The 56610-nt window shown below is 70.0% G+C and carries 53 protein-coding genes (2 of these 53 only partly in view); 20 read left to right on the top strand and 33 right to left on the bottom strand.

What is annotated here, in order from left to right:
* From LZ199_RS21050 to LZ199_RS46720, 3 genes are all read left to right on the top strand, one after another.
* Positions 1-1226 carry the 3' portion of a DUF7151 family protein gene (locus tag LZ199_RS21050; protein ID WP_253995518.1) on the top strand. Its footprint begins 676 nt before the window's first position, so only the last 1226 of its 1902 coding nucleotides appear in the window; its start codon lies beyond the left edge, outside the window; it ends in the stop codon at positions 1224-1226.
* Positions 1227-1345: 119 nt separating this feature from the next.
* On the top strand, positions 1346-3007 hold the full coding sequence (locus tag LZ199_RS21045; protein WP_253995517.1) for an FAD-dependent oxidoreductase: 1662 nt from the start codon (positions 1346-1348) through the stop codon (positions 3005-3007).
* 1 nt (position 3008) lies between these two features.
* Entirely contained in the window at positions 3009-4046 is a 1038-nt protein-coding gene (locus LZ199_RS46720; protein ID WP_253995516.1) for an ATP-binding protein, read from the top strand.
* Positions 4047-4049: 3 nt separating this feature from the next.
* On the opposite strand, the gene LZ199_RS21035 is transcribed toward LZ199_RS46720, so the two are convergent.
* Complete coding sequence (locus LZ199_RS21035; protein WP_253995515.1) at positions 4050-5612, bottom strand: sensor histidine kinase; 1563 nt, start codon at positions 5610-5612, stop codon at positions 4050-4052.
* A gap of 283 nt (positions 5613-5895) precedes the next feature.
* Here LZ199_RS21035 and LZ199_RS21030 point away from each other — a divergent pair, with 283 nt between their 5' ends.
* Together LZ199_RS21030 and LZ199_RS21025 are read left to right on the top strand one after the other, a co-directional pair.
* Positions 5896-7284 (top strand): ATP-binding protein, encoded by a 1389-nt coding sequence (locus tag LZ199_RS21030; protein WP_253995514.1) that lies wholly within the window; start codon positions 5896-5898, stop codon positions 7282-7284.
* 168 nt (positions 7285-7452) lie between these two features.
* On the top strand, positions 7453-7950 hold the full coding sequence (locus LZ199_RS21025; RefSeq protein ID WP_253995513.1) for a hypothetical protein: 498 nt from the start codon (positions 7453-7455) through the stop codon (positions 7948-7950).
* Here LZ199_RS21025 and LZ199_RS21020 read toward each other — a convergent pair.
* The gene (locus tag LZ199_RS21020) at positions 7937-8653 is read right to left on the bottom strand and encodes a DUF2238 domain-containing protein (RefSeq protein WP_253995512.1); all 717 of its coding nucleotides are present in this window, start codon (positions 8651-8653) and stop codon (positions 7937-7939) included. The two genes, LZ199_RS21025 and LZ199_RS21020, sit on opposite strands and share 14 nt — an antisense overlap.
* 332 nt (positions 8654-8985) lie before the next feature.
* On the opposite strand from LZ199_RS21020, the gene LZ199_RS21015 reads away from it, so the two are divergent.
* The 4 genes from LZ199_RS21015 (at position 8986) to LZ199_RS21000 (ending at position 13242) form a co-directional block, all read left to right on the top strand.
* Positions 8986-10002 (top strand): Gfo/Idh/MocA family protein, encoded by a 1017-nt coding sequence (locus LZ199_RS21015; RefSeq protein WP_253995511.1) that lies wholly within the window; start codon positions 8986-8988, stop codon positions 10000-10002.
* Positions 10003-10112: 110 nt separating this feature from the next.
* Positions 10113-10889, top strand: a complete 777-nt coding sequence (locus LZ199_RS21010; protein ID WP_253995510.1) for a VOC family protein — start codon at positions 10113-10115, stop codon at positions 10887-10889.
* A 77-nt stretch (positions 10890-10966) separates the two neighbouring features.
* A complete protein-coding gene (locus tag LZ199_RS21005) occupies positions 10967-12535 on the top strand; it encodes an AAA family ATPase (RefSeq protein WP_253995509.1) in 1569 nt (522 codons plus the stop codon).
* Positions 12532-13242 carry a hypothetical protein gene (locus tag LZ199_RS21000; RefSeq protein WP_253995508.1) on the top strand — a complete coding sequence of 237 codons (711 nt, stop codon included), beginning with the start codon at positions 12532-12534 and terminating at the stop codon, positions 13240-13242. Before LZ199_RS21005 ends, LZ199_RS21000 begins: the two co-directional genes overlap by 4 nt.
* A 66-nt stretch (positions 13243-13308) precedes the next feature.
* Here LZ199_RS21000 and LZ199_RS20995 read toward each other — a convergent pair whose 3' ends face one another.
* The 20 genes from LZ199_RS20995 to LZ199_RS20900 form a co-directional block, all read right to left on the bottom strand.
* Positions 13309-14478 carry an SH3 domain-containing protein gene (locus LZ199_RS20995; RefSeq protein WP_253995507.1) on the bottom strand — a complete coding sequence of 390 codons (1170 nt, stop codon included), beginning with the start codon at positions 14476-14478 and terminating at the stop codon, positions 13309-13311.
* Between the two features lie 112 nt (positions 14479-14590).
* The gene (gene larC / locus LZ199_RS20990) at positions 14591-15772 is read right to left on the bottom strand and encodes a nickel pincer cofactor biosynthesis protein LarC (RefSeq protein WP_253995506.1); all 1182 of its coding nucleotides are present in this window, start codon (positions 15770-15772) and stop codon (positions 14591-14593) included.
* Positions 15769-16521, bottom strand: a complete 753-nt coding sequence (gene larB, locus LZ199_RS20985) for a nickel pincer cofactor biosynthesis protein LarB (RefSeq protein WP_141641983.1) — start codon at positions 16519-16521, stop codon at positions 15769-15771. Before larB ends, larC begins: the two co-directional genes overlap by 4 nt.
* Positions 16522-16545: 24 nt before the next feature.
* A complete protein-coding gene (locus LZ199_RS20980) occupies positions 16546-17145 on the bottom strand; it encodes a chemotaxis protein CheC (RefSeq protein ID WP_253995505.1) in 600 nt (199 codons plus the stop codon).
* A complete protein-coding gene (locus LZ199_RS20975) occupies positions 17142-19637 on the bottom strand; it encodes a chemotaxis protein CheA (protein ID WP_253995504.1) in 2496 nt (831 codons plus the stop codon). The genes LZ199_RS20980 and LZ199_RS20975 overlap by 4 nt, the downstream gene beginning before the upstream one ends.
* Before the next feature lie 50 nt (positions 19638-19687).
* Positions 19688-20056, bottom strand: coding sequence for a response regulator (locus tag LZ199_RS20970; protein WP_163864093.1), 369 nt, complete (start codon positions 20054-20056; stop codon positions 19688-19690).
* 75 nt (positions 20057-20131) lie between these two features.
* Positions 20132-20554 (bottom strand): chemotaxis protein CheW, encoded by a 423-nt coding sequence (locus LZ199_RS20965; protein ID WP_163864094.1) that lies wholly within the window; start codon positions 20552-20554, stop codon positions 20132-20134.
* Positions 20555-20569: 15 nt separating this feature from the next.
* Positions 20570-21169 carry an MmcQ/YjbR family DNA-binding protein gene (locus LZ199_RS20960; RefSeq protein ID WP_253995503.1) on the bottom strand — a complete coding sequence of 200 codons (600 nt, stop codon included), beginning with the start codon at positions 21167-21169 and terminating at the stop codon, positions 20570-20572.
* Positions 21166-22494, bottom strand: a complete 1329-nt coding sequence (locus tag LZ199_RS20955; RefSeq protein WP_253995502.1) for a methyl-accepting chemotaxis protein — start codon at positions 22492-22494, stop codon at positions 21166-21168. The genes LZ199_RS20960 and LZ199_RS20955 overlap by 4 nt, the downstream gene beginning before the upstream one ends.
* A 133-nt stretch (positions 22495-22627) precedes the next feature.
* Positions 22628-23560, bottom strand: coding sequence for a thiamine-phosphate kinase (gene thiL / locus LZ199_RS20950; protein ID WP_253995606.1), 933 nt, complete (start codon positions 23558-23560; stop codon positions 22628-22630).
* Positions 23561-23614: 54 nt separating this feature from the next.
* A complete protein-coding gene (locus LZ199_RS20945) occupies positions 23615-25144 on the bottom strand; it encodes a hypothetical protein (RefSeq protein ID WP_253995501.1) in 1530 nt (509 codons plus the stop codon).
* 138 nt (positions 25145-25282) lie between these two features.
* Positions 25283-27181, bottom strand: a complete 1899-nt coding sequence (locus LZ199_RS20940; RefSeq protein WP_253995500.1) for a Hint domain-containing protein — start codon at positions 27179-27181, stop codon at positions 25283-25285.
* Positions 27182-27366: 185 nt separating this feature from the next.
* Positions 27367-28989 (bottom strand): hypothetical protein, encoded by a 1623-nt coding sequence (locus LZ199_RS20935; RefSeq protein ID WP_253995499.1) that lies wholly within the window; start codon positions 28987-28989, stop codon positions 27367-27369.
* A gap of 319 nt (positions 28990-29308) precedes the next feature.
* Positions 29309-30331, bottom strand: coding sequence for a hypothetical protein (locus LZ199_RS20930; RefSeq protein ID WP_253995498.1), 1023 nt, complete (start codon positions 30329-30331; stop codon positions 29309-29311).
* Between the two features lie 80 nt (positions 30332-30411).
* Complete coding sequence (locus tag LZ199_RS20925; RefSeq protein ID WP_253995497.1) at positions 30412-30909, bottom strand: SRPBCC domain-containing protein; 498 nt, start codon at positions 30907-30909, stop codon at positions 30412-30414.
* A 20-nt stretch (positions 30910-30929) separates the two neighbouring features.
* Positions 30930-31277 (bottom strand): ArsR/SmtB family transcription factor, encoded by a 348-nt coding sequence (locus LZ199_RS20920; RefSeq protein WP_253995496.1) that lies wholly within the window; start codon positions 31275-31277, stop codon positions 30930-30932.
* A 20-nt stretch (positions 31278-31297) separates the two neighbouring features.
* Positions 31298-31723: a VOC family protein gene (locus tag LZ199_RS20915; RefSeq protein ID WP_253995495.1), complete on the bottom strand. Its 426-nt coding sequence runs from the start codon at positions 31721-31723 to the stop codon at positions 31298-31300.
* Positions 31724-31887: 164 nt separating this feature from the next.
* On the bottom strand, positions 31888-32475 hold the full coding sequence (locus LZ199_RS20910; protein ID WP_163864105.1) for an NYN domain-containing protein: 588 nt from the start codon (positions 32473-32475) through the stop codon (positions 31888-31890).
* A 108-nt stretch (positions 32476-32583) separates the two neighbouring features.
* Positions 32584-34095 (bottom strand): ATP-binding protein, encoded by a 1512-nt coding sequence (locus LZ199_RS20905; protein WP_253995494.1) that lies wholly within the window; start codon positions 34093-34095, stop codon positions 32584-32586.
* Positions 34092-34811 (bottom strand): GTP-binding protein, encoded by a 720-nt coding sequence (locus tag LZ199_RS20900; protein ID WP_253995493.1) that lies wholly within the window; start codon positions 34809-34811, stop codon positions 34092-34094. The genes LZ199_RS20905 and LZ199_RS20900 overlap by 4 nt, the downstream gene beginning before the upstream one ends.
* A 289-nt stretch (positions 34812-35100) precedes the next feature.
* On the opposite strand from LZ199_RS20900, the gene LZ199_RS20895 reads away from it, so the two are divergent.
* The 5 genes from LZ199_RS20895 to LZ199_RS20875 all read left to right on the top strand — a co-directional run bounded on the left by LZ199_RS20895 (position 35101) and on the right by LZ199_RS20875 (position 40283).
* Positions 35101-35640, top strand: coding sequence for a GNAT family N-acetyltransferase (locus LZ199_RS20895; RefSeq protein WP_253995492.1), 540 nt, complete (start codon positions 35101-35103; stop codon positions 35638-35640).
* A gap of 263 nt (positions 35641-35903) precedes the next feature.
* Complete coding sequence (locus tag LZ199_RS20890; protein WP_253995491.1) at positions 35904-37682, top strand: type IV pilus twitching motility protein PilT; 1779 nt, start codon at positions 35904-35906, stop codon at positions 37680-37682.
* Between the two features lies 1 nt (position 37683).
* Positions 37684-38790 (top strand): type IV pilus twitching motility protein PilT, encoded by a 1107-nt coding sequence (locus LZ199_RS20885; protein ID WP_253995490.1) that lies wholly within the window; start codon positions 37684-37686, stop codon positions 38788-38790.
* Positions 38791-38857: 67 nt separating this feature from the next.
* Positions 38858-39700, top strand: coding sequence for a hypothetical protein (locus tag LZ199_RS20880; protein WP_253995489.1), 843 nt, complete (start codon positions 38858-38860; stop codon positions 39698-39700).
* 52 nt (positions 39701-39752) lie between these two features.
* Complete coding sequence (locus LZ199_RS20875) at positions 39753-40283, top strand: GNAT family N-acetyltransferase (RefSeq protein ID WP_253995488.1); 531 nt, start codon at positions 39753-39755, stop codon at positions 40281-40283.
* A gap of 19 nt (positions 40284-40302) precedes the next feature.
* Here LZ199_RS20875 and LZ199_RS20870 read toward each other — a convergent pair whose 3' ends face one another.
* From LZ199_RS20870 to map, 4 genes are all read right to left on the bottom strand, one after another.
* Entirely contained in the window at positions 40303-41007 is a 705-nt protein-coding gene (locus LZ199_RS20870; protein ID WP_253995487.1) for a hypothetical protein, read from the bottom strand.
* A 296-nt stretch (positions 41008-41303) separates the two neighbouring features.
* A complete protein-coding gene (locus tag LZ199_RS20865) occupies positions 41304-43067 on the bottom strand; it encodes a zinc metalloprotease (protein WP_253995486.1) in 1764 nt (587 codons plus the stop codon).
* Complete coding sequence (locus LZ199_RS20860; RefSeq protein ID WP_253995485.1) at positions 43064-43690, bottom strand: hypothetical protein; 627 nt, start codon at positions 43688-43690, stop codon at positions 43064-43066. The genes LZ199_RS20865 and LZ199_RS20860 overlap by 4 nt, the downstream gene beginning before the upstream one ends.
* Positions 43691-43830: 140 nt before the next feature.
* Entirely contained in the window at positions 43831-44640 is an 810-nt protein-coding gene (gene map, locus LZ199_RS20855) for a type I methionyl aminopeptidase (RefSeq protein WP_253995484.1), read from the bottom strand.
* Between the two features lie 104 nt (positions 44641-44744).
* Between map and LZ199_RS20850 the strand changes: the two genes are divergently transcribed.
* Positions 44745-45023, top strand: a complete 279-nt coding sequence (locus LZ199_RS20850; RefSeq protein ID WP_253995483.1) for a LysR family transcriptional regulator — start codon at positions 44745-44747, stop codon at positions 45021-45023.
* Between the two features lie 15 nt (positions 45024-45038).
* On the opposite strand, the gene LZ199_RS20845 is transcribed toward LZ199_RS20850, so the two are convergent.
* Together LZ199_RS20845 and LZ199_RS46715 are read right to left on the bottom strand one after the other, a co-directional pair.
* Complete coding sequence (locus tag LZ199_RS20845) at positions 45039-45302, bottom strand: hypothetical protein (RefSeq protein WP_253995482.1); 264 nt, start codon at positions 45300-45302, stop codon at positions 45039-45041.
* Positions 45303-45527: 225 nt separating this feature from the next.
* Positions 45528-45728 carry a hypothetical protein gene (locus tag LZ199_RS46715; RefSeq protein ID WP_253995481.1) on the bottom strand — a complete coding sequence of 67 codons (201 nt, stop codon included), beginning with the start codon at positions 45726-45728 and terminating at the stop codon, positions 45528-45530.
* 34 nt (positions 45729-45762) lie between these two features.
* Between LZ199_RS46715 and LZ199_RS20835 the strand changes: the two genes are divergently transcribed.
* Positions 45763-47871: a TonB-dependent receptor gene (locus tag LZ199_RS20835; protein WP_407667221.1), complete on the top strand. Its 2109-nt coding sequence runs from the start codon at positions 45763-45765 to the stop codon at positions 47869-47871.
* A 3-nt stretch (positions 47872-47874) separates the two neighbouring features.
* Here LZ199_RS20835 and LZ199_RS20830 read toward each other — a convergent pair whose 3' ends face one another.
* From LZ199_RS20830 to LZ199_RS20815, 4 genes are all read right to left on the bottom strand, one after another.
* Positions 47875-49209, bottom strand: a complete 1335-nt coding sequence (locus tag LZ199_RS20830) for a hypothetical protein (protein ID WP_253995479.1) — start codon at positions 49207-49209, stop codon at positions 47875-47877.
* Positions 49210-49311: 102 nt separating this feature from the next.
* Positions 49312-51309: an ATP-dependent DNA helicase gene (locus LZ199_RS20825; RefSeq protein ID WP_253995478.1), complete on the bottom strand. Its 1998-nt coding sequence runs from the start codon at positions 51307-51309 to the stop codon at positions 49312-49314.
* Positions 51310-51435: 126 nt separating this feature from the next.
* Positions 51436-52203 (bottom strand): hypothetical protein, encoded by a 768-nt coding sequence (locus tag LZ199_RS20820; RefSeq protein ID WP_253995477.1) that lies wholly within the window; start codon positions 52201-52203, stop codon positions 51436-51438.
* Positions 52200-53195, bottom strand: a complete 996-nt coding sequence (locus LZ199_RS20815; RefSeq protein WP_253995476.1) for a site-2 protease family protein — start codon at positions 53193-53195, stop codon at positions 52200-52202. The genes LZ199_RS20820 and LZ199_RS20815 overlap by 4 nt, the downstream gene beginning before the upstream one ends.
* A gap of 213 nt (positions 53196-53408) precedes the next feature.
* Between LZ199_RS20815 and LZ199_RS20810 the strand changes: the two genes are divergently transcribed.
* The 3 genes from LZ199_RS20810 to LZ199_RS20800 all read left to right on the top strand — a co-directional run bounded on the left by LZ199_RS20810 (position 53409) and on the right by LZ199_RS20800 (position 55420).
* Positions 53409-53756: a hypothetical protein gene (locus LZ199_RS20810; RefSeq protein WP_253995475.1), complete on the top strand. Its 348-nt coding sequence runs from the start codon at positions 53409-53411 to the stop codon at positions 53754-53756.
* 101 nt (positions 53757-53857) lie between these two features.
* Positions 53858-54658 carry a hypothetical protein gene (locus tag LZ199_RS20805; RefSeq protein ID WP_253995474.1) on the top strand — a complete coding sequence of 267 codons (801 nt, stop codon included), beginning with the start codon at positions 53858-53860 and terminating at the stop codon, positions 54656-54658.
* A gap of 42 nt (positions 54659-54700) precedes the next feature.
* Positions 54701-55420, top strand: a complete 720-nt coding sequence (locus LZ199_RS20800; protein ID WP_253995473.1) for an HAD family hydrolase — start codon at positions 54701-54703, stop codon at positions 55418-55420.
* A 62-nt stretch (positions 55421-55482) separates the two neighbouring features.
* On the opposite strand, the gene LZ199_RS20795 is transcribed toward LZ199_RS20800, so the two are convergent.
* Positions 55483-55959, bottom strand: coding sequence for a transcriptional regulator (locus tag LZ199_RS20795; RefSeq protein WP_253995472.1), 477 nt, complete (start codon positions 55957-55959; stop codon positions 55483-55485).
* A 188-nt stretch (positions 55960-56147) separates the two neighbouring features.
* Here LZ199_RS20795 and LZ199_RS20790 point away from each other — a divergent pair, with 188 nt between their 5' ends.
* Positions 56148-56610: the 5' portion of an EF-hand domain-containing protein gene (locus tag LZ199_RS20790; RefSeq protein ID WP_253995471.1), read on the top strand. 407 nt of this gene lie beyond the right edge of the window; only the first 463 of its 870 coding nucleotides appear in the window; it begins with the start codon at positions 56148-56150; its stop codon lies off the right edge, out of view.

The raw sequence follows: 56610 nt of genomic DNA, 5'->3' as shown, positions 1-56610 counted from the left end.
TCTGTCAGCCCGCCGCCACCTACGACGGCACCTACGAGCTGAGGACCGAGTCGGACCTCGCGGCGCTCCAGAATATCTCCCGCATCCGAGGCGGGCTGGTCATCGCCTCTCCCGGCATCCCGGAGGTCGTCCTTCCCGGGCTGGAGTCCGTGGAAGGTCCCCTGCTCATCGCGGGAAACCCGATGATGCTCTTCGTGTCGCTGCCGGCCCTCCGCTACGTCCGGGACGACGTGACGGTCTCCGACAACGCACGGTTGACCGACGTGGTCCTCGGCCCTCTCGCCTCGCCTCCACGCCAGCCCCTGCTCGTGGGCGGGTCCCTGAAAATCGAGCGGAACGCGTCGTTGACCCACTTGAATCGCATGAGCTCCGTCATGCCACGCGCGAGCCTCACGTTGATTCAGAACCGCTTCCTGCAGGAGGTGAGCGACTTCCCGTTCGTGGACAGCCTCTCGGGTGACGTGCGCATCGAGAACAACTCGCAGCTGTCCCGGCTGCCCCTCTCCCAGCTCACCCATGTCGGTGGCTCTCTCGAAGTCCTCGACAACAGAGCCCTCGAATCGCTCACCGGGTTGCAGAAGCTCAAGACCGTCGGGCACACGCTCCTCATCACCGGGAACACCGTCTTGTCGACGATGCTGGGGCTGGAGCAGCTCGTCTCCGTCGGGACGCAATTCGAGGTCAGCGACAACCCGGCGCTGCACACCTTCGCCCTGCCTCGCCTGGAGTCCACGGGGGAGCTCGTCGTCGAAGGCAACCTGGGGCTGAAGACCGTGGGCCCCCTGCCCCTGTTGAAAGACACCGGCTTCATGTTCGCCCTCTCCTCCAACCCGGAGCTGGAGTCGCTCACGGGGCTGGGGCGATTGCGGAGCTTGCAAGGCGGCCTGCACATTCGCAGCAATGCGAAGCTCAAGGACTTGTCCGCCTTCGCGGCGCTGGAGTCCGTGGACCATCTGAACGTGGAAGAGAACCGCGTGCTGGCCAGCCTGAACGGGTTGCACCACGTCCGTGCGATGGACGCGCTGACCCTGCGGGACAATCCGCTCCTCGTCGAGCTCAAGCTCGACTCGCTGGAGGTGGTCCGGGGAAGCTTCTCGGTCCACAGCAACCCGAAGCTGCCCAACTGTCACGCCGTCGCGCTGGCGGAGGCCGTCCACACCGGCCCGCTGGACGAGCGCTTCGTGGGCTCCAACGACGACACCTCCCCTCTCTGCCCCCCGCCGTAGGCCCGCCTCGCGAGCGCTCGCTGAGGCCCGGGCTCCAAGCAGTCCACACAGGGCCCGTCCCCTCGCCTGGAGCACCCGACCGTGACGATGCGTTCTCTCCCAGAGGGGGAGCGAACCGCATGGCCAAGCCCGTCATCCTCGCGGTGGACGACGACACGGAAGTGCTGCGCGCGGTGGAGCGCGACTTGCGGCGACAGTACGGCCGCGAGTACCGCGTGCTGAGCGCGGACCGGGGTGAGTCCGCGCTGGAGACGGTGCGGCAGCTGCGGCTGCGCGGAGACCCCATCGCGCTCTTCCTGGTGGACCAGCGCATGCCGGGCATGTCAGGCGTGGAGTTCCTGGAGCAGGCCAAGACGCTCTACGACGAGGCCCGGCGCGTGCTGCTCACCGCCTACGCCGACACGCAGGCCGCCATCCACGCCATCAACGAGGTGCGGCTGGACCACTACCTGCTCAAGCCGTGGGAGCCTCCCGAGGAGCGCCTCTACCCGGTGCTGACGGACCTGCTGGAGGAGTGGTGGGCCCACCACCCGCCGACCTTCGAGGGCATCCGCGTGCTGGGCAACCGCTGGGCACCCCGCTCCCACGCGCTGCGAGACTTCCTGGGCAGCAACCAGGTGCCCTACCAGTGGCTCGACGTGGAGGTCAGCGACGAGGGCCGACTGCTGCTCGCCCAGGCCGGCGGCGCGGCCGTGGAGAAGCTGCCCCTGGTCCTCTTCCCGGATGGCACGCGGCTGATGGGCCCCTCCACGCTGGAGGTGGCCGAGCGAATCGGCCTGAAGGTCCGCGCCACCAAGCCCTTCTACGATTTGGTCATCATCGGCGGAGGTCCCGCGGGGCTCGCCGCCGCCGTGTACGGCGCGTCCGAGGGCCTGAGCACCGTCATGGTGGAGCGCAGCGCGCCGGGAGGGCAGGCGGGCACCAGCTCGCGCATTGAAAACTACCTGGGCTTCCCCGCGGGCCTGAGCGGCGCGGACCTGGCGCGGCGCGCGGTGGCGCAGGCGGCGCGCTTCGGCGTTGAAATCCTCACACCCCAGGAGGTGAGCGGCCTGCGCGTGGAGGACCCGTACCGCATCGTCACCCTGGCGGACGGGACGGAGCTGAGCTGTCACGCGCTGCTGCTCGCCATGGGCGTGCAGTGGAAGAAGCTGGAGACGCCCGGCATGGAGGCGCTCACCGGCGCGGGCGTCTACTACGGCTCGTCGCGCACGGAGGCCGTGTCCTGCAAGCAGGAGGACGTCTACATCATCGGCGGCGCCAACTCGGCAGGACAGGCCGCGCTCTACTTCGCGCAGTTCGCGCGTCAGGTGACGCTGGTGGTGCGCGGCGACTCGCTGGAGCGAGGCATGTCCCACTACCTCGTCGAGCAGGTGCGCTCCCTGCCCAACGTCACCGTGCTGCTCGACACGGAAGTCACGCGCGTGGAGGGAGGCGCGCATCTAGAGAACGTCACCCTGGCCACGCGGGGACAGCCCGAGCGCACCGTGCCCGCCAGCACGCTGTTCGTCATGATTGGCGCCGTGCCCCGGACGGAGTGGCTGGACGGCCTGGTGGCCCGGGACGCGCGCGGCTACGTCCTCACGGGCCCCGACCTGATGCCGGGAGGCCAGCGCCCCAAGGGCTGGAAGCCGGACCGTCCCCCGTTCCTTCTGGAGACGAGCGTGCCGGGCATCTTCGCCGCGGGTGACGTGCGCCATGCCTCCATCAAGCGCGTGGCGTCCGGCGTGGGCGAGGGCTCCATCGCCATCTCCTTCATCCACCAATACCTGAGTGAGGTGTGACGTGTCGGCGGACGTGAAGGAGCCGCAGGAGCGGCTGCGATGTCTGGAAGGCACGCTGCTGCGCCAGGAGAAGCTGGCCGCGCTCGGGCGTCATGCGGCGGGGCTCGCACACGAGATGAACAACCCCGCCTCCGCGGGCCGCCGCGCCACCGAGCAGCTCACCCTCGCCATGGACGCGCAGGAGGACCTGTCGCTGGCGCTGGAGCGCTGGAAGCTGACGGAGGCCCAGCGCCTGCTGCTCCTGCGCACCTGCCGACAGAGCCAGGGCCGGGGCGCCACCCGGGACATGGACCCGCTGACGCGCGGTGACGCGGAGGACGCGCTCGCGACGTGGATGGATGCGCGCGGCGTGGTGAACGCGTGGGATTTGGCCCCCACGCTGCTGGACGCGGCCATCGGCCAGGAGAAGCTGGAGGCGCTTGCCCAGGCGCTCCCCGCGGACGCGCTGCCGGACTCGCTCGCGTGGCTGGAGGCGCTGGTGCGCACGCGCGCGCTGCTCGCGGAGGTGAAGCAGAGCACCACACGCCTGTCGGAGCTGGCCGGCGCGGTGAAGTCCTACACCCACGCGGGCAAGGAGCAGCCCGAGCCCGTGGACGTGCACGAGGGCCTGGAGAACACGCTGCTGCTGCTCAACTACAAGCTGAAGCACGGCGTCGAGGTGAAGCGCGAGTACGACCGCGAGCTGCCGCGCGTCCAGGCCCTGCCCGGCATGCTGAACCACGTGTGGACCAACCTCGTCGACAACGCCATCGACGCCATGGGCGGCAAGGGCCACCTCACCGTGCGCACCGCGAAGGACGGCGGCTTCCTGCTCGTGGAGGTGGTGGACGACGGGCCTGGCGTCCCGCCCGATTTGCTGCCGCGCATCTGGGAGCCCTTCTTCACCACCAAGCCCATGGGGCATGGCACCGGACTCGGCCTGGACATCACCCGCCGCGTCGTCGTGGACCGGCATCACGGCGACGTGCGCGTGGAGTCGAAGCCCGGGCGCACGGCCTTCCAGGTGAGGCTGCCGCTGGACGCGCCCCCGTCGGCGTAGGAGCTACGCGCCGCGCAGCGCCTCCACCTCCGGGGGCTGTCGTGGCGTGGACTCGGACATACGCGGTCGCGCGGGCTCGGGGATGAAGGCCCCGTCGAGTTCCAGGGGCAGTCGGACGCGAAAGCGCGTCTCGCCGGGCCGCGAGGTGACGACCACTTCTCCCCGGTGCAGGAGGGACACGACGCGGTGGGTGATGCTCAGCCCCAAACCCGTGCCCTCACCCACGCCCTTGGTGGTGAAGAACGGGTCGAAGACGCGGGGCAGGATTTCCTCGGGGATGCCGGGCCCGTCGTCCACCACCTCCACCACCACGTGGTCCCCGTCGCCGCGCGTGCGCAGCGTCAGCGTTCCCCCGCCGTTCTGTTTGATGGCGTCGGCCGCGTTCTCGATGAGGCTGGTCCACACCTGGTTCAGCTCGGTGCCATAGGCGGTGATGGGCGGCAGGCTCCTGTCGTAGTCCCGCTCCACCTGCACCCCGCGCAGCCGATGCGCCAGCACGGCCAGGGTGCTCTCCAGGCCGTCATGTACGTCCACGCGCTGCAGCGGCGCTTCATCCAGGTACGTGTACGCCCGGGCCGCGTTCACCAGCGCGGCGATGCGTCCCCCTGCCTGCCCCACCTCGTCGAGCAACACCGAGATTCCACGCGTCGCGGCCACCCAGCGCAGCGTGCCCCTCAGCACCTCGCCCTCCAGCGGCTCCAGCTCCCGCTCCAGTCGCTCGAGCGACAGGCCCGCCTCCACCAGCTCCGGCGCCAGCACCCACGCGTCCTCCACGCCACGCGCGCCCAGCCACCGGGCCAGCGCGTCCTCCGCGTCGCCGCGGTCCAGGGGACTGCGGCTGACGGGCTCCAGCGTGGCGCGAGACTCCAACGCCCGCACCTGGGGCTCGGACAGCGTGCGGCAGTCCAGGGACAGCGCCAGCGAGGGCAGCTCACCCAGCCGCTCTCCCAATTCGCGCACGCCGCGCATCACCGCCGAAGCGGGGTTGTTCAGCTCATGGGCCAGCCCCGCCGCCAGCGTTCCGAGCGACGCCAGCTTCTCCTGCTGGAGCGAGATGGACTGGAGCGTCTTCATGCGCTCGGCCATCGTCCGGAGAATCTCCCGGTTCGCGGTGGGACACTCCGCGAGCATCCGCCAGAAGGCCTGGTGGCTGAGCCGCACCAGGCGGCAGCGCGACATGGCGCGGCTGCTGGCGAGGAAGCGCTGGCCGAGCAGCAGCGGCACCTCTCCGAAGAACTCGCCGCCGCGGAACACGGAGACCAGCATCTCCACGCCGCCAATCGTCCGGGTGATGCGCAGCTCTCCCTCCAGGATGAGGAAGAAGGCGGCGGGCTCTCCCTCGCGGCCCAGCCACTCCTGGGGCTGGAGTTCCAGGTACGAGGATTCGCCGCGCAGCCGCTCTGCCTCCTCGGCGTCCACGTCGGTGAAGAGGGAGACGGTGCGCAGGTCCGCCAGGAAGACAGCCGCCGGGTCCTCCTCTCCCGCTCGCGCCGATGCGGGCGGAGGGCCGATGGGCGACAGGTCCTGGGCCTCCGTGCGTGGAGGGGGAGCGGCATGCGGCTCCATGCGGAGTTCCTTCCAGCAAGGGTTCCCCCAACATTGCGTCCCACGGGCGACTCCCGCTTGCGCGCGCGCTCCGTCGTCCGCCACCCTGCCGGACATGCGGCGACCGGGAGCCGGGCGGACAGGCGCAGGCTGCCTGCTCCCTGTCGCGAAAAAGCCACCCCACGGGTCCGAAGGCGCCGGGCGCCTACAGTCCTTGCATCCCAGAGTCCATGTCGATTCCGGGTCCATGGGGTCAACCTGAGATGGACACCCTTCCTCGGACCCAGGCAGCATCCGAAGGGACATGGGAAGCGAGGACATCGTCACAGCGCTGCGCCGGGTACCGTTGTTTTCCCGGCTGGGCGACGAGCAGCTCCACTGGGTGGCCAGTCACGGGCGCCAGCTTCACTTCGCCGCCGGGACCCGGGTCGCCGCGCAGGGAGACCCCGCCGACGGCCTGTCCGTCATCCTCGAAGGGCGCACGGTGTGGTCCCGCCGCGTGGGAGACCAGGATGCGCCCACGGGCGCGCTGGAGGCGGGCGACATCTTCGGCGAGCTGATCCTCTTCCTGAACTCCCCCTACCCCACCACCGGCCACGCGCAGACGGAGGTGCGCCTGCTGCGGCTGGAGCCCGCCGCCTTCTGGGAGCTGCTGCGACTGGCTCCCTCGTTGGGACGGGGGCTGATGGAGGTCGCCGCCCAGCGCACCCAGCCGCAGGAGGTGGTGTCCACGCAGCAGCCCGGGCCGGCGACGCCGGGGCAGATGGTGGCGGGGCTGGCGCCGGAGCTGGGCAACCCGGCGACGGCGGCGAACCGGAGCGCGATGCGGCTGCGCGACACGCTGCGGCTGGTGTCCGCGCGGGCCATGGCGCTGGGACAGCACGGCCTGTCCTCGGCGCAGCGTGGCGCGTTGCTCGCGCTGCCTCGGGAGGCCGCCGACCGGGGCCGGGCCACTCCCGCGCTGGAGCCGCTCGCGCGGACGCGGCGCGAGGAGGAGGTGGGCACGTGGCTGGAGCTTCGCGGCATGTCGGACGCGTGGGACGTCGCGCCCGCGCTGGTGGCCTCCGGGCTGGACGTGGACTGGCTGGACTCGGTGGCGCGCCGGGTGGGCGAGGCGCTGCTGCGGGACACGCTCTCCTGGCTGGTGGCCGCGGTGAGCGGCGACGTGCTGCTGGCGGAGGTCGAGCGCGGCAGCGCCCGCGTCTCCTCGCTCGTCGAGGGAGTGAAGGCGTACAGCTTCATCGACCGGAGGCCCGCCACGGAGGTCGACGTGCACGACGGCCTGGAGAACGCGCTGGTCGCGCTGCGCCACCGCCTGGAGGGCGGCCACGTCACCGTGGAGCGGCAGTTCGAGCGGGAGGCACCGAAGCTGCGCGCGGAGGGTGCCGCGCTGGACGAGGTCTGGACGCAGCTGGTGCTGAACGCGCTGGAGGCGCTGGGTGAGCGCGGCGGGACGCTGAAGCTGCGCACCTGGACGGAGGCCGGGCAGGTGGTGGCGGAGGTCGCGGACGACGGGCCTGGGATTCCCAGGGACTTGATGCCGCGCATCTTCGAGCCCTTCTTCAGCACGAAGCCGAACGCGGCGGGGCTGGGGTTGGACATCAGCCGGCGCATCGTCGAGCGGCACGGCGGCGACGTGCGCGTGCTCTCCGAGCCGGGGCACACGCGGGTGCAGGTGCGGCTGCCCGCGTAGCGCTGCTCCAGGTGGGTGTCCTGCGCAATACGCGCGGAGCATCCACCGGGAGACGGAAGCCCTGTCCTCGACGCTCGCGAGCGTCGTGCCGTGCACGCCCGTGGGGACTCCCCCCTGGTTCGCGGAGGGCCACGCGGGTGGAGTGCTCTCCAGTCAGGGGGGCACCTCATGTCCGGCGAAATCCAGGGCGCCTGGTTCAAGGCCATTCTCGGCGCGATGACGGCGGCGTCTTCGCGCTTTCCGGCGCACCAGCGCACCATCAACAGCATGCGTGAAGACACGTGGTACGCGTGGGAGGACTACGTGCGCATGACGGCGGAGCTGCACGTGGCGCTGGGAGACCGGGCAGTGGAGGCCATCGCCCAGCGCTCGGCGATGCGCACGCTGCCGCTGGCGCGGGCGCGGGGGTTCGACTCGGTGGAGAAGGTGTTCGGCGACTTCGACGCGGTGCTGCGCGCGCTGGTGAAGGACCTGCCCGCGACGGACACCACGCGCACCGTGGCCTTCATGCCGCTGGCGGCGGAGCTGGAGAGCGGCTCGCGCCTGCCGGCCCCGCTGCTGTTGGGCACCTTCCGGGGCTTCCTGATGGGCTTCGGGAAGATTGTGACGGAGGCGAAGATGACGCCCAAGCACACGGTCCGGCGCTACTCGCTCAAGTGGATGTGAGCTTCGCGCGTGTCACCAGTCGCTCCACGCTCCGCAGGTGGGCGCGGCCGAAGACGGCCATGGCGATGATGGCGCCGCAGAGGGCGAGGAACATGTCCCACTGGGCGTCCCAGATGTCGCCCTGGGTGCCGAGGAACGCGTCACCGCCCGCGGGGTCCAGCGCGAGCGCGGCCCACCACTCCAGCAGCTCGTAGAAGGCGCTGATGGCCAGCGCCACGGAGCCGGTGAGGAAGTTCAGCCAGCCGCCGCGCCGCAGGGGCGTGGAGCGCAGGAGCACCTCGCGGATGATGAACGCGGGGAAGAAGCCCTGCACGAAGTGGCCGAGCCTGTCGTAGGGGTTGCGCGACAGGTGGAAGGTGTCCCGTGCCCAGTCGCCCAGGGGCGTGAGCGCATAGGTGTAGTAGCCGCCGTACGTCAGCACGAGCACGTGCAGGAAGACGCAGACGTAGACCCAGCGCGACATGGGGAAGCGACGGAAGGTGGCGGCCAGCACGGCCATGCCGACGAGCCCGGGCCCCACTTCCAAGAGCCAGTTGAGCTTACCCGCGGGGCTGAGGAACAGCGTGGCGACGAGGATGGGCGCCAGCACCGCCGCGAGAATCAACGGCAGCCGAGCCTCCTCGCGCGTGCCGCGCACGGGGGCGAAGTACGGAGCGACAAGGTCGGTGGAGGGCGTCGAGGACAGTGGAACCGCGGGCTGCATCAAGGGGCCTCGTCTCGGGCACGTCCGGACGTGAGGGCCGGGTGGCGCGCACAGCATCGCATGTCCCGGGCGAAGGCGGATGCACGCCGCGCACGCCATCTCCTCGAAAGCTCCACTGCGCGGACGCCCCTCATGAGAGCCCGGCCCGATGGGGTCGGAGTGACCTTCGGCGTGCTCACCACGTACGTGCCCGCACGCCATGACCGTCGTCACATCCCGGGCTTCACGTCGAGGCGGGATGAAGCCCGTGAGGGTTGTGCCCGAAGCGATTGAATGTCCCATATGGACGCGGATGCACGCCGGGCCCGCCGTCTCTGGCAGGCTGTGCCGCCATGACGCGCATCGGAATCATCGGGACGAAGTGGGGGCGCATGCACGTGGGAGCCTTCCGCGCGGCGGGCGCGGACATCGCGGCCCTGTGCGGACGCGACCTCGTGGCCACCCGCGCCGTCGCCGAGCACGAGCACATTCCCCTGGCCACCACGGACGTGAGCCACCTGTGCGCCGCCGTGGACGCGGTGGTCGTCGCCAGCCCGGACGCGGTGCACACCAAGCACGTGCTCGCCGCCTTGGACGCCCATCGCCCGGTGCTGTGCGAGAAGCCCCTGGCTCGCACCGTCGAGGACGCGCGCCTGCTGGCCCGCCGCGCCCGCGAGGCCTCGACGCCCAGCGCCGTCAACTTCCCCTATCGCATGCTGCCGCCCCTGCGCGCCCTGAAGCACTGGCTCGAAGGTCGCGCCGTGCGCCACCTGGTCCTCACGCTCCGCAACGGCTTCATGCCCGTCGGCGACGAGCTCCCAGGCGCGCCTCGCACGGGCGAGTCCGGCGACTGGGGCGGCCTCTCCCACGTCATCGACGCCGCCCTGTGGCTGACGGGACAGTCCCCGGTCTGGGTGCAGGCCACGCTCTCCGGCCGCCCCGTGCACACCGCCGCGCTGCACGTGGGGCTCTCCTCCGGCGCAGTGCTGGTGCTCACGCACGTCGCCTGTCCGGAGCCGGGCATTCATGGCGGCTGGACGCTCCTCGGCAGCGACTGGGAAGCGGGCTTCTCCGGTGGCTACGTACCCTCGCGCGAAGGCTGGTGCATCTCTCCCGTGCGCGCCTTCGAGCACGGCGCCTGGAAGGACGTGGCCCCCGGCGTCGAGCCCCGCCCCGGTGAGCCCGAGCCCTGGGCCCGAGCGCACGAGGAAGGCGCGCGCCGGTTCCTCGGCCTGCTGCGCGGTGCGCCCCGCGACGGACTCGCCACCGTGGACGACGGCGCCACGGTGCAGGAGGTCATCGCGGCGGCGCTCCGCTCCGACACGGAGGGGCAGCGGGTCCCCGTGGCGAACGACTCCGAGCCCGCGTGACACACCGCGTCCGTGGCGAAGAAGCTCCTTCCCCGAACGCGATGAATGGCTAGCCTCGGGAGCCCCGGCGACCTGGTGCCGGGGCACACCCCAACAGAGAGGATGACACGATGCCTTCGGTCGACAGCCATGCGGCGGGAACTCCGGCCTGGGTAGACCTGAGCACGCCCGACCTGGAAGGCGCGCGGCGCTTCTACGGCGCGCTCTTCGGCTGGGAGTTCCTCGTCGGCCCGGAGGAAGCCCGCTACTACACGATGTGCCAGCTCGGCGGCCGCAAGGTCGCGGGCATGAGCTTGAAAGACCCCGCCATTCCCGGCCGTGCCTACTGGGAGCTGGCCTTCGAGGCCGCCGACACCCAGTCCCTGGCGGCCCGCGCGGTGGAGCTGGGGGGCAAGCTGGTGGTGCCGCCCACGAGCGCCTCGGGCCAGGGGACGTTCGCGTCCATCGTGGACCCCACCGGCGCGCGCTTCAACCTCTGGCAATCCGGCGAACACCAGGGCGCCCAGGTGGTTCGTGAGCCCGGCTCCATGGCCTGGCACGAGGTGAACACCCGCGACGGTGTCCGCGCGAAGGACTTCTATGCCGCCCTCTTCGGGCTCGAGGCCCGGAAGCTGGAGACGGCCATGGACTACTGGACGCTGCACCAGGGCGGTGAGCCCGTGGCCGGAGTGCTCCAGATGAACGAGCACTGGCCCAAGGACCTCCCGCCCCACTGGATGAACTACTTCGTCGTCACGAACACGGACGCCTCGGCGGAGCAAGTCAGGAAGCTGGGCGGCCATGTGCACGTGGGGCCCATGGACTCACCCTATGGCCGCTTCTGCGTGGTGACGGACCCCGCCGGGGCGGGCTTCACCCTCACCCAGCCCGTCTCGCCCACCCCATAGCGCCCTGTCGGTCGCACGCCAGTCCGGGGGCACCCGCGTTTTCGCTTCCGCGCGGTGCCCACTAAAGTACCGGACGAATGTCGTCCTTCTCCCCCGGCAGCGCCCGCGTCCCCCGTCCCGCCGAGCCGTGGCTCGAGGAGCTCGACATCTTCGTGCGGGCTCGCTACCCGCTGCTCTACCTGGTGTCGTGGGAGGAGCACCGCGTGGACGCCATCCTCGCGGAGCTGGCGCGCGCGCACGGCAAGGCCCTCTTCACCTGGTCCATCACCCGGGGCCTGCGCAGCATGGGCACCTCGCGCACCGCGCCCCTGCCCGAGGACACGCGCAGCCCCATCGACGCGATGGCCGCCATCGAAAAGCTGGGCGAGCCCGCGCTGGTGGTGCTCAAGGACTTCCACCCCTACCTCGAGGACCGGGGCGTGGTGCGCGCCCTGCGCGAGCTGGCGCACTTCCTCAAGAGCACCTTCACCACCGTCATCCTCCTGTCGCCCACCCTGCTCATCCCCGTGGAGCTGGAGAAGGAAATCTCCGTCATCGACGTGCCCATGCCCGGGTACAACGATTTGCTCCAGCTCTTGAGAGAGATTGTCGCGGTGGTGCGGCGGACGAACAAAGCCACCATCGACCTGTCGAGGGACCACGCCGACCAGCTCATCAAGGCGGCGCTGGGGTTGACCATGGCGGAGGCGGAGAACGCCTTCGCCAAGGCCATTGCCCATGACGGCAAGCTGGGCCCCGAGGACATCAAGCGCATCCAGGACGAGAAGCGGCAGGTGATTCGCAAGAGCGGGTTGCTCGAGTACTACCCGCCCGAGGAGACGCTGGGGAACGTGGGCGGGCTGGAGAACCTCAAGGGGTGGCTGAGTCAGCGCACCGCGGCCTTCGGAGAGCGGGCCCGCCAGTTCGGCCTGCCCGAGCCCCGGGGCCTGCTGCTCCTGGGCGTGCAGGGCTGTGGCAAGAGCCTCACCGCGAAGGCCGTGTCCGCGCACTGGAACCTGCCGCTGCTGCGGCTGGACATGGGCCGCATCTTCAGCGGGCTGATTGGCTCCTCCGAGGAGAACCTGCGCAAGGCCATCCGCGTGGCGGAGAGCGTGGCGCCGGTGGTGCTGTGGGTGGACGAAATCGAGAAGGGGCTGTCCGGCGTGGCCTCCTCCGGCGCGGGGGACACCGGCGTGTCGGCGCGCGTCTTCGGCACGCTGTTGACGTGGCTCCAGGAGAAGACGGCGCCGGTGTTCGTGGTGGCCACGGCCAACCGCATCGACGGCCTTCCGCCCGAAGTCCTGCGCAAGGGACGCTTCGACGAAATCTTCTTCATCGACCTGCCCGAGCAGGCCGAGCGCGAGGACATCTTCCGCATCCACCTGCGACGCCGGAAGCGGGCGCCGGAGGGCTTCTCGACGGAGGAGCTGGCCACGCTCACCGAGGGCTTCAGCGGCGCCGAAATCGAGCAGGTGGTGGTGGCCGGGCTCTATGAGGCCTTCGCGGAGAACACCGAGCTGGCCCAGCAGCACCTGGTGCGCACCATCGGGGACACCTTCCCCCTGTCGGTGACGATGCACGACGAGATTCGCCGGCTGCGCGACTGGGCCAAGGGCCGCACGCGTCCGGCCTCGTCCGGGAGAACGCTGCCCCAGAGGGCGACATGAGTTCCAAGCTGTCGCGCTTCCTCCACCTGGAGAAGGACCGGGGCGCGCGAGGGAAGCAGGAGCTGCCACCCCAGCTCCAAGACGGAGGGCGCCGCTTCGAGGACATCGCCGAGCGCGGCGAGCTGCCCCAGGGTGAGGTCCCGGAGGCGCACCTGGAGCGCTTCAAGGCCCAGCCTCCCGTAGCGCTGGAGCACCGGCCGGAGACGTCGGAGGACGCCGGGCCGGACTTTCCCCGCTGCGTCGTCTGCGCGTCGGACAACGGCCGCTTCGCGAAGTACTGCCAGCAGTGCGGTGCCGACCTGGGGACGCCCGAGCAGCTCGCCTACAGGGAGCAGCTCGCGAGCGAGCATCGGGAGCAGCGCGCGAAGCAGCGCGGCCTCGAACGGGCGGACGGGCTCCAGCGGCTGGAGCAGGAGCGCCGCGAGGATGCGGAGCGCTACGCGTTCCTCCTGAAGAAGCTGCGCGAGGAGGAGCAGCAGCACGGCGCGTGGCGCATCTTCGCCCGTCACTCCACGGTAGGCACGGGGCTGCTGGCGTTGCTGCCTTCGACGCTCGCGCGGTGCCTCGCCATAGTGGGCTATGTCGGCGTGTCGCTCGGGCTGATGCGCTTTGGCCGGGGTGACGTGCGCTGGGTAGGCATCGGGATGATGTTCTTCGGGGTCCTGCTGTTCACCCCGTGGCGGACGCGGCTCGGGCGCTGGAGATAGCAGGCCGGGGTGCCCGCGCCGCTCGTGCTGGCGAAGGGCGGCACCCCGGACCTGGACTCCTCGCGACTACGCCGTCCCCGGACCGTCGATGGCGATGGCACCGGCGTTTTCGCCGCGCAGGAAGGCGGCGAGCATCGCGGGCGTCACCTCGATGGGCGCACTGTCGGGGTGCGCGGGGTCACACACGATGAAGTTGCCCTCCTCCGTCACACCCACCACGGCGACGAAGTGCTCGTTGGTACTGTCACGTCGTCTCCATGTGTCCGTCTTGGGCGTGGTGTCCGTCCCCGTCCCTGGCTCAAGGAACGTTCCGGAGATGACCACCGTGCTGCCATCGCGAAGGGCCTGCGCGATGTCCTCCGGAGTCGGGTCGATTCGGACAGTGGTGCCGCCCGCTTTCGCCACCGCGTTCTCGATGTCCTCGAACCCCGTGTACGTCGAGTTCTCTCCCTCCGCGAGGGCCACATCGCCATTCGCGTTCGTACCGACACCGTCATCGTCGGAATCACTCTTGTGGTTGCCCCAGTAGCGCACCCGCTGCACGTCCGCGCCGGTGGTGTCCTGGTCCAGCGGGCCCCCCTTCTCGACGCCAGGAATGCCTGGAATCTCGAGGCCCTCGTTGCGCAGCGCGATGACCACCGCCGAGGGTCCGCAGTTCGCGTTGGTCCCATCGCCGCCCACTTCCGCCTCCGCGGCGAACTGGTCGACGTAGATGTCGTCGTACTCCGCCGCGGCCTCCGTGTGGCCGATGCTGCTGGCGTTCCCCGCCGCGGGCGCCTGCGCCGCCTCGGCCTCCGTCAGCTCACGAACGAGGGACCTGCTCACCCAGCCCGTCTCGCCATTGGGGCCTCGCACGTAGACGAACCCGGTCTGCTCCGGGGAGCCCTCCGGCGGCGCGATGACCTCCAGCCGGGCACCGTCGTTCAAGCCGCCGACGACCGCCTGGTCCGTGCCCGGGCCCGCGCGCAGATTCGCGCGAGGGTCCGCGTTCAATTGGAGCTGGTCCCCCACCTCCAGCGTGTTGTTGCCCTGCGTCCCAGCGTCCGTCACGGGAGGCGTCGGTACCTGCAGCGCCACCCGAGCGCGGGTGCGGTTCGCCTGCTCGAACGACGACACCCCGAAGTCCATCAGCGCCCTGGCCACGGGCTGCAACGGCGGCGGCACGGTCTTCTCGATGGCGACGTTTCCAACAGTCCGGACGACCGGCCCCAGGCCTCTACGGATTGCATCAGTCATGGAATCTCCCCCTCTGCGAGAAACAAACTACGCGAAATGTTTTCGCGTGGGAAGCCCCGGGGGTTCATCCGTCAAGTGGACGCGAGGGGTGCGGGGGGCGCTGGGGCCTGGCTCAGCTCGGGACGCCGAGCGCCACCAGGGCGGCGGCCACCACCTGCTTGAGCGGGACGCCGGCGGCCTCGGCGACGCGGCGGCAGTCCTCGAACTCGGGGTGGGCATTGAGCACGGCGCCGTCGCGCAGGCCGCGCTTCACGCGCACCCGGCCCCACGGCGTCTCCACCTCCACCCAGTCGCGCTCCAGCGCCTGTCGCTCCACGCGGTGGTAGCGCACGCCCAGCGTGGTGGACTCGCGCAGCAGCGTGTCCACCACCGTGTCGCGCAGGCCGCCCTCCACCAGCGCGCTCAAGAGGTGCCCGGGGCGGCTCTTCTTCATCACCACGGGCGTCACCCACGCATCCAGCGCTTCGACGGCGAGCAGCCGCTCCACCAGGTGCCCCAGCAACTGCGGCGTGGCGTCGTCCAGGTTGGCCTCCACCACCCACAGCCCTTCCGAGCGCGCAGCCTCCATGCGGCCCAGGGACGCCCGCAGCACGTTGGGCCGGTCCTTGAAGTCCTTGGTGCCCACGCCGTAGCCCACCTTCTCCACGATGAAGTCGGGCGGGTGGCCAATGTGCGCCAGGACCTTGAGCAACGCGGCGCCGGTGGGCGTCGTCAGTTCGCCCACGCCCTCGAAGCGCACGGGCACGTCGCGCAGGAGCTCCAGCGTGGCCGGCACCGGAATGGGCATGGTGCCGTGCGCCACGCGGATGGAGCCGCTGCCCAGCGGGGGTGGCGCCGCGTGGACCTCCGGGTCGCCCAACAACTCCAGCACCACCGCCGCGCCACAGATGTCGACGATGGAGTCCACCGCGCCCACCTCGTGGAAGTGGATGTCGTCGATGGAGACGCCGTGGACTTTCGCCTCGGCCTCGCCGATGGCGCGGAACACCGCGAGCGCGCGCTCCTTCACGCGAGGCGACAGCGTGGACGCGGACTCGATGAGGCGGCGGATGTCCGCGTAGGCGCGGTGCGGGTGCGCCTCGCGCGTGTCCAGCACCACGTCCAGGTGGGTGCCGCTGATGGCGTGGCGCACGGCGCGACTCACCGCCAGCTTCCACCCCGGGACGCTCAGGCCGCGCAGCGCGGCTTCAATCGCCTCCGGCTTGAGGCCCAAATCAATGCCCGCCGCCAGGAACATGTCCCCGGCGATGCCGCCCACCGGCTCCAGGTAGAGGATGCGCCGCGAGGTGCTCACCGGCGCCCCTTGGTGCGGGAGACGAGCGCCGCGTAGAAGCCCCCGCCGAAGCCGTTGTCGATGTTCATCGTCGCCACGTTGGAGGCGCACGAGTTCACCATCGCCAACAGCGCGGACAGGCCCTTGAAGTTGGCGCCGTAGCCCACGGACGTGGGCACCGCGACGACGGGGATGCCGACCAGGCCGCCCAGCGCGCTCGCCAGCGCCCCCTCCATGCCCGCCACCACCACCGCGACGTGGCACTCCTGGATTTCCTCCCGGCGCCGCAACAGCCGGTGGATGCCCGCCACGCCCACGTCATAGACGCGCCGCACCTCCGCGCCCATGGCCTCGGCCGTCACCGCGGCCTCCTCCGCCACGGGGATGTCGCTGGTGCCCGCGGTGACGATGGCCACCTTGCCCGAGCGCACCTTGCCCTGCTTGAGATGGAAGATGCGCGCCACCGGGTGGTACAGCCCCTTGGGGAAGCGCGACACCAGGACTTCGGCCTTGTCCGGCTGCAGCCGCGTCACCAGCACCGTCTGCTTGCGCTCCACCAGCGCGCCGACGATGCCCAGGAGCTGCTCCACCGTCTTCGGCTCGCCCAGCACGACTTCGGGGAAGCCGAAGCGGAGGTTTCGGTGGGTGTCGAGCGTCGCGTAGCCCAGCTCCGCGAAGGGCAAATCCTTGAGCTTGCCCACGGCCGCGTCCACCGAGACGCGGCCCGACTTCACGCTCCCCAGGAGCTGCTTCAGCGCCTTCTCATCCATGGGGCCCGTCTACCCTGAAACGGGCTACACGCCCAGCCGCGCCAGCAGCGCCCGGGAGCTCTCCCGCTCCAGCACCAGGAGCAGCTGCCCGCTCACCGGAGGAGTCGCCGACGCCATGAAGCGCGCCTCCAGCACCACCACGCGGCTGGCGTCGCCCTCCACCTGGGCTACCGCCGCGTCCACCAGCGCCCGCGCCGAGTCCCGACGCAGGGTGGGCACCGACGGCATCAGCCGCCACGACGTCAGCTTGCCGATGGCGGACAGGCAGGCGCTCGCGACGATGTTGGCGGCCTCCGACACCGCGCTGTCGCGCTCGGCCTGCCCGGTCTCCTGCCCGCCCAACAGCAGCGTCTCCAGCGCCGTCCCGTCCGCGAGCGGCATCGCCAGCATCAACACGCCCCGCAGCCCGCCGGTGATGGCCAGCCAGGCCGCCACCGCGGGCGAGTCGCCGCCCAGCAGCCCCGCCGCGTCCGACGGGCCGGTGAGCACCACGCGGGGGACGGACAGGTCCACCTGGCGCCCGCCCATCAGCCGGGAGAGGGCGTTGGCGGCGTGGCCGCAGCCGATGTTGGCCACCTCGCGCAGGGCATCGAGCTGCGCGTCGCTGGGAACAGGGAGGCTCACGCGGAGAGTAACCTCGGCACATCCAGGATGAAGACCGGCCGGCCGCTTCCGAGGATGGTCACACCTGAGAGACCCGGCAACAAATCCAACGGCCGGGACAGGGGCTTGAGCACCACTTCCTCCTGCCCCAGGAGCCTGTCCACGCCCAGCGCCACCCGGCCGGAGTCACCCTCCATCACCACGAAGGGCCTCACCCCCCGCATGCCCGGCGTCGGCACCCCGACGAGCGTGTCCAGCGCGTGCACGGGCAACAGCGAGTTGCCATGCGGCAGGAGCGCCGTCTCCCGGCTGCGGCTGAGCGCGTCGCCGTCCGCTTCCGTGGCGCCCACCACCTTGGCGATGGGCAGACCGAACACCTCGTCCCCCACCTCCACCAGCAGCAGGTGCACCACCGCCACCGTCAGCGGCAGCCGCAGCGTGAAGCGCGTGCCCCGGCCCGGCTCGCTGTCGATTTCGAGCGTGCCGCCCACGCTCTCCACCACGCGCTTGACGGCGTCCATGCCCACGCCCCGGCCGGAGATGTCCGTGATGTCCTTCGCCGTGGACACGCCGGGCAGGCACGACAGCATGAACGCCTCCCGGTCCGTCAGCCGCGTGGCGACCTCGGGAGGAAGCAGTCCGCGCGCCACCGCCGCGGCCTTCAGCTTCGCGGGGTTCATCCCCCGGCCGTCGTCCTCCAGCTCGATGATGACGCGGTCCCTGGCGCGCTTGACGGCCACGAGCACGCGCCCGCGCGGGCCCTTCTTCGCGGTGATGCGCTCCTCGGGGGACTCCAGGCCGTGGTCGATGCAGTTGCGCAACAGGTGCAGCAGCGGGTCCGACAGCTCGTCGAGGATGGCGCGGTCCAGCTCGATTTCGGCGCCGGTGATGACCAGGTCGACCTCGCGCTCCTTGCGTCGGGCGATGTCGCGCGCCGCGCGGGGCAGCCGGTCGGTGATGAGCGACAGCGGCGTCATGCGCGCCGACATCACCTTGTCGTGCAGGTCCTTCACCAGCGTGTGCAGCCGGTAGACGCCCTCGTCCAGCACGGGCCGCACCGTCTCCGGCAGCACCTTGCCCACCTCGCGCAGGCGCGCCGTGGCGAGCATCAGCTCGCCCACCGTGTCGAGGAAGTAGTCGAGCAGCTCCGTGCGCACGCGCACCGTGCGCGACGAGGAGTCACCCGCGGCACGGCCTCCCTCGGCCGCCGTCGTGGGGACGACCACCGGCAGCACGACGGCCACCGCCGGCTTCACCGAGACGACATCCACCTCCGCCACGTTCTTGAGCGAGGCCTGGATGCCCGCCTCGCCCACGGACGTCTCAATCTCCAGCTGGATGTAGCCGTCCGGAATGCGTCCGGCCTTCAGCTCCTCCAGCGCGGGCCGCAGGTCCACCAGCGTGCCCAGGTTGGTGAGCCGCTTGTGCACCAGGAAGGCGCGCACGCCCGGCACCTGGCACGTGGGAGAGATGCGCAGCCGCACCGCCCAGCGCTGGGTGGCCCGGCCCTCGACGGCGGGCTCCCCGGGCAGCACGCCCCCGGAGGCCGCCTTGAGCGCCAGCCCCAGGTCGGCCACCTGCGCCTCGGTGAGCACCGGCGGCGTCACCGGAGAGACGTGGCCGCTGCCAGAGGACGGAGGCGCGCCGATGCCCAGCACCTCGCGCACGCCTCCGGCGCCGTTCTCCGTCACCGTCGGCCGGGGGGGCGCATCCAACAGCCCCGCTGCTTGCGAGCCATGACCCGAAGGCGCATCGCCCTCCCGCGCTCCACCCGGGGTGCTGTCCGTCACGGGGGCCGAGGGCGCAGCCGTACCCGACGGCGTGCCTCCACCGGAGCCCGCGCCGCCATCGCCAGACGCGTCCGTGCCAGCACCCGACGCGGGAGCCGCGCCCCCACTGCCCGACGAGCCGGACGCGGGAGCCGCTCCCCCATTGCCCGACGAGCCGGACGCTGAGGCCGCGCCCCCACTGCCTGAAGAACCGGACGCGGGAGCCGCGCCCCCACTGCCCGACGCGGGTGCCGCGCCGCCGCTGCCCGACGGGCCCGAGCCGGAGTCCCCTCCACCGTCGGGGTCCTCGGGCTTGTTCACGGTGACCTTGGCGACGCGGGTGGCGGTGGGCGCATGGCCCGTCATCGCCGTGACGCGGACGCCCAGCTGCGCGAGCAGCGCCGCCGCGTCATCCGGGGGGCGTCCCTCGGCCACCGCGCGCACCTGCGCCAGCAGCGTGTCCGAGGCGCTCAGCAGCAGGTCCACCAGGTCCCGGTCCAGCCGGCCACGGTCCTGCCGCACGGCGTCCACCAGGTCTTCCACCCGGTGCGCGACGATGGCGATGGGCTCGAAGCCCATCGACGACGCCATGCCCTTCACCGAGTGGGCGTGGCGGAACATCGAGTCCACTGAGCTCGAGGAGCCCTCGCGCTCCAGCTGAACCAGGTCCCTTCCGAGCGCCTCGAGGTGCTCGGTGGCCTCCGAGATGAAGAGGCCCAGGTAACGGGACATGTCCATCGTCATGGCCCGACCTCGTCAGGAAGCGAAGCGAGACCGCCCGGAGGCGATGCCGCTCACGCCTCTCCCAGGACCTTCTTCACCACGGCCAGCACGTCCTCGGCCCGGAACGGCTTGACGATGAAGTCCGAGGCACCCGCCTCGATGGCCTCCATCACCAGGCTCTCCTGCCCGAGCGCGGAGCACATGATGACCACCGCGCTGCTGTCGTGCTTGATGATCTCCCGCGTGGCCTCGATGCCGCTCTTGAAGGGCATCACGATGTCCATCGTCGTGAGGTCGGGCTTCAAATCCTTGTACTTCTCCACGGCCTCCAGACCGTTGGCCGCTTCGCCGACGACCTCGAACCCTCCAGACGCGAAGATGTCCTTGATCATGTTGCGCATGAAGATGGCATCGTCGACGACCAGGACCTTCTTAGCCATGTGAAGAACTCCGCCTCCGAATCGCCTAGCCTAGAGGAGCGCGGACACTATCACCCGCGCTTTCCAGGGGGCTACTCACTTGGAATGGGTGAACAAGGCAACCACCGCGGCGTCCAGTCCTTCGGGATCCAACACGGTCACTCCCAGGCCGCCCAACCGAGCAACGCCACGGATGGCCGGCGTCAACTTGCCCGGCGCCGCGCTCACCCGCTCCACCGCTTCGATTCCATCCACATCCGTCACCAACAGTCCCAGATCCCTCCGGCCCCGGTCCAGCAGAACCACGCGGGAGGGGGGTGTGGCACCGTCCGGCAACCCCAGGAGCTGACGCAGCTCCACCACCGTCACCACCCTGCCCCTCAGGTTCATCACCCCCGTTATCGCCGGGGGCGCGCGGGGCACTCGGGTGAAGCGCTCCGGGGGAACGACGACCTCCCGCACCGCCGACAGTGGCAGCCCGTAGCGCTCCTTCTCCACCCGGAAGATGACGTGCCGCACAGAGGTCGTGTTGTATCAGCTTTGCATTGAGCGCGACGCGGTGCCGCGACGCGCCGTGCGGGGCTTCTTCCCCCGGGGCGCGGCCTGCTTCGCCACGGTTTTCTTCGACCCGGGCGCGACTTTCTTCGCCGCCGACGTGGGCTTCTTCCCGACCGCCACGGCCTTCTTCCTGGCCGGGGTGGACTTCTTCACCTGGGACGAACGCGCCGCTCCGGCGCCCTGGCTGCCCGTGCTTCCTTTGCGTCCATCGGTCAGCGCCTTGGGCGCCACGGCGTTGAAGCTCTCCCGAATCCACAGCGACAAGAGCTCCACCGGGGCCACCTCGCCGGGGGCGAAGCGCGCCGTCACCCAGCCGCTCTTGCCCAGGCCGTAGCCGGTGGGCTCGGCGAAGGGGAGCATCAGCGCCGCCTCGTTGGACTGGGGCAGCTTGGTGGTGACGTGCAGCCCCCGCTCGTCCAGGACGAGGATGGCGAACATCTTCCCCTTCACCTTGGCGGTGCGGTGGCCCCAGGGAAACTCCTCCGTGACTTGGGGGAGCGCCAGCATGACGTCGCGCAGGCGGACCTCCGCCACCCGCAGCGCGGCATCAGACGATGAAGCGGAGGACTTGCTCATGGCCCCAGACGGAAGCTGCGCACCACGCTCTGCAGCTCGACGGACAGGTTGGTCAGCTCGCTGGCCAGGGACGTCATCCGCGACACGGCGGCCGTCTGCTCCTGGATGACGGACTGGATGGCCTCCGTGGAGGCGGCGTTGTTGCGCGCCACCAGCTTGATCTCCTCGATGGCCTTCACCATCTCCTCGCTGCCCTTGTGCTGCTCGCGGGTGCTCTCGGAGATGAGGTGCACCTTCTCCGAACCCTTGCGGATGGTGTCGGTGATGGCGCCCATGCTGCGCACGATGTTGGTGAGGTCCTCGCGGCCCTCGGCCAGCTCCGCGATGCCTTCCTTCATGGCGCTCACCACGGAGGTGGACTGGCCGGAGATGTCCCGCGCCAGCTTCGAAATCTGCTCCGCGGACCGGCCCGCGCTCTCCGCCAGCTTGCGCACCTCGTCGGCCACCACCGCGAAGCCGCGGCCGTACTCACCCGCGCGCGCCGCTTCAATCGTCGCGTTGAGCGCGAGCAGGTTCGTCTGCTGCGCCACCTGGGTAATCGCGTCGACGATTTTGGAGATCTCCTGCGTCTTCTCGCCGAAGGCGAACACCTGCTGGCTGGCGGACTCGATTCGGTTGAAGACCTTCTTCACCTTGTCGCCGGCCAGCCGCGCCGCCTTGGAGCCGTCCTCCGCCGCGCTGCTCGTCTCCGCCGTCGTCCGCGCCGCGTCCTCGGCGCTGCCCGTCGCGCGCTGGATGCTGCTGGCCATCTCCGTGATGACCTTGGAGGCCTTGGACACCAGCTGCGACTGCGACTCCGCGCCCCCGGCGATGATGTTCATCGACGAGCCCACTTCCTCCGTGGAGCCGTTGACGTTCTCCGCCGAGCGCTGCAGGTCGATGGCGGTGTCCGCCACGCTCTTGGCCGTCTCCTGAATCTTGCCCACCAGTTCCCGCAGGTTCTCCTGCATGCGGATGATGGCGCCCGTCAGCTCGTCGATTTCGTCGCGCGTGCGGCCACCCTCGGCGGCCACCGGCTTGGACAAATCTCCCTGCGAAATCTCGTACGCGGAGCGGCTGAGCACCTTCACGCGGGTGATGCGCACCAACCAGGACGGCAGCAGCAGCGCCGCGGTGACGGTGAGGAAGACGCCAATGCCTCCCCGCCCCAGGTAGTTCCACCCCAACGCGAGGTCCGGCCACAGCGTGCTCCAGGCGATGTCGGACAGGAGCATCCAGCCGACGAGCAGCAGCCCCAGCATCACGTAGCCGTTGAAGATGCTCTGGCGGAGGGAGACCTCTTTGGTCGCACGAGGCCCGTCCACGGCGCGCAGCAGCCGCTGCATGGGCTCGCGACGCGGGGTCAGTCCTGGGGCAGTGTCGTCACGTAGGGGACGGCGCACGGGATGCTTTCGGGGGAGGTACGGAAGCGACCTGGGTTTAGCCTTGCCAGGGGGCAGGGTCAATCCACCCGGGATGCTACCGGAAGTGGTCGAACCCGCCCGGCCGGCGCACCACGCGCCCCGCTTCATCGTGGATCACCCACCCCGCGCCCTCTGACAGCACGCCCACCCGCGTCACGGCGTGCCCGCCCCGAGCACACGCCCGCTCGAATGCCCGGCGGCGTCCCGGAGCCACCGCCAGCAGCAGCTCGTAGTCCTCGCCTCCCGCCAGCGCCCCCACCGCGCCCAGCTCCCGCTTCACCGCCGCCGACATGGGCAGCCGCGCCAGCTCCACCGTCGCGCGAACCCCGGACGCGGTGCACAGGTGACCCAGGTCTTGTGCAAGTCCATCGGAAACATCCAGCGCAGCGGACGCGAAGCGCGACGCGAGAATGCCCAGGGCCACGCGGGGAACGGGGCGGCGCTGGCGGCGCACGGGTCCGCCGCGCCTCAGTCCGGCCTTCAAGTGGGCCAGGCCCAGCCTCGCGTCGCCCAGGGTTCCGGACACATAGAGCTGGTCCCCCGGCCTGGCGCCCGAGCGGGTGAGCGGAGGACGGGACAGCTCTCCGGTGGCCGTGATTGTGACGGACAGCTCGCGCGCGGAGGTGAAGTTGCCGCCCACCAGGTCCACGCGGTGCTCGCGCGCCAGCGCGGCCATGCCCCGGGCGATTCCAGAGAGGTGGGCGGGAGGGAAGTCGCGAGGCAGCGCGAGCGCGCAGACGAACCAGCGCGGCGTGGCGCCCATGGAGGCCACGTCGGACAGGTTCACGGCCAGGGCCTTGTGGCCGATGTCCGCCGGGGAGAACGCGGCGCGGGTGAAGTGCACGTCCTCCACCACCGCGTCGGTGGTGACACACAGCGCGCCGCGCGAGGGCGCGAGCACCGCGCAGTCGTCACCCGGCCCCACCGGCACGCGGGCCTGGGGGAAGTGGCGGAGGAAGCGGCGGATGAAGTCGAACTCACCGGGCATCACCCGGCAGGAAAGACCAGCCGCCGCTCCGAGGCAACGCGCGCGTGCGCCCGGCTACTGGAACACGCTGACGCCCAGGCCCGGCACCGCGCCCCGGTGCAGCCACGTGGCCACGCCCACGCCCGTGGGGCCCACGGACAGCCGAGGAAGGCCGCTCTGCGCGACGCCCTCTGAGTCGAGCAACAGCGCCCTGCCCCACCCCCGGCCAGCGCTGTAGCGACTGGTGGCGATGCGGTGGCCGCTGCCCTCCCGCTCATGGGACCACACGACGAGCGCCTGGGTGCGGCTCAGGGACACCACCTGCGGGTCCTGGGCGTGGCCCAGGGTGAGGGGCGGCGCGTCCACGTCCTGGCGCTCGCTGAAGCCGTGCGCGAAGTCATAGGGCCGGGCGGACAGCCGGGTGAAGCCGGCCCGGAAGCGGGGCCAGACCACCATGGCCCGCCCGCCCTGCTCCAGGCTGGCCTGGGCCATGCCGGAGGTGCCCAGCGCGTCCTCCAAGCGCAAGGCCTCGCCCCAGCCGGTGCCGGGCACGAAGGGCCGCGCCCACAGCTCCACGTTCACCGCGCCCAGCTCGCTCCACAGCGCCAGCACCGCGCCACCGGGGCCCGCGAGCGGCTCCGCGAAGAAGCTGTCCACGCCCTCCGCGCTGACCTTCTCCGCGGCGCTCCACCCCGCGCCGGGCGTCCACCGGCTGAACCAGGCCTCGCCAATGCCTTCCATCTCGTCGAACCGGTACCAGCCCACCACCGCGTGGCCATCACCGCTGACGGACACCTGCGGCTCCACGGAGAAGCCCGGCACGGGCGTGTCGATGCGGCGCGCGTCCTCGAAGCCCGCCTCCGGCGAGCCCCGCGTCACCCAGACGTTCTCGCTGAGCGTGTCCCCGTCGAACTGCGTCCACGACAGCGTGGCGGTGCCGGCCGCGTCGCGCGCGGCCTCCAGGAACGTCGCGTCCCCCAGCGAGCGCGCCAGCACCCGGTCCGGCTTGCTCCAGCCCGCGCCCGGGGAGTGACGGGAGAACCACAGCTGCGCCGCCGCGGAGCCCTCGCTCTGCAGCCAGACGGCGAGCGCGCGCCCCTGCGAGTCGGCGACCACCTGCGGCTGGCGCACCCGAAGCACATCCTCCGGGGCCTCGCGCGACAGGCCCATGACCTCCGCGGACGTCCAGCCCGTCTCCGGAATGTACTCGCTGAACCAGAGCTGCTCGTGCAGGCCATCCCGCTCCGTCCACACCGCCACCGCGCGGCCCCCGCCCACCACCGCCACCCGGGGCGTCGCCGTCTCCAGGCCCGGCGTGCCCATCAAGCACGGCGAGGCCCACCACGCCCGGTTCTCCACGCCGACCTCGCCCGCGTCCTGGGGCCGCGCAAGCGACGTCATCATCGCGAGCTCGCGACGCGCCAGCAGCGTCTGGGGCAGCGGGCGCGCGCGCACCAGCAGCGGCGCCTGGCCGGGCTTGGGGGTCTGGGCAGCGGGGCGCTGCGGACAGAAGTTCGGAGGCGGCGGCTGGGGCGGGTCCTCCCCACAGGCCGACAATCCCAGACCCATCACCACCAGCACGCTCATGACGACCGTGTTTCGCATCCGCGCTCCTGCCACTGCCGGGTTGACTGTTGTCTCGATAGACGGACGCCCCACCGCCGGACGAGCCGTCGGTGGGGCGCCGGGTCCGGGCCTCTTCCGTGGAAGAAGCCCGGAAGCTCTTTCACCGCGATGCGCCGACTAGCGCTGGCCGGCCACGAACGACGCGGAGCGCGCGTAGTCCTGGTGCCACGAGGCCGGCAGACGCTCCAGCACCTCGCGCGAGTCCGCCACGGGCGCCGTCAGCTCGCCCTGCATCGCGTTGTCGCCCACGCGGAAGCCGTTGGCGAACAGCGTGTTGGCGCCCTTGCCCGCGCGCGCCAGCTCTTCCTGGGTGCCCAGGCTGAAGTTGTAGACCTTGCCCGCGTACTTCTCGCGGGTGACGGACGTCAGCGTGGAGACGCCGTCACGGGTGCTGACGCGGTCGGAGACCTTCAGCTTGCCGGCGACCACGGCCTTGCCGTCCGCCATGATGACCGGGTGCTTCTCGGTGAGGCTCACCGCGTGGCCCTTGTCGTCACGCAGGTTGACCATCGGCGACAGCTCGCCGCCCACCTGGATGTCGCGCACCGTCAGCGTCTCGCCCTTGTCGTTCGTCACCATGCGGTCGCCGCGCTTCACGTCCTCCACGTTGACGACGCTGCCGTCGGCGAGCACCACCTTCGTGCCCTCGGCCATGCAGCTGTTCCACACCATGACGCCGTAGCGATAGCGCTCGTCGCTCATCATGCGCACCGTCACCGTGGCCGCCGTGTTCGCCGGCGTGCCGCAGTTCACCATGGTGCTCACGCTGATGACGTACTCCACCGCCTGGTTGATGACCGTCTGGGTCCGGCAGTCCTCGGTGCCCGTGCCGGCGATGGACGTCTCGCGCGACAGGTCCGTCAGCAGCTTGACGGTGGCCGTCTGGCTGTTGATGGAGCTGGTGAGCGAGGGGACCAGGTCCGCCTGGCTCATGCAGGTGCCACCCGTGACGGGCTTCACCAGACGCACCTTGGAGCCCGGCTTGATTTCCTTGATGAGGCAGGCGACGCCGTTCTTGCTGCCCGCGTTGAAGACGAACTTGGTGGGCACGTACACGTGCGTGAAGTCCCACGGCGCCGTCACCGGGAAGTTGTTGGTCGCATCCCCCACCCAGCTGGTGGTGATGGCCGTGTTGCGCAGCGCGATGCTCACCGGCGTGCTGCCGCCAGAGGGCGCCAGGCTCGCGCCCACCGCGGCGTAGTCACAGTCGATGCCGCCGCGCATCTGACACAGCTCCGTGTTGAGCTTCATGCTCCCGGGAACCGACAGCCGCGGGTGCTCCAGCGACAGGTCCGCGCCGCCCGTCGTCGTGCTGGACTTGCCGCGCGCGAAGGTGACGACCTCCTCGCCCGTGTTCTCGTTCATGGCAATCATCATCGAATCGAGGATGACCTGCCGGTCCTGGTTCACCGGGATGGCGGGGCGGACGATGACGTCGTCGAAGCTCTGGCCGGCCGCGTACTCCTCGCCGGACGCCGAGTCGACCACCGTCGTCTGCGTCTCCGCGTTGTTCGCGTTGAAGGCGACGATGTCCGTGTACACGTAGCTGGCGCCGTTGAGGCACGCGGCCCAGGGGTTGCTCTCGTAGGTGCGCACCATGCCGGCGGTGACGCCGCGGGTCAGGTTGAGGAAGTGGTCACAGCCCCAGTTGTTCACCAGGGACGCGCCCTCGGCCTCCCGGCCACCGGACTTGCGCGCCAGGGCCTTCTCGCGCGCCAGGCCCAGCCGCTCGAACAGCTTGGGGGAGTTGGTGGCCGTCTTGCCGGAGCCACGCAGGCGGTTCATCACGAAGCGGTACTGGGCCGGGTCGGCCAGGTCGATGGCGACGGCCTCACTCGTCGCGTCCTTGGACTTCTCCTCGAAGACACGACGCATGTACTGCGAGTCCTCCACCAGGGTCGCGCGGTCCAACCCCCGGTCCGGGGAGCGCAACGGCCCGGCCCACGCGGACGTCGCGAGCACGACGAGCGGCAGGGCCGCGGAAACAGGCACCGAGAAACGCGAGTACGGCTTCATTTGTAACCCCCTCTGCTGCAGTGGACTGCCTTTGCCAACGACAACCACAACGCGCACGACGACTTCTCTTGAGACTCGAGGCCCCCTCCTCGCCGACGAGAAGGGAGCCCTTGAAGACGCGGGCCAGGAACACCTGTCCTGGCCCGCTGCTCACCACATGGACCGCGCGGGACGTCCGGCGGCTGCTAGTTGCAGGTCACGTTGCAGACGTCCTGGGCCTGGTCCACGCAGATGACGTCCCAGCTGCCGAGGCAGCAGAACGGGTCGCCCTCGCACACGGCCGCCGCGCACGGCGAGCAGTGGGCCTCGATGGGATTGCCCGGGTTGCACACGTGGTGGCACGGGCGCGGACGGCTGAGGTACGCCTCGAAGACGGCCTTGCGGTGGGGCAGGAAGACGTTCTCCAGCGCCGGGGAGATGCGGAAGCGCGTGCCCTCGGGCCCCGCCTCCGTCAGCTCGCTGACGTGGGTGAAGCCCAGCGAGTTGGGCCAGGTCAGGCCGCCGCCCAGCGGGTTGCTGTTGCTCAGGTCATGGCAGCCGGCGCAGGACAGCGCCTTGGCGCGAGCGACGATGTTGACGGGCGTCAGCGGGCTGCCGATGCGGTCCAGCTCGTTCTGGATGAGCGTGCGCAGCGCGGACGCGCCGGAGCCGAACTGGCCGGTGTAGTTGTTCTCCCCGCCCTGGGCATCGCTCTGGCCGCCGTTGAACTGGTCCTGCACGTCCATGTTGAACAGGTTGATGTCGTTGCGCGCCAGCGCCTCCACCTGGGTGGCGAAGAAGAAGCGGAAGTCAGACGCGCGCGCGTGGGTGGAGGTCGGGTTGAACAGCCCACCGAACGGGTTCACCTTGTCCGTGGAGATGATGGCCTTGAGCGAGGTGCAGGTGCCCGCGTTGCAGGTCTTCTGCAGCTTGAACTCGCGCAAGAGCCAGTTGCTCTGCAGGAACTGGTTGGTGCGAATCTGGCCCGCGACGGTGGCCGGGTCCGCGCCGTAGTTGTCGATGTGCACGACGGGGCGGAAGCCGCCCGGCAGACCCTGGAAGTAGAAGGTGCGCAGCTTCTGGGCGCGCGACACCGGGTCCGGGTTGGCCGTCAGCCCCTGCCAGAACTCCGCCACCGGGAGGCAGCCGTCCAGCCCCTCTTCCGGGTGGGGATTGTTCAGCACGGCCTCGAAGATGATGAAGTTGCGCGTCAGGGCGTTCGTCTCGCCCGACTTGCGCGCGAAGACGATGCGGTACTCGCCGCAGTTGGAACCGTCCGCCGGGGCCAGGTCGAAGCGGTTGAACAGGCCCACCGCCTTGTAGCCGGTGGAGGCGTTGGGGTTGGTGAACGGGTCCTGGCTGGCCTGCGCGCCTTCCTGGGCCCGGCACAGGTACGGGAAGCTGTTGAAGATGGGCGAGCCGGTGGGCTGCCCGTTGGACGTCAGGTCATTGCAGTGCTGGCCCTGGTTGAGGCCCGGGCGCTGGTTCTGCGTGTCCCAGAGCTGGCGGAAGATGGCCAGGCCCGTCAGGCCCGCGACGCCACTCTGCGTGGCGAGTTGGTCGAACACCTCTCGCATGGTGAAATTGCCGAGGATGGCCGTCTCCGTCACGATGAGGGAACGGAACGTGTTCACCGTCACCGCGGCCATCTGCGACTTGTCGCCGGACTCATGCAGCAGACCGATACCGCCGCGCTCTGAGTGGAGTGGAGTGGTCCGCGCGGGCTGGGGCGTCTGTGACGCCTCCGGCAAGTCTTCCTGGGTGCTACAGCCCGCAAGAGCCAGCATCGATGCAAAAGCAAGACATGAGCGCCGCACGCGCTTGTCCATGGACTCCCCCTCTTCGAATTGACACAACTGGTTTCACCACTTCTGTGCAGCGCGCGCCCTTATGAAGGATTCAACAAACAATTACAAGACACAATCGGAATAACCACAATACCCACATAAGCCAGTTCACGCGTACACAGAGACGTAGTACCCGCGACACACCTGCATTTACCCTGGGTGCGTCAAGACTGCACTCTCCTCTGGCGTTCCAGGCGTACGCGGGGTGCGTCCCAGCGGTACGCGGCCAGGACGCGAGACAAAACAATGCAGTGCGTTCAATCCGTACGCACCGATGCGTTACACCGGCACGCGAGGATTGTCAGAACACGTCCCGGGTACAGGCGGGAATCATCTGATTCTCCGGGGTGCGCATGACGTCCTGCGACAGGCACCCTGGCCGGCAGATTCCCCCCATGCAGTAGTCCCCCTGGGAGCAGCACATCCCGTTGCAGAGCATGCCTCCTCCGGGGCAGCACACCTGGGGGCCGCCGTAGCAGTACCCGTCGTGGCAGGTGTCCCCGCTCGTGCACGAGTCGCCGTCACTGCACGACGTGCCCGCGGGCCGCGCCGCGTAGGAGCACGCGCCCGTGGAGGTGTTGCAGGTGCCGGGGCTTGCGAAACAGGCGCCGGGCGGGCTGTTGCAGCCCACCGTCGTCCCGGTACAGGCGCCGGTCGCCCCACACTTGTCGTTGAGGGTGCAAGCATTCCCGTCATTGCAGGCGGCACCGGCGACCAGGGGCGCGTAGACACACGTCGCCCCCGAACAGACGCCGTAGGGCGAGTGGCAGGGCCCGGGCGGGGTGTTGCAGGGGCCGCAGGAGGACTCCACGACGAGGATGTTGAGCATGAAGCGGCCGCATGAGCCGTTCTTGCCGTCCACGGTGATGCGCACCTCCTGGTTGCGCGCCAGGTTGAGGACGGCGGAGGACGTGAGCGTGGAGGACGAGGCGTTGTCGTTGCAGCCCAGCGAGGCGCTGCTGTTCCAGTCCGTCACCTGCACCACCGTGTCGTAGTCCGTGGTGTCGCTGGGGTCCGTGACGAAGGTGTAGGCGCCGTCATACGGGGCGATGAAGTGGAAGCTCATGTCCGGGCCGCTGCCGCCGCCGCACGCGGGCGTCACCTCGTTGGCCGCGCCACAGGTGCGGCCCACCGCCACGCCTCGCCCCACGCGCAGCCGCAGGTCCACGTAGGAGGACGTCACCGCGCGGGCCTCCTGGGTGCCCAGGCTCTCCGCCGGAAGCGCCTCGACGCCGCCTCCCGAGGGTGCCTGGGTACAGGCCACTGCCAGGAGCAGCGGCCAAAGAAAGACACGATTCCAGTGCCAGTACGGATTCTCCGTCATGACTGTCCCCCCTGCGTTGGAAGCCCAACAGCATACGCACTCGCAGTGGGTATTGCTAAAAAATGATGGCCTGACGGTTTTCAGTCCTGCCGCGCGGGGAGCGTGGCTTTCGCGGCCTGGGAGCGCAGCGCGGTGGCGAGGCCCGCCCACCACATGCCCATGCTCGCGAGGAAGGCGGAGACGTCCTGACCATGGCGCACGGGGTGGTCCGGGCGGAGGGCCTCCCAGCCCCGATGCTCCAGGGTGACGCGGGTGCCGCCCTGGGCGGGCTCGAAGCGCACGTCCACCTGGGTGAGCTCGCCGGGGGCGAAGTTCCTGCCGCGCCACTCGAAGCGCAGCCGCGCGCCGGGCTCCCACGCCAGCACGCGGCCAATCTCGAACACGCCGGCGCCGTCCTCTTCCACCAGGCGGCCTCCGGCGCCGCCTTCGAAGCGCACCACGCTGTCGGCCGCGTGGGAGCCCCGGAAGCGCGGCCCCCGGCGCCACCAGAGGTCGGTCTCCTCGGTGAAGACGGTGAAGGCGACGTCTGGCTCCACCTCCAGGAACGTCGTCACGCGGGCGGTCTGCTCCATCGTCATGTCGGGCCTCGCAGGGCGGCTCAGGGCCGCTTCTTGCCGCGCGTGCGCTCGGCGTGTTCCTTGAACGACTGGAGCTGCCCGCCCCAGAAGGCCTCCACCTCGTCGAGCCACGCGCGCAGCTCCGAGAAGCGCTCCGGCCGCAGCCGGTACAGCTTGACGCGGGCATCGTCCTCCACGGCGTCCTCCTCGACGAGGCCTGTCTTGCGCAGGACTCGCAGGTGCCGGCTCATGGCCGGGGGAGACATGTCGAAGGCGGCGGCCAGCTCACCGGCGCGCCGGGGCTGCTCCCGCAACAGGTCGATGACGCCCCGGCGGGTGGGGTCGGCCAGGGCGGCGAAGGTGTCGTCGAGACGTCGGGCGGCTCCCATGGGCTTGAAGGCTCCGGGCTTCAGCCCTTCACGCGCTGGGAGAACCACCACGCGTGGCCTTCCAGGTCCTCCACGCCGTAGCCCCGGTCCGTCCAGTAGTCCTCGCCGTAGTTCGTCGTCTCCGGCTCCCGGGTGATTTTCGCGCCCGCGGCCCTCGCCCGCGCGCAGTGCGCGTCCACGTCATCCACGTAGAGCATGAGGTACGCGGCGCTGGTGCCTCCCGCCGCCGTGGGCGTGCGCGCCGGGTACTTCGAGCTGAGCGAGTTCACCATGATGACGCCCTCGCCGAAGACGAGCTCCGAGTGGACGATGACGCCCGGCCCGCCCTCCACCTTCAGCCGCGTCTGGAAGCCGAAGGCCTTCTCCAGCCAGTCGATGGCGGCCGGCGCATCCACATAGAACAGCCCGGGGGTGATGCGCGCACAGCCCTCTGGAACCTTCTTCATGACCCGTCTCCCGTGGGAACGAACTTCGTTGCCTTCACGGGCAATATTTAACGCTGTCGTTAACCATCTGCAAGCCAGGAGTGGACGGACCACGACAGGGGCGGGGACGCGCGGGCACCTGTTCGTGCCCGCGCGCTTGGAGCCTTTCGGCTGGAGGCGGGCCGCTACACGAACATCAGCGGGTCGAACTCATCCACGTTGACAGGCAGCAGGCGGGGCAGCGGGCGCTGGAACACCTTCGCGTTGAGCTCCAGGTCGACAATCTTGAGGCCGGAGGGCACCAAATCGCGGAAGCGCTGGCTGACGTACTCGCGCAGGCCGAGCACGGCCACCTGCCGCTTCTCCTCCAGCATGGGCTTGAGCGCCTCGGCGAAGTCTCCGCCGTCGTGGCTGGCCAGGCCCACCGCCGCCTTGGGCCGCTGGACGCGGATGGACTCCAGGAGCTTGAGGATGCCCAGGTCCACCACCTTCTGGTCCTGCCGTCCGTACAGGAGCGCCACCTCGCAGCCCGCGGACTTCAGGGCGCGGATGAAGCCAATCATCATGTCGGGAAGCTGCTCGCCCCTGGCGTTGAGCACGACGATGCAGCGCACGGGCGCGGGGAAGTAGCTCTCGCAGAACGCCACCAGCCGGTCGAACTGGACGCGGTCCTGGGACTCGGGTTTGCGGCCGACAACGTTGGACACGGCCCAGTCGATGTTCTCCGCATCGATGAGCACATAGGAGGCGGCGGGGGGACGTCCGGTGAGCATGGGCGCGGACAATACGCTCGCGCGCCGCTTCCTGGGGGGATTGCGTGCGCGGTGCGCGCGCTCCCGGACAAGTCCAGGAAGCGTGACGCCCGGAAGCGACCTGACGCGTCAGAAGCGGTCGGGCCCCGGCGGCATCTCCGGCAGCGGCGCCGACGCGGCCAGCAGGCCGTGCTCCGGGATGGGGGGCTGCATGGGCAGCACCACCGTGAAGCGCGAGCCCCGTCCGAACTCGCTCTCCACGAAGACCTTGCCGCCGTGGCCTTCCACCAGGCTCTTGACGATGGCCAGGCCCAGGCCCGCGCCGCCGTGCTCGCGCGTGGAGCTGCCGTCCACCTGGTAGAAGCTCTGGAAGATGCGCTCGAACTGGTCCTCGCGGATGCCCACGCCGGTGTCTTCCACGCTGATGCGATAGCCGGAGAGGCCCAGCGGCTCCTGCGGGCCCGGCTCCGACATCACCACGGACACGCGGCCTCCGGAGGCGGTGAACTTCAGCGCGTTGACCAGGAGGTTGATGAGCACCTGCCGCAGCTTCTCCGCGTCCCCCGCCAGCCGGGGCCTGGGCAGGGGTGGCAGCCGCACCTCCAGCTCCACGCCCTTGCGCTGCGCCTGGGGCATCACCGTGGACACCGCCGCCTGGATGACGCCCGCCAGGTCCACCGGGCCCATGGACAGCCGCAGCTTGCCGGCCTCAATCTGGCTCAGGTCCAGGATGGAGGAGATGAGGTTGAGCAGCGACTCGCCCTTCTCGACGATGGTGCGCACGTAGAGCAGCTGCTCGGGGTTGAGCATGCCGGCCAGCCCCTCGGCCAGCATCTCCGAGTAGCCGATGATGGAGGCCAGGGGCGTGCGCAGCTCGTGGCTCACCGTGCCCAGGAAGGTGGACTTGAGCCGGTCCAGCTCCTTGAGGCGGGTGTTCACCTGCGCCAGCCGCGAGTTCTGCGCCTCCAGCTCCCGGTGCGTCTCCAACATCGCCTCGATGTGGAGCTGGGTCGTCAGGTACGTGCGGTGGCCGCTGGCCACCAGCGCGGCGAGCACCTGGCCAAAGTGGGTGAGCACCTGCGCGGCGGTGCGCTCGGGCGCGCGGCGCACCTTGGCCACCAGCTCCTGGGCGCGGGTGAGCTCCAGGCCACCGATGTCCGTGAGCGTGTCGGGGAAGTCCCCCAGCTCCTCGGGCGTGAAGGGCCCCAGGATGACGCGGCCCAGGAAGTCGCCCTCCCAGCGCACCGGCATCACCAGGTAGCGCAGGCCGGTGAAGCACGGCAGGGCGATGAGGCCCGCCTCCTCCGCGCCGTCGCCCTGGGCCACGCGCGCGCCCTGCATCGGGAGCACCGGGCCGTCCTTCACCCGCGCCACCGTCGCCGTGCAGCGCGAGCGGCCGTCCGGGAAGGAGAAGACGTAGGCGCAGAAGTCGCCGTGGCCCACCTTCACGTCGGCCAGCTTGGTGCCGCGCGCGTCCAGCACCTTGATGCCCACGCGGTACAGCTCGCTGAAGCTGCGCACCACCTCGGAGAAGGAGGGCAGGTCCAGCATCTCGCCGAGCGACAGGCGGCGCTGGAGCACCGACTCGCGGCGCGAGCCACTCGAGCCCTCCGGTGGCACGTTGCCCTGGTAGCCGCTCATCGGCCACCTCCCCACTGCTCGTCGCGCCCCACCGCCGTGTAGCGGCCGGCCAGCGTGGTGCCCGACAGGTCCATCCGCCCGAAGACCTGGGAGAGGAACTCCGCCTCGGTCAGCCCCACGTTGCGCGCCAGGTGCGCCCGGGCGTCCAGCCGCCGGTAGGCCGCCTGCGCCACGGCGTGGAAGGTCTCCACCACGCCCTCGCCCTTGAGCGCCACCGCGCCGACGACGGCCTCGCCGCCGCGCTTGCGCGCCTCCTCCAGCTCCACGTCCGTGCGCGCGTCGGGCAGGTCCCGCTTGTTGAACTGGATGACGACGGGCACCTGGTCCACGTCCAGCCCGTTCTCCTTCATGTTGTCCTGCAGGTTGCGCCAGTAGGCGTTGTTCTCCGCCGTCGCGCTGTGCCGGCTGTCCGCGATGAACACCACCGCGTCCGCGCCCTGGAGGACGATGCGGCGGGTGGCGTTGTGGATGACCTGGCCGGGCACGGTGAAGAGCTTCACCTTCACCTTGAAGCCGGACGAGGTGGAGAAGAAGACGGGCAGCAGATCGAAGAACAGCGTCCGGTCGTCGTGGGTGTCCACCGTCAGCAACCGACCCCTCACCTCCGGGGACGCCCGGGCATGGAGCTGGCGCAGATTCGTCGTCTTCCCGCTGAGTCCGGGCCCGTAGTAGACGATCTTGAGCGTCAGCTCTCGCTGGGCGTGGTTGAGTTGCAAGGCGTGACTCGGGCGGGCGGGGTCGGGATGAGGAGGCCAGCCCTCCGTGAACGACGACCAGGGTTTTATAGTGGGAAGGCGCCCGGCGCGGAAGGCCGGCTGGATGCCAGCCGTGGAAGCGATGCCCATTCTTGGAATGGGACGGGCCATGCTCGGGTTGACCGGAATCCGGCCCTCACATCCGCGGGGGAGGCAATCTCCTCACTTGGGAAGACAATGTGCGCGGAATCACCGCGTGCACCGGTGGCGGGGGTGCGGTTAGGATCGCAGCGCGACGGAGGAGATGGCGATGACGATGAAGCAGGTGGACCCGGGCGTGGAGATGGCCCCAGCCCCGGTGCTGGAAGCGGCGGTGGGCCTCCCCAATGACCTGATGGCGGCGGTGAAGTTCACCCTGCCCACCGACGAAGACATGACGGCGGTGGCGGCCCTGCGCGCCAGCTCCGAGCCCTGGAAGAGCCGGGGTGAGACGCAGGAGGACAGCCTCAAGGCCCTGGCCCAGCTCAAGCCCTACATCCACGTGGCGAAGCTGCAGACGCAGATCGTCGGCTACGTCACGGTGGAGCGCGACGGCCCGGTGCCCGGCGCCGCGTACCTGCGCAACATCGTGGTGAAGCAGGACCTGCGCAAGAAGGGCCTGGGCGCCGTGGTCCTGGAGCAGGCGCTCCGAGCCGCACGCGACATGTACCGCAAGACGATTGCGCTGCGAGTGGACCCGTCCAACGCCCCCGCGGTGAGCTTCTACCGCAAGGCGGGCTTCACCACCGTGGCCACGGTGGTGTCCAAGAAGTCCGGCAAGCTCCGGCTTCTGATGTCCCGCGAGCTGTAGTTCGCGTGACCTGGCTGGCGGGAGGTTTTCGCCTCCCGCCGCCACCGCTCCGAGCGGGCCCCAGGCCCCGGAGCCCCCCTCTCTCACCCAGGCAGGCGTCGGCGCTCCCCTTTGGCGCTCCATTGATGGGGTGGGTGTGGAGCCCACTGCGCGAGGCGAGGCGTGGGACGTGCGTCCAAGGGGGTGGGCGCTTTTGCGTCAATGTCGACTATCCTGCGGTCCCCCGCGCTCCGCGCTCCGTCACGGCTCGAGTTCGAATCCGCATGAGACCCCTTGCTGAGCTGTTGCGCCATCTGTCGCGGCCTGGAGTGACGGAGCTGACCCTGGCCACAGGGCGTCCTCCCATGATTCGCGGCAGCAACGGCTACGAGCCGGTGGACCCCGCCGCGGTGACGACGGACGACGTCGTCCGAGCCCTCCAGGCCATGGTGGGAGTGGCGCGAGCGTCCAGCGTCTCCGACTCGCCCTCCAACTGGTCCGTCAACGCCAATGGCCTGGGCGCGCTGTCCATTGCCGCCATGCGTCGAGGGGACTTGATGCACCTGCGCCTGTCGCGCGCGGCGGAGGCCTCCACTGGGGCGGCCCAGCCCGCGGCCGCTCCGGCGCCAGCGGCACGAGCGGCCCCCGCAGCCCAGCCCGCTCCCGTCGCCCAGGGGTATGCCGCGCCGGTCGCCGCGCCTGCGGCCGGGTATGCGCCCGCCACCGCCCCTGCTCCCTCGGCGGGGTATGCGCCCGCGCCCACCGCCGCGCCCCAGAGCGCCGGGTATGCGCCCGCGTCCGCGCCCGCCGCGCATGTGCCCACCGCCGCGCCGCAGGGCGCCGGGTACGCGCCCACGGGTGCGCAGGAGGCCGCGCGCTCGCTGGCGACGTCGCGCATGTCGGGCGGAGCCAGGGACCTGGCCATCGTCCTGGAGCAGGGGCGCAGCAGCCGCGCCAGCGACGTGCACGTCGTGGCCGAGCGCCCCGTGCTCTTCCGCCTCGCCGGAGAGCTGGTGCCCCAGGGTGGGGCGCTGGACGCGGCGCGGGTGGAGGGCATGTTGATGCCGGTGGTGCCGGAGCGCCTGCGCCCGGTGCTGGAGCGCGACGGAAGCTGTGACTTCTCGCTCGACTCGCCGGAAATGGGGCGCTTTCGCGTCAACGTCTCGCGTCACCGCACGGGCCTCAAGGGCACCTTCCGGGTGATTGCGCGCGACATCCCCACGCTGGAGTCGCTGGGGCTGCCCGTCGAAATCGCCAAGGCGACGCACCACCACCAGGGCCTCATCGTCGTCACGGGCCCGTCCGGCCACGGCAAGACGAGCACCCTGGCGGCGCTGGTGGACCTCATCAACCGCGAGACGTCCCACCACGTGCTCACGGTGGAGGACCCGGTGGAGTTCGTCCACCCGCGCAAGAAGGCGCTCATCAGCCAGCGCGAAGTCGGAGCGCACACGAGGACGTTCGCCAGCGCGCTCAAGGGCAGCTTGCGCGAGGACCCGGACGTCATCGTGGTGGGCGAGCTGCGCGACACGGAGACAGTGCGCATGGCGCTGGCCGCCGCGGAGACGGGCCACCTGCTCATCAGCACCATGAACACGCCGAGCGCGGCGAAGACGATTGACCGGCTCATCGACCTCTTCCCTCCGGCGGACCAGCAGCAGGTGCGCCTGTCGCTGTCGAGCGGCCTGCGCCTCATCGTCAGCCAGCGGCTGATGGCGAGCGCGGACGGCAAGAGCATGGTGGCCGCGGCGGAGGTGCTGCCGGGCTCGGTGGCGCTGGGCAACCTCATCCGCGACAACAAGACGTACCAGATTCCCTCGCTCCAGCAGCGCGGCAAGAGCCTGGGCATCATCCGCTTCGAGGACTCGATGGCGGACCTGGTGCGCGCGCAGAAGGTGAAGCTGGAGGTGGCCAAGGGCTTCGTGGACAACCCGGACGAGCTGGAGGCGGTGGTGACGGGGAAGCGGCCGGGCACGACGGCGGTGAACGCGCCGGAGACGCAGCAGGACAGCGCCCGGCTGCTCAGCAAGATGGGCTCGTTGATGGGAAGGAAGGGGGGCTGAGATGAGCACCACGCCGCGCATCGCCGCGCTCTTCGACATGCTGCTGGAGCAGAAGGGCAGCGACCTGCACCTGGGCACGGGCTATCCCCCCATGGGCCGCATCCGGGGCGAGCTGACGCCGCTGCGCGAGGCGCCCCTCACGCCGCAGGAAATCGAGGGGCTCCTGTTCGAGCTCATCAACCCGACGCAGAAGAAGCAGATTGTCGAGGAGCTGGACCTCGACTTCGCCTACGGCTACGGGACGAAGGCCCGCTTCCGCGCGAACTACTTCTACAAGCAGACGGGCCTGGGGGCGGTGTTCCGCACCATCCCCAGCAAGGTCCTCACGCTGGATGACCTGAAGACGCCCGACATCGTCCGCAAGCTGGCCGACCGCCGCAGCGGGCTGGTGCTGGTGACGGGCCCCACGGGCAGCGGCAAGTCCACGACGCTCGCGGGCATGGTGAACCACATCAACCAGACGCGCCCCGCGCACATCCTCACCATTGAAGACCCGGTGGAGTTCGTGCACGAGTCCGCGCGGGCGCAGGTGACGCACCGGGAGGTGGGGCCTCACGCGTCCAGCTTCGCCACAGCCATCCGCTCGGCGGGCCGCGAGGACCCGAACGTCATCCTCATCGGCGAGCTTCGCACCAACGAGACGATGAAGCTGGCGCTCCAGCTGGCGAGCTTCGGCGTGTTGGTGTTCGCCACGGTGCACACGAATAGCGCGCCGGCGACCATCGACCGCATCATCAACTCGTTCCCCGCGGACGAGCAGCAGCAGGTGCGCGGCATGCTGGCGGAGAGCCTGGCGGGCATCGTCGCGCAGCAGCTCATCAAGACGGCGGACGGCAAGGGCCGCGTGGCGGCGCTGGAAATCCTCGTGGGCGGCGCGGCCATCGCCGCGATGATTCGCGAGGGCAAGGTCTTCCAGATTGCGTCCAAGATGCAGGCGGGCCAGGGCCAGGGCATGCAGACGCTCGACATGCACCTGGAGCGGCTGGTGCGCGACAACATCATCACCCCCGACGCCGCGCTGGAGAAGGCCCAGGACAAGGAGAACCTGGCCAAGGTCATCCAGCGCCTCAAGCCGGACTGGGTGCTGCCGGAGTCCATGAAGGCGTAGTCGCCGGTTCCTGCTTTCGTCAGGGATGCGAAGCCGTGGCGTCGCTGGGGCTCCAGGGAGCCCCAGAATGCGCCATGACAAGGACAAGGCCTTCGAGATGGCACGCAGTCTGTTGCCATCCACGAAGCGCCAGCAGGCGCGCGAGAACCGCGCGAACGTGACACGGAGCGCCCGCCGCACCGCGAAGACCCGGGTCGCCCAGCTCATCAGAGACCCCGAGTTCGCCGAGGACTGCGCGGAGCTGGATGAAGACGCCTCCTTGGAGCTGGGGTGGGTGGTGGCGCGGCGGCGCGACGGGGACAAGGTCAATTCCTTCATCCGATGGGCGAAGCGACGGACGTTGGACGAGCCCCGCGACCTGCGCGTGGAGCTGATACGCAAGACACTTCCCGAGGGCCTCATCGGACGTCACGCGCTCTCCCACTTGACGCGGGAAGAGCACTTCCTGAGCACCATCGACCTCCCGCGAGGCTGGGGCGTCAACAGGACCCCCTGGAGGAGAAAGCCCCTCTCGGAACGCGGGGTGATGGCGCAAATCCTCCGCGGACTGCTGGGAGTCCCCGGCGGACAAAAAGCCTTCAACGGCTACCTCAAGCGAGCCAGTGCCAGCAGTTGGAGCTGGAAGCAGGGACGCGACGGCCGAAGCCACGTGGTGCTCCACGGACACACCGCACCTCGCCTGCTGATGGGGGTGCATGACGTGCTCACCTTCCTGGATGACGTGGGCGTTCATCCCTGGCCTCCTCACTCGCCGCGGCCCAAGGGCGACCCCGCATCGACGCGCGAGCCAGCCCTCACCTTCCTGCGGGCCTTCCATCGTCTGGGCGGTGACCTCACCGCCACCCTCGCGGCCCTCCCTCCGGTCCCCCGACTGAGCACACTGCCGCCCAGCGGCGCGCACGGTCCGTGAATGGGTTCTGGAACCTCGATGAACCCACGTGCGCGGACGGGCGGCGCGGAACATGATGCCGACCATGCTTCAGGGCTTCGAGAGCGTGACGACGGAGCGGCTGCTGCTTCGCCCCTTCCGCGACAGTGATGCGGCGGCGGTGTTCGCGCTCCATGGAAATCCGGAGACGGCTCGCTTCAATCCTTCCGGCCCCTTGCGCACGTTGGACGCGGCGAAGGAGCTGCTGGCGGTGTGGCTGAGCGACTGGGCGAAACACGGCGTGGGGTACTGGGCCGTGGAGCGGCGCGAGGCCCCGGGCGTCGTCGTGGGCCTCTGCGGTGTGCGCCACAAGCTGTTCGAAGGTCGGACGGTGCTGAACCTCGCCTATCGGCTCGCGCCCGAGACGCAGGGCTCGGGCTATGCGACGGAGGTCGCCCGCGTCGCCGTGGAGAAGGCCCGGCGACACCTCCCGGACGTCCCCCTGGTCGCCATCATCCATCCCGAGAACACGGCCTCCCTCCGCGTCGCGGAGCGGCTCGGGCTGAAATTCGAGCGCATCACCGACTACGAGGGCACCCCGAGCCGACTCTACGTCGCCGAGTGAGCTTCACCCGGTGACGGACTCACCGTTGCTGTTCGCGGAGTCCCTCCCGAAACACGGTGAACACCGCCTGTCCGCAGCGGTCCTCGGTGTCCGCCTGCGCTCTCACCACGCGGACCTCGTAGCGGGTCCCGCCGAGCACGAGGCGCTTCGTCTCTCCCACGGAGACGGTGACGGGTGAGGCACCGCGCTTCCGGGCGTCCTCGAACCGAAGCCGCGCGCCTTGGGTGCGGGCGCCCTTTCGCCGCTCGCAGCCCGCGAGCTCCCAGCGGACGTGCAGCTCCGGCACGAGGCCCGAGGGAAGCAACACGTCGCCCTCCGGCGTGGTGGGCGCGCTCGGCACCGTGAGCAGCAGCAACTGTCCCTCCGCGTCGCGGAGCGTGTCGCCCGAGAGGAGCTCGGGATGGTCTCCCTCGCTGGAGGCACAGTTCGCGGGCTCGCGGTGACTGGTCCAACTCACGGTCCGCCCCGTCAGGTCCGCGAGGACGTCTGGCACCGTGAGCCCGTAGCTCACGCCGCCGCGCGTCTTCCCGACTTCGTACTCCAGCACCGAGGCCCACTGGTCTTCGTGTCGGTACGCCCCTCGGAGCTGTCGAGCCACCGTGAACCGTCGCTCCAGACGTGGGCCCGTTCGCTCGATGGAGCGAGTCTCTGGTGTCTCCTTGAAGGCCACGTCCACCCGCGCCGCGCGCCACACGTCCGAGCACGCGTCAGGTGCCTCTGACACGCGGCTGGAGGCACCTCCGTCCGGCGCGGACTCCGATGGGCGAGGTGAATCGCTCGACGCTGGAAGTCCACGACGGACGTCCGGTGAAGCCACACCCGACGTGGCAAGCCCGCCGTCGGTTGGCACACGGTCCGTGCCCGACAAGGAACTCGGTGTGGCTTCGGACCGCTCGGCGACACCAGGGCCCCCATCCGTCGATGGGGGCTCGGGCCGCAACCAACACGCTCCCTGCATCAGCAGGAGCCCCAGCACCCAGGGCCGAGCGCGTCGCAACGGGCGTGCTCCCTCGAACTTGCTCAGAGGCACTCCGCGTACAGCAGGGTTCCATCCGCCGACACGTGGAAGTCGCGTCCCTCCACGCGTCCTCGTGACAGGAGCCGCTCCCGCTTGCGTCGGACATCGTCACGCCGTCGCACCAGTGGGGACTCCTCGTGCGGAACCCTCGGCTGGAAGCGAGCGGGGCCACCCTTGTCGTCCGGCAGATAGCGGGTCAGCGCCGAGCGCTTCGAGACACGCCCCGCGCCATCGTTCGCGTCTCCGTCGTCGGAGAAGTCGAGCTCCAACGAGCCCCACTCCCCCACGTCACAGTCGCAGGAGCCGCAGCCCGGGAAGCTGCAACCCAGGAAGCCATCGCGACATTCAACACACTCCGCCTTCGGTGACGAACCGCACGCCGCGCACCCGTTGTCGCCAAACGAGTACGAGTGCCACCCCGAGTTGCTTACGCCCGCGAACTGGTAGCGGTAGTTCATCACGCTGTCGTGCACCACGCTGTACTGCCCCGCCACGTCATTGCCGTTGTGGTCCAGGTTCAGGTTGTGACCCAGCTCATGGATGAAGGTACCGCGCTGCTCCTGGATGCTCGGACTGCTGAAGCAGCCCATGCTGATGATGAGGTCGTTGCCCAGCAGCTCGGCCTTGCCGGAGGAGCAGCTCGTGAGGCTCGTGTGCCGGTTGGCCCACATCGCGTAGTGGAAGTACGGCCGGCGCTCGGGATTCGCTGCTGAGAATGCGCTCTGCTTCAGCGCGTAGAAGTCCACGCCGCCAGGGCAGCTTCCGTAGCAGACCACCTCGTACCAGGGCAGCACGCTGTCGATGAAGGCATGCAGCCGCACGCTCCCGCCCGTCTCCTGGGCGAACACCGCCGCCGCGTCCGCCACCAACCCCGCGTACGGCTGCCGCGTGAGGTATGGGTTCGTCGGGTGCTGCATCCAGTCGATCTCTACATAGAGGTCTCTCGCCGTGGGGCTGCTCCACTCGGAGAAGGAGAAGCCGTCGTTGCCAAACACCTCCAGCGTGTCCGCAATCGAATCCCCATCCGAGTCCTCATTATTCGGACTCAGGCCGATGAGCGGCTCCAGCGAGTCCGAGAGCCCATCCTCGTCTCCGTCGTTGTCGTCGAAGATGGTGGACCAGAGCTCTTCGTCGTGGACGAAGCTGGCCGTGCCCGCGCTGCCCGGGTAGCGCCCCACCACCACGCGCTGCGTGCCGACGTTCTGCGTGCTCGTCGCGGTGACGAGCGGGTAGTACTTCGGCCCGCTGTCGTCATCGTGCTGGAGGTACTCGGTATTGGAGCGCAGCAGGAAGAGCAGATGGTCTCCTCCGCCGGGGGTGGTGGCCGAGGCCCTGAAGGTGTCCTTGGCATTCCACGCGAAGAGGAGCGGCACGCCACCGAAGGGCTGCTGAGACAGGAGCAGCGTCCCGTTGCGGTACAGGCTCGCCGTGCCACCACGCCCATCCGCGTACGCACGCACCCAGACGCGGTAGTAGCCGGAGTCCGGTGCGACGAACGTCACACACGAGCGCGTGTTCCCCTGGCAGTCGTCACTCACGGCCACCTGACTCCAGCCGCTCCTGTCGCGCAGCACGTGCAGCACGGTGTCCGGCGCGGAGCCCGCCAGGTCTCGCGTCTCGAAAGTGTACGTCTGTCCCGCGTCGAGCCAGGTGCTCAGCCAGATGAAGCTGCCCCAGTCCCGTGATGCCACGTAGTGCGGCCCCGCCCACGCCATCATCGGCGCCAGCAGCAACACCGCGCGAAGCGCCCCCATGAACGACTTCATCGCTTCTGCTCCCCCTGAAAGAACCACTCCTTGAAGGTCTCTTGCGCGCGCGCTTGCTCCTCGGGCGCAAGGTCTCTCCACTTCGCCTTTTCCCTCGCGAGCGCTTGCTGGTAGCGCGCGTCCTGGTCCCTCGCGTGCGTGTCTTCCGTCGGCGGGGCGGAGAGCTTGGCGACGAGGTTGAGCGCGGCGAGGTAGCGCCGCTCCTGGCGCGCCCGCGTCTCGGGGCTCGCGTCCTGGAAGGCCCGCTCTGTTCGCGTCACGAGCGTGGCCAGGTCGTCGACGTGCTCCTCGCGCAGCAAGGCCTCCTCGTCCGGTGTCAGTGGCACCAATGCGTCCTTCGCGAATCGCGTCAGCGGAGACGTCACGGGGGCGGGAGTCGCCACCTCCACTGTGAGGCCCTTGGGCCCCTGGACCTGTTCGACGTGAAGAACAGGCTCCGGTGAATCCTTGCGCGGGACAGGAGATGTTTCGAGCGGAGCCACCGGGTTCGGCTCCCGCTGGCTCACGGCGGCGGAGTCCTCACGCAACAGGTGCCGAGGCACCAGCAGGGGGATTCCCGCCGCGACCAGTACGACGCCCAACACCACACTTCCGATTCCGACCTGGTCGCCTCGTGCGCGCATGCGGTCCCCACTCGCAGGCTCCACGTCTAGCCTCAATTCCCGTCGGCATCAAACGGCAGGAGGCTTGGGGGATTCAGCGCGAGTGACGGCGACAGCACGTCCAGGGTGTTTCACTGAACAGGCCAGCGAGCCGGCTCGAATCAGCGGGCCTCGGGTTGTGACGGAGGGGCGGCGGATGGAATCAGGGGGTATCCACCCGGGTACGGGGTGAGCACCTCGCAGCCCTCGCGTGTCACCAGGATGGTGTGCTCGAACTGCGCGGAGAGGCTTCCGTCTTCGGTCACCACCGTCCAACCGTCGGAGAGCATTCGAATCTCGGGGCGACCCAGGTTCACCATCGGTTCGATGGTGAGCACCATGCCGGAGCGCAGGGTGATGCCCGTGCCCTTCGTGCCGAAGTGGGGCACATGGGGCGGCGCGTGCATGGAGCGTCCGATGCCGTGCCCGCCGAACTCCCGAACGATGCTGCACCCTTCCCGCTCCGCCAGTTCCTGGATGGCCGCGCCGATGTCGCCCATCCGAGCACCGTGACGCACGACGGAGACGCCCACATCACGACACCGACGCGCCACGTCCACCACGTGCCGGGCATCATCGGACACCTCACCGATGCAGAACGTGGCCGACGTGTCTCCGTGGTAGCCGTCCAGGCACGTGGTGACGTCCACGTTGATGATGTCCCCGAGCGCCAGTTTCTCGTGCGGATTCGGGACGCCATGACAGACGACGTGGTTGCGGCTGGTGCACACCGTCGCGGGGAAGCCGTGGTAGCCGAGCTGGCTGGGTGTGCCGCCTCGACGAGCCGTGTCCTCGCGCACCCATTCGTTGATGTCTCCCGTGGAGATGCCCGGCGTCAGCTTCCCCGCGACCCAGGCGAGCGTGCCCGCCGCCGCCGCGCCCGCGAGACGCAGACGCTCCACCTCGGTGCCCTTGAACAATGGAGTTCCCATGGGGAGGCAAGGTGTCTCCGGGGGCCTTCAGCGTCCAATGCTGTTTCGGTATCGCGCTCGGGGACGGGGGTGCACGAAAGTGGCGCTCGCGCTAACCTGGGGCCGTGAGCATCACCCACCTCCAGTCCTTCGTAGCGGTGGCCGAGGAACGGCACGTGGGCCGCGCCGCACGCCGGCTCCACCTTACCCAGCCGCCTCTGAGCCGCCACATCCTCGCGCTCGAGGATGAACTGGGCACACGGCTCTTCGAGCGCACGCGGCAGGGAATGAGCCTGCTGCCTGCCGGAGAGGTGTTCCTGCTCCACGCGCGCCGCATCCTCGCGGAGGTGGACACCGCGGTGCACACCGTGCGCGGCCTCGCCCCGCGCGACACGGGCGGCTGAGGGCTCGCCAGCTCGCTACTCGGGAACCTCCAGCGGGAACGTCAGGCGTTCTCCCCGGTGAGTGAGGACCGCCGCGCGAACCAGCTCACGTACCTGGCGCGCGCTGAGCGGCAGGTCGGCGAAGACACGCGAGGGCGAGAAATCGCCCAACGCCAGTCCCATCCCCTCCTCCGGTTCCCAGATGCGCTCAGCCACGAGTTCGTAACGTGACCCGGCCACCTCGATGGAGACCGCGCAGTCCTTGTCATTGAGCCTCCGCGCGCCGAGCACCCGCATCATTCCGCCTTGCGGGTGTGAAGTCCGCCCCAGCACGTCCTGACTGCACATCTGAACCGCCCCCTCGCTCGTTGCGAACTGGACGATACCACTCGGCCTCGATTCGCCCCATGACGCTCAGTGGTCGCCCGTGTACGAGGTGGGGACATACTGCCGCGCCAAGAGCGCCAGGACCGAAAGGGGACCGCCAGACATGCCGCGCAGGTCGTCACGCATCCCGTCATCGCCTCATCGGCTCGTGGTCCCCTGGGTTCTGCTCTCTTCACTGGCCTGGGCCCAGACACCGGGAACCGGAACGACGACGACGGAGCCCGGCGCGCGGAACACCGTCATCGGCACGCCCTCGTCGTCTGAGTCGAGCACTCGCACCGCCGGCTTCGACGACTCCTCCGCACCTGTTCCGGAGCAGCCCACCGCTACTGTACCCACGGCGCCTGAGACGTCCCCTCGTGTCGCTGTGCCCATGGAGCATGCGACGGGCTCTCGCGCCATCGAGGAGGCACCCGCACAGCACGAGGCGCCTTCCCGTCCCGACGCCGATGCGCCCACCGCGCCTGAGGCTCCATCAAGTACAGCGCCGGCCACCGAGACAGCAGAGCCCAACGCATCCTCTCGTACCGTCGTCACGGGAACGCGCCTTCCGCGTCCCGTGCGGGATGTGCCCGCCACCACCGTCGTGCTGCCTCGTGAAGAAATCGACCGCAGTCCCACGCTGACACAGGACACCCTCGTCCGGTCCCTGCCCTCGGTCGCCACCTTCCGCCGCACGCCGAGCCTCGTCTCCGACCCGACCGCGCAGGGCCTCAACCTGCGGGGCCTTGCTCCTTCTGGCGTCGCTCGCACGCTCGTCCTGTTGGACGGCGTTCCCGTCAACGACCCGCTCGGTGGATGGGTCTTCTGGCGCTCGCTCCCTCGACTCGGACTGGAGCGCATCGAGGTCGTCCCCGGTGGCGGCTCCGCTCTCTATGGCAGCTCCGCGCTCGGCGGCGTCGTGCAGCTCATCTCGCGTCCCATCACCGGCCCGGCGGTCGACGCGGACCTCTCCTACGGCAACCGCGACACTGGACTCCTCGCCGCGCGCGGAGCCCAACGCTGGGGCCCCATCGCCGCCGCCGTTGAGACCGAGCTGCTTACGAGCAATGGCTACCGCATCGTCACCCCAGGCCAACGCGGGGCCATCGACAGCGACACGCCCAGCAATCACGTCGTCCTCAATGGCCGGGTGGAAGCCCAGGCCTCCGACGCACTGACGCTGTCCGCTCGCGCCAACCTCTTCCGTGAGAACCAGAACGGAGGCACCCGCTTCACCACCGCCCGCGTGGAGCTGGCGCAGTTCGGCGCGGGTGCACGACTTCAGACCGACACGCTGGGCACCTTCTCCCTGGACCTCTTCGGCCGCACCCTGCGCTTCGAACAGAACCGCGCTCGTGTCGCCCAGGACCGCGCCGCCGAGTCCCTCGCCGCGTCCCAGGACGTCCCCGCCGATGACCAGGGGGCCTCGCTCGTGTGGACGGCTCCGAGCTGGAATGCGGGAGGCACCCATCAGCTCTCCGCCGGTCTCGATGCCCGACGCATGGCGGGCACTTCCCGCGAGCAGCTCTTCCCACCCACGCGGACTCCAGACACCGTCCTCGCCCGCGATGCCGGCGGCACGCAGTGGGCCGGTGGCGTGTTCCTCCAGGACCTCTACGCCATCACCCCCGCCCTGGAGTTGTCCGCGGCGCTCCGCTTCGACGTCTGGCGAAACACGCAAGGGCTCCAGCGAGTCGAACGAGCCAGCGGCACGGTGGACACCACGCCCTTCGAGGACCGCACCGAGCACCAGCTCAGTCCACGCCTGGGCATGCGCCTGCGCCCCTGGGACGCCGTCACGCTGCGCGCCTCCGGGTATCGGGCCTTCCGCGCGCCGACGCTCAACGAGCTCTATCGTCCCTTCCAGGTCGGCACCGTGTTCACCTCCGCCAACGCGAACCTCGGCGCGGAGCGCCTGTGGGGGGCGGAGGCCGGTGTGGAGGTCGAGCCCCTTCGCACGCTCACGGCCCGCGTCACGGGCTTCTGGAACGTGCTGGAGGACCCCATCACGAACGTCACCCTCCCCGATGGCGCGGGCCGTGAGCGCCAGAACCTGGGCAAGGCCCGCGTGCGCGGAGTGGAGGCCAGCCTCGACTGGAGAGTGTCGCGACAGTGGACGGCGCTCCTCGGGTACACCTTCGTGGACCCCACCGTCACGGAGGCGCCGGGACAGCCGGCGCTCGTGGGCCGACAGCTCGCGCAAGACCCCAGACACCGGGGCGCCGCCAGCCTCACCTTCGAGGCCCCGTCCCTCGTCACCGCCACCGTGCAACTCCGTGTCACCGGTCCTCAGTTCGAGGATGACCTCAATGAGCGAGGCATGGGTGGGGCGCTCGTCGTGGACGCCGCCGTCAGTCGGCGCCTCTTCTGGAAGGTGGACCTCTTCGCCGCGGTGGAGAACCTCTTCGACCGCGAGTACCTCGCGGGGCGCGCGGGAGTGGACACGCTGGGACCGCCGCTGCTCGCGCGCGTGGGCCTGCGACTTCGCGATGCCCCCTGAGTCTCACTGACACTGCCGCGAATAGCCGATGCGCCGGAGCATCCGCACCCCGTCGCCGGTCGGGTCTTCGGCCAGCTCGGAGTACATGACATGCGCGCGGCCCTGGGCGTCCACCTCCAGGGCCCAGTCGAAGAAGGGCAAACCGAGGGGACTCGTCTCCCGGTCCACGACGGTCTTCGCCGCCCAACCCGCCTGCGCGTTGTCGCGGTACTCCAACTGCTTCCCCAGATTGCGCAGCACGTGCACCACGCCCGAAGAGGAGATCCTCAACTCCCCGTTCCCCGAGAAGGGGAGCACGGTCGTGGACCATTCCCCCTCGACACTCCGGGTGCTCAGACTCAGGACGCCCACCTTCGTCCAGAGGATGTGCGGCACCCCCGCCGGGGACACCGCGATGACCGGATACGCACCCTCCGCGACGACCTGCTCCTTCACCCAGGTCCCCGAGGCATTCGTGGCGTAGTAGATGCCAGGGCGACCAGCGTCGGCCCCATGCTCGTACGTCACATGGACCTTGCCCTGGGCATCCACACGCATCGACAGGTTGGTGAAATTCGCGCCCAGCTCGATGCCCGTGTCGATGACAGACACATCACCGAGGCGACCGTGGACGTGGTTGATTCGATGCTTCACGGCATCCACCAGCGTGAGCGCATGGAACCGCCCCGACGCATCCAGGTCGAACGCGCGCACCCAGCCACTCAACAGCCGAGCACGCTCCCAGCGGCCCTCGGTGTGGTGGAGGAAATCGGTGGGGACCACCGCCACCAGGTCATCGAATCGCGGGTTGAGGGCCAGGTGGAGGTCACCCGACGCATCCACCCGGATGCCACCCAACCACCACTGCTTCCCCACGACGCCCATGTCGGCGAAGACACGCCAGGGCTTCGTCGTCACCACCCGCAGGACATCCCCGGTGTACTCCACGAAGTACGCCTCGCCGTCCGCATCCAGCGCGAACCGCGGATAACCCCTGTCGCTCCCCATCGGGAGCACCGTGCGCGACTGCCAGCCCTCCTCGCAGTCACTCCACTCCGTCATCCGCGCATCCACACCGCCATCATCCAGCGGGGGTCTGGGGATTGACGGCCCGGCATCCGCCCCCGCGTCCTCGGGCATCGGAATCCCGCCGTCCGGCCCCGCGTCCGGAGCGCCGAGCTCCTCCCCTCCATCCGGCTCAGGGTTTCCCCCCGAACCGTCTCCCCCGTCATCCAAGCCAGAGCCCGCGTCCGCCGGGTCCACCGCTACGGGCGACAGCGAGATGGGCTCACACGCACACACCAGCGCCACGGCGGCGAGCAGGACAAGGCGCGGAAATGAAAGGACCGGACAGTCCACGTCAGGGCTCTGGGGTGCGAGGACGGCCGTGGGTAGCAGACCCGGCCGATGGCATACGAACCGAGCCGGATTCTCGGGCAATTTCCCCCGAAAAAATCCGGCTCACTCCACCGAACGCAAGGCGCGCACCGGGCGCACCGGGCCGTTGAACCAGCGGCTCAGCTCCACCAAATCATCCAGCCGTCGCGCGTCGGGGAGGCTGTCCAGGAAGACGCGCCCATACGCCTTGGTGAGGATGCGCCGGTCCAACATCGCGACGATGCCCTTGTCGGACTGGGTCCGAATCAGCCGCCCGAAGCCCTGACGCAGGGCCAGCGCCGCCTGGGGAAGCTGGTACTGCTCGAAGGGCTCCTCCCCCCGCGTCTGGAGCTGCTTGATTCGCGCCGCCACCAGCGGGTCTCCCGGTGAGGAGAACGGGAGCCGGTCGATGATGACCAGGCTGAGCGCGTCTCCCGGCACGTCCACGCCCTCCCAGAAGCTGTGCGCCGCGAAGAGCACGCTCGGCGTGTCGCGAAACGCCTCCAGCAACTGCTGCTTGGGTCGCTCGCCCTGGAGCAGCGCCTGGTACGGCAACCGTCCCGCCGCCAGCTCGTACGCGCGCACCATGTTGCGCAGCGACGTGAAGAGCACGAAGGCCCGGCCCCCCGTCACCTCGCAGAGCTGGACAATCTCCTCCGCCGCCGCCTCGATGAAGCCCGGGGCGCTCGGGTCCGGCAGGTGCGTGGGCAGGTAGAGCGCGGACTGGCGCGGATAGTCGAACGGGCTGGGCACCGCCAGCGTGCGCACGCGCGTCACCGGCTGGCCGTCCTCGCCGTACAACCCCATGCGCCGGGCGAAGAAGTCGAAGCGGCTCTCCGCCGCCAGCGTCGCGGACGTGTACACCACCGTGTCGAGCGCGCCGTACATCCGCTCGCGCAGCTCCTTCGCCACGTCAATGGGACTGGCGCGCAGGAACAGCCCCTTGCCGCGCTGCTCCGCCCAGTACACGTGGTCCGCCGACTCCGCCTTCTCCAGGAAGGAGAGCTGCTCGTCCAGCTCGTCCGCGCGGCGCGTAATCGCGGCCAGCTCCGGCTCGCGCTCGCCCGCGGTGAAGGCGGACAGCGCCGCCAGCCCCTCGCGCACGCCCTCCATCGCGGTGGACAGCTTGCCCATCGCCTCCGGCTGGAGCGAAACGGACGCCTCGTGCCCGGACAACCCCAGCGCCCGGGGCGCCTGCGCGAAGAAGGCATCCGCGCTGGTGCGCAGTCGCGCCGCCAGCGCGCGCAGCAGCGCGTGCCTGGAGTCGTCTTCCTTCAACGACGCCACCGCGTCGCGCGCCAGCTCCTCCAGCCGGTAGTTCGACACGCCCACGCCGAAGTGGCCGCTGGCCGCGTCCTCCAGCGCATGCGCCTCGTCGAAGACGACGGCCTCGTAGTACGGCAGCACGCCCTCGGTGCGCTTGCCGGAGCTGCGCAGCGACAGGTCCGCGAAGAAGAGGTGGTGGTTGACGACCAGCAGGTCCGCGCTCTCCGCGCGCTTGCGCATGCGCGTGACGAAGCACGTCTCGTACAGCGGGCAGCGCGTGCCCACGCACGTCTCGGACGTGGTGGACAGCCGCGCCCACGCGCTGAAGGACTCCGGCAGGTCCAGCTCGCTGCGGTCCCCGGTCTGCGTGTCCTCCGCCCAGGCCTTCAGCTTGGGCCAGTACCGGGCCTCGTCGCGCGAGCCGAACTGCGGCTCCTTGGCGAAGGCCCCGTAGCGGTGCAGGCAGAGGTAGTTGTTGCGCCCCTTGAGGTACGCGGCCTCGAAGGTGAGCCCCATCTTCTCGCGCAGGAGCGGCAGGTCCTTGAAGAAGATCTGGTCCTGCAGTGTCTTCGTCGCCGTGGACACCACGACGCGGCGGCCCGACAAGAGCGCGGGCACCAGGTAGGCGAGCGTCTTGCCCGTGCCCGTGCCCGCCTCCGCCAACAGATAACTGCGCTCCGCGAAGGCCCGCTCCACGGCGCGCGCCATCTGGAGCTGCTCCGGCCGGTGCTCGTACGCAGGCAGGGCCACCTGGAGCGCCCCTCCCGGACCAAGCAGGCTGTCGACGGTGAGTGACGGAGAGACGGGGAGCGTCATCGGGAGTGGCGAGCCTCGCGGGAGCGGCCCGACACGATAGCAGCCAGTCGCGCCCCAGGCCCGTTTTGCGTCCTCCGCGCGTGTCCGCATGGCCGGCCGCCCCGCGGGGAGGCGACGACCGCCGCGTCAGGGCAGGTCGCCCGACAGGAGCATGCGCACGCGCTGGATGACGAACGCGAAGAGCATCAACACCACCAACGAGAGCACCGCGATGGCCGCCGCGCGCAGCCGCCGCTTGCCCAGGGACATCTCCGAGGGCTCCACCTCCGTGGGCACCACCAGGGTGGCCCGGCGCACCACTTCCTCCCGCGCCCGGTGCGCCACGGCGTCGTCCGGCGCCCTCGCCAGCCGCACGCGGTACAGCCGCCCCGCCGACGCCAGCTCCCCGCGTCCCATGGCCAGGGTCAGCAGCCTGTCGTGCGCCTCCCACTCCTCCCAGCGCTCCGCCAGCGAGCGCCAGGCCCCCCTCAGGTCCTCCGAGGGCTGGTGCTCCTCCGCCAGGAAGTTGGCGTACACCAGCCCGCACTGCGCGCAGGACGTGTCCACCTCCCGCCGCGACGACACGCACTTGGGGCAGTGGCCCGGCGGCGGCGTGAAGAGCGACTCGTCATCCATCGTCACGGGCACTGTCGCGCCCCGCACCACGCGCAGGGCCGGCGTGCTGGCGCGCGCGGACTGGGACGGCGCGGACGACGCATCCTCCGACGCCGAGGACTGGGACGAGCCAGAGCCCGAGCCTTCGTTGGACAGCGCGGGGGACACCGCCACCTGCGACGGCGCGCGCGCCCGGCTCTCCGCCCCGCAGCGCTGGCACTGCACCACCAGCCCGCCGCCCTCCATCCGGAAGGACTCCAGGGGGATGAGCCGCTCACAGGCTTCACACTGGAACTTCATGACACCACCTGACGCAGCGGCACGGGCATCGCGCAGCCGATGAGGGCCAAGAGGCACAGCGCGCAGATGAGCTTGCGCGAAGGACTGAGCGGCTCCAGCGGCTCCACCACCTCCGGATGCCCGAAGCCCACCACCTTGCTCGTCACCAGGAGCCACAGGCCCCAGGACGCGGTGACGAAGAGCGTGAGGAACAACAGCAGTGCGGCCATGGCCCGCCCCACCCAGTGCGCGTGACGGCCCAGAAGCGCGAACGCCAGGTGCCCGCCATCCAGCTGCCCCATGGGCATCAGGTTGAGCAGCGTGACGAGCAGGCCGAACCAGCCCGCGATGACCACCGGATGAACCAGCACGTCCTTGCCCTCCGGCAGGGGCCCCAACGCCAGCCACGTCAGCCCCTGCATCAGCAGGCTGTCACCAAACAGGGTCTGTACGCCATGAAACGTCTCCTCCGGCGCGGCGGGCGCGTGCGTCAGCTTCGCCATCACCCAGGTGAACAACTCCTTCCCATAGACCCACAGCGACGCCTCGCCGGGGAACTGGGAGGGCACCTGCGGCGCGTCCACCACGGTGGAGTGCGAAAGCCCCCAGTAGAGGATGGGCAGCGCGACCACCAGGCCCGCCAGCGGCCCCGCCGCGCCAATGTCCACCAGCGCGTTGCGGTGGGGGATGCGGTCGCGGATGCGGATGACGGCGCCCAGCGTGCCCACCCCCAACACCGGCAACGGGATGAAGTACGGCAGCGACGTGTCCACGCGGTGGATGCGCGCGAGCACGTAGTGGCCCATCTCGTGGGTGCCCAGGATGGCCAGCAGCGACAGGCTGAACGACAGCGCGCGCATCGCCGCTTCGGTGGAGACCTCGTCCGGCGAGTAGGGCCGCTGGAAGTGGAAGTACAGCAGGTACGAGGTGAAGGTCGTCACCACCGTCAGCAGCAGCAGCAGCAGGTGAATCCAGTACCGGGGCGCGGGACGTGCGACGGGGACGATGTCCATTCAGGAGCCTCGGGGTTGGGCTAGCAAGGCGAGATGTGCATTGCAACGCGAGCGCGCTCTACCGACGTCCGTACAGTGTGTCCGGACGGACCTTGACATGGAGTCGACATCTGGTACGTACCCCGCCGCTTGCGGTCCCAATCAAACGGACGGGCGCTCTCTTCCTGGGCGTGCTCGACCACCATCCAAGCAACATCCAACGAGGGGAAAACCATGAAGAAGCTCATCCTGTCCGCCGTTGCCGCGTCCAGCCTCATCGGCTGCACCAGCGTCGAGAGCGCCGTTGTCTCCGGCACCGAGATCGCGGCCAACGGTGAGGCCGTGGCCGTCATCCAGACCAACGCGCTGGGCCTGACCGCCATCTTCCACATCATCGACATCGTCCAGAGCGACCTGGACACCGTGGTGAACAAGCTCCTGATCGCCGAGGCGAAGGCGATGGGCGCGTCCAAGGTCGACCTGAAGTCGGCCGCCACCACCCCCCGTCACGGCATCTACGCCCTGTTCGGCACCATCATCGGCATCACCTCCTCCACGGCCACCGGCGTGGCGGTGAAGTAGTCAGGCTGCCGGCCCTCACGGCGGCACCTTTCGGGAGGCCCCCTGGCGACAGGCGGGCCTCCTTGCTTTTCAGCCCCCCTCCTGCCTCACTTTCTCATCCCATGCGCCCCAGCCTCTTCGCCCCCTGTGTCCTCCTCGCCCTCGCGGGCTGCTCACGCAAGACGGACGACACGGCGGCGCTCGCCGGGCAGGTGAAGCAGCGGCTGGCGGAGCGCGACGCGAAGCTGTCCGGCTATCACATCGCCGGCACCGTGAAGGACGAGGGCCAGGACCCGGTCCCCTTCACCTTCGACTACCGCGCCCCGCAGCGCATGCGCGGCACGCTGGGCACGCCGCCCACGCGCATCTTCTCGTGGGACGGCACCCACCTCTTCGAGCAGCTCGACGGCGACAAGCGCTTCACCACGTTCAAGTCGGAGCTGCCGCCCGCCAAGCTCGCGGGCTTCCTCACGGAGACCTTCGGGGTCTTCACTCCGGAGGGCTTCCGCGCGCCGCTGCTCTCCCGGGGCGCCACCCTGCGCCGCGTGAAACACCCCCGCGCCCAGGACGCCGTGGAGCTGACCGCGACGCTGGGGGGCGAGGCCGAGGGCGTGGCGCTGGTGTACGTGCTGCGCTGGCCGGGGCTCGACTTCCTGGACAAGCGCTCGCGCGCTCCCGACGGCACCGAGGCGGAGGTCCGGATGGAGGAGGAGCACTGCGACGAGGCCCTGGGACTGTGTGTCCCCAAACGCCTCACCCGGTGGCTGGGCGGCCAGAAGATGGGCGAGACGGTGCTCGGACGTGTGGAGCTGAACAGCCCCCCTCCCAATGATGCCTTCACCCTCCTGCCGCCCGAGGGCTACGATGTGAAGACACGAACACTGGTGGAGGCGCCTGCGGAGAACCCACCCACGGGCGGTTGACCGCCACCCGGGGCGACCCCACCTTGGCCCGGGAGGCGCGCGATGGTGGAGAACGTCATCTTCGACGTGGATGGAACGCTGGTGGACTCGGTGGACGAGCATGCCGAGGCGTGGAGACGCGCGTTCCTGCACTTCGGCAGGGATTTCCCGTTCGCACACGTACGCAGTCAGATTGGCAAGGGCGCGGATCAGCTCATTCCCGTCTTCTTCAACGACGATGAGCTCGAGCGCTTCGGCAAGGAGCTGGAGGAGTACCGCTCCAAGCTGTTCGTGAAGGAGTTCCTGCCCAAGGTGAGGCCGTTTCCTCGCGTGAGGGAGCTGTTCCAGCGGCTGCGTCAGCACGGACGGCGCATCGCCCTGGCCTCCAGCGCGAACGACGAGGAGCTGCAGCACTACGCACGGCTGTGCGGCATCGACGGCTTGTACGAGGCGAAGGCGAGCAAGGACGAGGTGGACAAGAGCAAGCCCCACCCGGACATCTTCGAGAGCGCGCTCGCCAGGCTGGGCCGCCCCGCGCCGGACGTGACGGTGGTGGTGGGCGACACGCCGTATGACGCGCTCGCCGCCGGCAAGCTGGGCCTGTCCACCGTGGGCGTGCTGGCCGGAGGCTTCTCTCCGGAGGACCTGCGCGCCGCGGGCTGCCGCCTCCTGGTGAAGGACCCCGCGGAGCTGCTGCGGCTGGCCGAGGACTCCTCGGTGGACTGGCCGTGGAACGGGCCTGGCGCCACGCCGCCGGTCTCCAAGGACGAAGAGAACCGCTGAACCCGCAGGGCGTCCGCGCCCCACCCTGGACTCACCTGGGGTGGGACGCGAGCTGCTCGCGACTACTTGCGCGAGCCGCGTGAGCCGCGCCGGGTGCTGGCGCCGCGCTTGGAGACGCTCCGCGTGCTCTTGCGAGCCGTGCCGCTCCGGGAGCGCGTGCTGGTGGAGCCTCGACGCGCGGTGGCCCGGCGGCCCGCCACCCGGCGCGCGGTGGACTTGCTGCCGGAGCGCGTGGCGCGCACGGGCTTGTTGCGCTTCCTCGTGGCCGCCGCCTTGCGAGCCGATGCGGAGCGCTGCGCGGCGGTCCGCTTGCGCGCGGCCTTCTTCGCCGCGGCCTTCACCAGGGGACGGCGCCGGGCCACCTTCGCCTTGCTGCCGGAGCCGCCCTTCATCCCGCCGCCCGTGGCCTTGTTCACCGTGGCCCAGGCCCGCGCCGCGGCCGTCTTCTCCGAGGTGCCCCGGGCCTCGTAGCCCTTCTCGATTTTCGCGGCCATCCGCTTCTGTTTCGCCGTGTACTTCGCCTTGCTTCCTCGTGCCATGCGGCAACCTCCTGGATGCGTACTCCGCCGGCACACAGCCGGCCGTGCCTGGAAGGTGCGCAGCCCCCCTTGCGCCGGGAAGGGGTGAGACACCCACCGCTGTCCACCGCCGCAACTTCTTCCGACGCACCGGGTTTCAGCGAAGCGAGGCCGGACACCCACCGCACTTCGAAGCTGGAGCCCTTGCCATGAACCGAGTCACCGCTCACCGTCGCATCCTCGCCGCCGCGCTGTGCTTCACCCTGCCCTTCGGGCTCGCCGCTTGTGGCGATGACGTGCCGGATGAAACCACGCAGTACGTGGGCGAGGCCGCGTCCTATCTCACCGCCGCGGAGGAGGACGGCGCCCTGGGCGCGGACGCGGTGGCGGACACGGACGTCTCGCAGCGCGAGGCCATGGCCGACGAGGACGTGGGCGCCCTGGAGACGGAGCCCACCGACGACGGGAAGACGTGCGACTTCAGCGCCTACCGCCAGGTGGTGGTGGAGAAGTACGACGACGACGGCGACGGCCAGCTGAACGCGCGGGAGCTGCGCGAGCTGAAGGCGGACGTGGGTGAGCGGCGCGACACCTTGCGTCCCCGCCTGGCGCAGCTCGGCCGCCGCGCGCGGCACTGGGCCTTCTGGCGCGTGCGCTGGGCCTTCGACGAGA

The organism is Myxococcus qinghaiensis, assembly GCF_024198215.1.
In the GTDB taxonomy this organism is placed as follows: Bacteria; Myxococcota; Myxococcia; order Myxococcales; family Myxococcaceae; genus Myxococcus; species Myxococcus qinghaiensis.
Note: the sequence above shows the minus strand (reverse complement) of the source record. Positions and strands in the feature narration are given on the sequence as shown.

Bases quoted from the DNA above. Each gene is read 5' to 3' on its own strand.
- LZ199_RS21045 (WP_253995517.1), top strand. From the start codon at position 1,346: ATGGCCAAGCCCGTCATCCTCGCGGTGGACGACGACACGGAAGTGCTG.
- LZ199_RS21035 (WP_253995515.1), bottom strand. From the start codon at position 5,612: ATGGAGCCGCATGCCGCTCCCCCTCCACGCACGGAGGCCCAGGACCTG.
- LZ199_RS21030 (WP_253995514.1), top strand. From the start codon at position 5,896: ATGGGAAGCGAGGACATCGTCACAGCGCTGCGCCGGGTACCGTTGTTT.
- LZ199_RS21025 (WP_253995513.1), top strand. From the start codon at position 7,453: ATGTCCGGCGAAATCCAGGGCGCCTGGTTCAAGGCCATTCTCGGCGCG.
- LZ199_RS21020 (WP_253995512.1), bottom strand. From the start codon at position 8,653: ATGCAGCCCGCGGTTCCACTGTCCTCGACGCCCTCCACCGACCTTGTC.
- LZ199_RS21015 (WP_253995511.1), top strand. From the start codon at position 8,986: ATGACGCGCATCGGAATCATCGGGACGAAGTGGGGGCGCATGCACGTG.
- LZ199_RS21010 (WP_253995510.1), top strand. From the start codon at position 10,113: ATGCCTTCGGTCGACAGCCATGCGGCGGGAACTCCGGCCTGGGTAGAC.
- LZ199_RS21005 (WP_253995509.1), top strand. From the start codon at position 10,967: ATGTCGTCCTTCTCCCCCGGCAGCGCCCGCGTCCCCCGTCCCGCCGAG.
- LZ199_RS21000 (WP_253995508.1), top strand. From the start codon at position 12,532: ATGAGTTCCAAGCTGTCGCGCTTCCTCCACCTGGAGAAGGACCGGGGC.
- LZ199_RS20995 (WP_253995507.1), bottom strand. From the start codon at position 14,478: ATGACTGATGCAATCCGTAGAGGCCTGGGGCCGGTCGTCCGGACTGTT.
- larB (WP_141641983.1), bottom strand. From the start codon at position 16,521: ATGGATGAGAAGGCGCTGAAGCAGCTCCTGGGGAGCGTGAAGTCGGGC.
- LZ199_RS20975 (WP_253995504.1), bottom strand. From the start codon at position 19,637: ATGACGATGGACATGTCCCGTTACCTGGGCCTCTTCATCTCGGAGGCC.
- LZ199_RS20970 (WP_163864093.1), bottom strand. From the start codon at position 20,056: ATGGCTAAGAAGGTCCTGGTCGTCGACGATGCCATCTTCATGCGCAAC.
- LZ199_RS20960 (WP_253995503.1), bottom strand. From the start codon at position 21,169: ATGAGCAAGTCCTCCGCTTCATCGTCTGATGCCGCGCTGCGGGTGGCG.
- LZ199_RS20955 (WP_253995502.1), bottom strand. From the start codon at position 22,494: ATGCAGCGGCTGCTGCGCGCCGTGGACGGGCCTCGTGCGACCAAAGAG.
- thiL (WP_253995606.1), bottom strand. From the start codon at position 23,560: ATGCCCGGTGAGTTCGACTTCATCCGCCGCTTCCTCCGCCACTTCCCC.
- LZ199_RS20945 (WP_253995501.1), bottom strand. From the start codon at position 25,144: ATGCGAAACACGGTCGTCATGAGCGTGCTGGTGGTGATGGGTCTGGGA.
- LZ199_RS20940 (WP_253995500.1), bottom strand. From the start codon at position 27,181: ATGAAGCCGTACTCGCGTTTCTCGGTGCCTGTTTCCGCGGCCCTGCCG.
- LZ199_RS20935 (WP_253995499.1), bottom strand. From the start codon at position 28,989: ATGGACAAGCGCGTGCGGCGCTCATGTCTTGCTTTTGCATCGATGCTG.
- LZ199_RS20930 (WP_253995498.1), bottom strand. From the start codon at position 30,331: ATGACGGAGAATCCGTACTGGCACTGGAATCGTGTCTTTCTTTGGCCG.
- LZ199_RS20925 (WP_253995497.1), bottom strand. From the start codon at position 30,909: ATGACGATGGAGCAGACCGCCCGCGTGACGACGTTCCTGGAGGTGGAG.
- LZ199_RS20920 (WP_253995496.1), bottom strand. From the start codon at position 31,277: ATGGGAGCCGCCCGACGTCTCGACGACACCTTCGCCGCCCTGGCCGAC.
- LZ199_RS20915 (WP_253995495.1), bottom strand. From the start codon at position 31,723: ATGAAGAAGGTTCCAGAGGGCTGTGCGCGCATCACCCCCGGGCTGTTC.
- LZ199_RS20910 (WP_163864105.1), bottom strand. From the start codon at position 32,475: ATGCTCACCGGACGTCCCCCCGCCGCCTCCTATGTGCTCATCGATGCG.
- LZ199_RS20905 (WP_253995494.1), bottom strand. From the start codon at position 34,095: ATGAGCGGCTACCAGGGCAACGTGCCACCGGAGGGCTCGAGTGGCTCG.
- LZ199_RS20895 (WP_253995492.1), top strand. From the start codon at position 35,101: ATGACGATGAAGCAGGTGGACCCGGGCGTGGAGATGGCCCCAGCCCCG.
- LZ199_RS20890 (WP_253995491.1), top strand. From the start codon at position 35,904: ATGAGACCCCTTGCTGAGCTGTTGCGCCATCTGTCGCGGCCTGGAGTG.
- LZ199_RS20885 (WP_253995490.1), top strand. From the start codon at position 37,684: ATGAGCACCACGCCGCGCATCGCCGCGCTCTTCGACATGCTGCTGGAG.
- LZ199_RS20880 (WP_253995489.1), top strand. From the start codon at position 38,858: ATGCGCCATGACAAGGACAAGGCCTTCGAGATGGCACGCAGTCTGTTG.
- LZ199_RS20875 (WP_253995488.1), top strand. From the start codon at position 39,753: ATGATGCCGACCATGCTTCAGGGCTTCGAGAGCGTGACGACGGAGCGG.
- LZ199_RS20865 (WP_253995486.1), bottom strand. From the start codon at position 43,067: ATGAAGTCGTTCATGGGGGCGCTTCGCGCGGTGTTGCTGCTGGCGCCG.
- LZ199_RS20860 (WP_253995485.1), bottom strand. From the start codon at position 43,690: ATGCGCGCACGAGGCGACCAGGTCGGAATCGGAAGTGTGGTGTTGGGC.
- map (WP_253995484.1), bottom strand. From the start codon at position 44,640: ATGGGAACTCCATTGTTCAAGGGCACCGAGGTGGAGCGTCTGCGTCTC.
- LZ199_RS20845 (WP_253995482.1), bottom strand. From the start codon at position 45,302: ATGATGCGGGTGCTCGGCGCGCGGAGGCTCAATGACAAGGACTGCGCG.
- LZ199_RS20835 (WP_407667221.1), top strand. From the start codon at position 45,763: ATGGAGCATGCGACGGGCTCTCGCGCCATCGAGGAGGCACCCGCACAG.
- LZ199_RS20825 (WP_253995478.1), bottom strand. From the start codon at position 51,309: ATGACGCTCCCCGTCTCTCCGTCACTCACCGTCGACAGCCTGCTTGGT.
- LZ199_RS20820 (WP_253995477.1), bottom strand. From the start codon at position 52,203: ATGAAGTTCCAGTGTGAAGCCTGTGAGCGGCTCATCCCCCTGGAGTCC.
- LZ199_RS20815 (WP_253995476.1), bottom strand. From the start codon at position 53,195: ATGGACATCGTCCCCGTCGCACGTCCCGCGCCCCGGTACTGGATTCAC.
- LZ199_RS20810 (WP_253995475.1), top strand. From the start codon at position 53,409: ATGAAGAAGCTCATCCTGTCCGCCGTTGCCGCGTCCAGCCTCATCGGC.
- LZ199_RS20805 (WP_253995474.1), top strand. From the start codon at position 53,858: ATGCGCCCCAGCCTCTTCGCCCCCTGTGTCCTCCTCGCCCTCGCGGGC.
- LZ199_RS20800 (WP_253995473.1), top strand. From the start codon at position 54,701: ATGGTGGAGAACGTCATCTTCGACGTGGATGGAACGCTGGTGGACTCG.
- LZ199_RS20795 (WP_253995472.1), bottom strand. From the start codon at position 55,959: ATGGCACGAGGAAGCAAGGCGAAGTACACGGCGAAACAGAAGCGGATG.